Source organism: Nocardia coffeae (assembly GCF_019890715.1).
Classification (GTDB): Bacteria; Actinomycetota; Actinomycetes; order Mycobacteriales; family Mycobacteriaceae; genus Nocardia; species Nocardia jiangxiensis.
The window spans coordinates 57672-115342 of sequence record NZ_JAINZY010000018.1 but is presented as its reverse complement, the minus strand read 5'-3'; the positions used below and the strand labels follow the sequence as shown (position 1 = coordinate 115342).

Below are 57671 nucleotides of genomic sequence, written 5' to 3'. Positions count from 1 at the left end.
GACGTCATGGTGCTTGCCGGTCTGCCCGAATGCGGTGATGGCGGCGTACACCAGGTGAGGCACGGCGGCATGCACAGCCTCATATCCGAGGCCATAGGATTCGGGGATACCGGGGGCCCAGCTGTGGACGAATACGTCCGCCGAGCCGAGGAGCCGAAGCAGCTCCTCACGGCCGGAGTCGGTCTGCGGGTCGAGTTCAACGCTGCGCGTGCCGCGGTGCAGCGCCGCGTACGGTACGGCGAACAGTTCGCGATACCGGTCCCCGCCGGGCGCTTCGACACGGATGACGTCGGCGCCGTGGTCGGCGAGGATGCCGGTGGCGTACGCGCCGGCGAGCCCCTCGGAACAGTCCACCACGCGCAGCCAGCTCAGTGCACCCGGCATCGTTGTTCTCCTCTCCTGTGGTTCGCGACCACAGACTTGAACGGATCGGCGCTTCGCTGGGGTCGGGTCCCGCAAGAGCCTGCCGAGATGTCGCGACCGAGACGTCGCGACTCGAAGGGCGGCCCCGAACGTCGGGCCACGGACCGCGCGCGGCGCTAAGATATTCAGCGCATACAGTATAACAAGTAAGACAATAGCCGCGATGGAGGCGTTCTGGCGATCCCTTGACACATGTTTGGGTAAGATTTAGGTTATTTATATAGTGACATGTTGTGTGACTTGGCGCAGATGCACAGCGAGTCGACGGACGAAGAGGTAGGGGCAGTCGCAATGACCGCGACAGAAGGAGTACTGGCGGGCAAGACCGCCCTGATTACCGGCGTCTCGGCCGGCCTTGGTCGCGCCGTCGCGACAGCTTTTGTCGAGGCGGGGGCTTCCGTCGTTGGGACGGCGCGCCGTGCCGACCAGGGCGCAAAGCTCGAGGCCGAGTTGGGTACAGAACGGTTTGCTTTCGAGACCGCTGACGTCTCGCGCACAGCCGACTGTGAGCGGCTGGTAGCAGCCACTGTCGAGCGATTCGGACGTCTCGACGTGCTCGTCTGCAATGCTGCGGTCCGGCCCGAGCCCCCTCTGATGACGATCGAGGATACAGACGAGGCCACCTGGGATCGGGTCATCGACACCAACGTGAAGGGTCCGTTCTTCCTGGCCAAGTACGCGCTGGGTCCGATGCGCGCACAGGGAAGCGGGGTCATTCTCACCATCGCTTCCACAACCGCTGCGGTTGCTGTGAGCGGGATGTCCGTGTATGCCACGTCCAAAGCCGCGCTGGCGCATCTCACACGTCACATCGCGGTCGAGTACCTCGACGAGGGCGTTCGTGCCAATACGATTCTGCTGGGCGGCACGGCAACAGGCCAGCAGAATCGGACGACGCAGGCCAAGGCTGCTACGGGCGCTCCGGTCGACGCTCAGGCTATGGCTGTTCCTGGAGCGCCACTTCATGATTCCTCAGAGGTTGCCAAAACCTTGGTGACGCTGGCATCCGATGGTGCCTCCGCGATCACCGGCGCAACGATCGCCGTTGATCACGCCGAGTCGGCCGGGCTGTGGGCCTCCCGCTACGTACACCTGACGATCGACGCGCAGCGGAGTGCGGGGTGATTACGCGGGTGACTGTCGGTATTGGCACGAAACATCCTGAAATTGGGCCACGGTGGCGCTGGTGGCCGGTTCGAGAAGGAGATAGTGAATGAAAGTCGGCCACGTATTCAACATCGCGCCCGAGCCGCTGGCTCCGGAGAACACCACTTTTTACAATATCGGGCCTGTCCAAGTCGGCATCGAATTGCGGCATATCACGACCGAGTCCCTCCGCGAGACGTATAAGGACGACCCTGATGCTTCGGCTGCGTTGGAAGCGAGTCTCGCGGCCGGCGACGAGGCGCAGGTCGACGACGGTGGTCTGTCCGTGCATGTGATCGAAGCCGCGTCGGGCCACGAGTATCTGCGGTTCGATTGCTTCGACGAGGATCCCCACTACCACTATGTCCATCGCACCGCGCCAGGAGAGGAGCCGCAGAATCGCTGGGTGCGCTACGACAGTGTGGCCAACGGCCGAATGCTTCCGTGGGTGCGAAGGTGCCTGACCACGCGCCTGTCCGAGATGTTGGCCGACGCCGACGCGACCGAACTCGCCGCCCAGCTCGATCATGCCGTGGTGGCGGCGGCCATAGATCGTATTCCCGAGATGCGCGGGCTCGACGAGAGCAACTGACGGTATGTCGGGTCGGACGGCCGTGCCGCCCGACCCGACAGCGGGTTTGCGCGCAAACCAAATAGGCAGGGATTACCAGCATTGAACAGTGACAGGAGGTGACGCGGTGAACGTCAGTGGAGAGTTCGCGTACACCAGCCCGAATCAGATCACCTATGGGCCCGGCAGCCGCCAGGCCCTACCAGCGGCTCTGGAAGCGGCCGGCGTCGAGCGAGTGCTACTTCTCGTCTCGAACTCTCTGTACGAGAAGACGCCGCACGGCAAGGAACTCGAGGACCTCATCGGGTCACGTCGCGCGCTGACGTTCTCGCAGCCTCGCCAGCATGTACCACGCGAGGTCGTGGTCGAGGTGGCCCGCCAGGCCAGGGCGGCCAGCGTGGACGCCATCGTCAGCCTGGGTGGTGGCAGCGTGTCCGACCTCGGCAAGGCCGTCGGCTTGGCCATTGCCGAGAACATCACCGACAGCGCCGCCATCGACGATTACAAGGTCACCTTCACCAGCGAGGGTGAGGTGCGGCCCACGACAGTCGCTGGATCGACCGTGCCGCACTGGACGCTGCCCACCACATTGTCCGCTGCGGAATTCACCAGTGGCTTCGGAATAACCGATGCGGAACGTGGCGTCAAGGATGGCTTCAGCCACTCCACCCTCATTCCGCAGCGCGTGATCCTGGACAGTGAGCTGACGCGCAGCACGCCGATGGACTTGTGGCTGTCCACCGGAATCAGGGCGCTCGACCATTGTGTTGAGGCGTGCTACTCACTAGCTGCGCAGCCCTTCGTCACGGCGGTCTGCAAGGACGGACTCGCGACCCTGGCCAAGTACCTCGGACGCACCCGGTCGCATCCGGAGGATCTGGATGCTCGAACGTACTGCCAGATCGCCAGCTGGCAGGGAGGATTCGCCATCACCAACGCCGGGGTGGGGGTCAGCCACGCCGTCGGTCATCAGATCGGTGCCAGGTACGGCATCCCGCACGGCATCACCTCATGTGTCACGCTGCCGGCCGCAATGGCATACAACAACGCAGTCGTCGGAGACGTGCTGGATGAGATCGCGTCGATTTTCGGAGCACCGGCCGGTGTGTCGGGTGCTGACGCCGTGCGTTCGTTCATCGCCGATCTCGGCCTTCCGACACGCTTGGACCAGGTCGGTCTGGGCCCGGAAAACTACGATCAGATCGTTGCAGACGTTTCGGAGGACCGTTCGATACTTTGGAATCCGCGACCGATCGATGGGGAGGCGGTGGTCGAGATTCTCGAGATCGCGCGTACCCAGTGAACGGGAACAAGAGAGTCGGTCCTATCCCGTGATCTCTCGAAGGCCGCGGTAATTTTCGGTGGTATTGAGCGCGCGATGAGTCTGTTGTATGCCAGTGGGTGTTTGCGGGTTCATCCGTGTGTACCGCGTAAGTCGCAAGAAAAAACTATCTGGAGAAACGCCGGAGGGCGGAATTATGTATACGTTGTTCAGCGTCGATGATCACATTGTCGAGCCGGCTGACGTGTGGACGTCGCGGGTGGACAAGAAGTTCGGTGATGCGATTCCTCATGTTGTGGAGGAGGATGGTCGCGAGTATTGGGTGTATGACGGCACTCGTGAGACCACGATGGGCCTGAATGCTGTGGCCGGGAAGCCGCCGCAGGAATGGGGGACCGAGCCGTCTCGTTTCACCGATATGATCCCGGGTTGTTACAAGCCGCAGGAGCGCCGTCGGGACATGCTCTCGAACGGGATCTTCGCCTCGGTCGCGTTTCCGACCTTGCCGGGGTTCGGTGGGCGTAAGTTCGGTGCTTTCAAGGACAAGGACCTCGCGCTGGCGTGTGTTCGGGCGTGGAACGACTTCATCCTGGACGAGTGGTGCGCGGCGGCGCCGGACATGTTCGTCCCGATGACGATCGTGCCGGTGTGGGATCCCAAGCTCGCCGCGGCCGAGGTCGAGCGGACGGCCGCGCTCGGTTCCAAGGCGTTGTGCTGGGTCGAGGACCCGGCCGCGCTCGGCCAGCCGGGTCTGCATGGCAACCACTGGGATCCGCTGTTCGCTGCCGTTCAGGACGCCGGGATCCCGGTGTGCATGCATATTGGTTCTTCGGGCGCGAAGGTCGACTTCGACCCCGAGATCAACCCGATGGTCTCGATCGCGACCGCGTTCACCTCCGCGGCGTACAACGCGGTCAACATGATGTGCAGCCCGGTTCCGCGGAAGTTCCCCGACATCAAGTACGTGTGGTCCGAGGGCGGTATCGGCTGGCTGCCCGCCGCGCTGGAACGGGCCGACCGCCAATGGCTGCGGCACCGCTACTGGATGAACATGGACGACACACTGCCCAGTGAAATCTGCAAGCGCAGCATGTACTTCTGCATGATCGAGGAACCCTGGGGCCTGAGCACCCGCGACTACAACGGTGTCGACAACATCCTGTGGGAATGCGACTACCCCCACTGCGACTCCCCCTGGCCCAACACCCAGGCCGCGTGCAAGGAACTCTTCGACGACCTCGACCCCGAGATCACCCGCAAGATCACTCACGCCAACGCCGAACAACTGTTCAACTTCCCACTCTCACAAGACCTCATCACGCAGTACACCACTCAGCAGAACTGAGTTCGGTCGTACACCGACGCCCCCTTCCAGAGATCCTCGGAAGGGGGCGTCGGCGCGATATCGCGTGCCCGAATAGTTGATCGGATCGCTCGTGTCAACGCTTGACAACTTGTCCGGGCATGGCCTTGGGCGCGCTTCCGGGTGCGCACGCGCAGAGGCGAGATACTAACGGGGACAATGGAGTTCAGGTTCACCGCCGGACGCATGCGATCAGATCCCGATCCGCGTCACGGGGCTAGCACATTAGTATCATGTGTCATATAGTTAAATAATGTCACAAAATGAGCCATGGGCAGAGACTCTGACGACCGGACCGTCGCGACACGAGGGCCACCTCGACAACATCGAGATTGCGCAACTCCTCTACGATGCTTGGCAGTCGTACTTCACTCGCGGCCTTGGCTACAACTCTGACCAGCTGTTCGCCGACGACTCTTCCGCTCGCCCGATCGTCCGATCGATTTCGGTGCGCTATGACGGCGAGGTCTTTCCTGGGCTCGAGGTCGCCATCGAAATTCGCGCGATCGGCCGACGGAGCAAGGGGTTCACGCTCGAACAGACCTTGCGCCGTATCGATGACGGACGCGTGCTCGCGGTCGGCACCGTCGTGCTGGTGACGATCAATACACAGACGTTCACGCCGGTCGCGGTCCCCGAGTCGCTGTGGTCGGCGATCGAGGAACTCGAGGGCCGGGCCATCCCGATCGACGCCTGACGGCCCAGTTCTCGAAACGCACCCAGTGTGGCTCGATCCGCAAGGTCGGTCATTGCTCTGCGACCGGATCTGGGTTTTGCCGGAAGTGAGGGCACATCGCTCCTGCACTCCGCCGCGTCGAGGCGCCGGCGGCCCGAGTCACTCTCGGGCTGCCGGAACGAGCCTCCTGATTGCGGTTGAAGTGTTCGCATGCGTTGTGTTGTGCAAGGGGCCTTGACTGCGAGGGGCATCAAAATGCGGCCCACCGGATTCTGATGCATGTCGGAACAGTTTCATGTGAGCATTGTTTGCAATGAGCTAACTATCCAGCGTTCTAACTAACGTGCTGTGGCCTGCCTCGGGGCAGCCTTCACCCTTCCGATATCGGTAGATTATTGACTTGTTCGGCCGATCGGGCTTTACTACCTGTAATCAGGTCGAGCCTGATCCTCATCGGTGAGCTAAAGGGGCCACACATGCGAAGTAAAAGAATTTTGGCCCTGATGGCGGCCATGCTGGCGTCGGTGGGGATCGCGGCCTGTGGTTCGGGTGGGGGTGGAGCCGACGGTGCAGGCTCTGTTTGGACAATCGGCGGGATCGGCAACTGCAGCGGAACGTTCGCTTCGGGGCTGGGCGGTACGTGCAAGGCGATGGAGGCGTGGGCTCAGTCGGTCAACGATGCGGGTGGGATCAACGGCCACAAGATCAAAATGATCATGAAGGACGATGGCTCGAACGCGACGACGTCCAACACGATGGTTCGCGAGCTCGTGGAGAAGGATCACGTGATCGCTATCGTGGGCGACTCGAGCAACTTCAGCGGCACTTGGGCATCATATGTAGACAGCAGAGGCATTCCTGTGATCGGAGGCCTGCCGATCGTGTCGCCGTTCGTCACCGACTCCAACTTCTTCAACATCGGTACCAATCTGGTGGCTGGGAACTACGCGACAATGCAGCAAGTTCGCGATCACGGCTTCGATAAATTCGGATTCCTCTACTGTGCCGAAGCGCCGGCATGTGCCCAAGCGGTGCCCCTGGCGCAAGCCGCTGGCAAATTGACTGGGGTGAGCGTGCAGTCGGACAAGGTTGCCGCCAATGCGCCGGATTTCACCGCCCAGTGTCTCGAGATGAAGAACAGCGGTGTACAGGCCTTCGAGGTGGGAGCTCCGCCCGAGACTACGATCCGCGTGCTGGACGCCTGCAGGGCGCAAGGTGTTCAAGCGAGATTGTTCGCGGACGATGGCACGATCACACCCAATTGGGTGGATGACAAGAATACCGAGGGCATGTTCGGATTTGAGCTGGTGGCGCCGTGGTTCTATACCCAGTTGCCAGCGATCCAGCAGTACCACGACGCAATGAAGAAGTACGCCCCCGAGGTCTACAACAGCCCGCGGTTCGGTGCGAATACCACCTACATGTGGGATGCGGGCAAGCTGTTCGAGGCTGCGGCGAAGGCGGGCAACCTGGGCGCCAACGCAAAGCCGGTCGACGTCAAGCGTGGCTTGTACGCCCTCAAGGGCGAGACGCTCAATGGGCTGACCGCGCCGCTGACCTTTACCGCAGGAAAGCCGTCTGTCAACTCTTGTTACTTTCCGATCGAAATTCGGAACAGCGAGTTCGTTGCGCCCAACGGTGCGACCCCGACCTGTATTCCTGAGGACAAGGTAGGTCCGCTTCTCAATAGCCTCGGCGGCTGAAATTGCACCCTCTCATGGGCTTGCAGTCGGACAGGACTGGAGCCAGTAGCGGAATACTGGCTCCAGTCCGTCGAAACGGGTCATATAGAACATCCGCCGGCCGTTTCGGACGGTAAGAAGGAGTCACCAGAGTATGCTGCCATTCATCATCGCGGGACTGGTCTCGGGCGCGGTCTACGGTCTTGCCGGAGTGGGGTTGGTTCTCACCTACAAAACGTCCGGTGTATTCAACTTCGCACATGGTGCATTAGCGACAATCGCCGCCTATGCATTCTATTTTCTGCATGTGCAACACAAAGTGCCGTGGCCAGTCGCGGTTGCCATCATCCTGGCTGTCGTGGGCCCAGTCGTCGGGGGTATGTTCGCTGCTTTGGCGAAGGCCCTGGCCAATGCGAGCCTGGCAGTGAAAGTGGCGGCCACCGTTGGTGTTCTGCTTGTCGTGCAGTATGCTTTCACTATTATTTACGGTACGACGCAGGTTCGTACCGTTCCGCCGTACCTGCCGACCAACAGCATGACACTCTTCGGCACGCAGATAACCGCTGAGAAGATCATCGTCTTCGCTGTTGCGCTGATCTTGACCGCATTGCTCTACTTGTTCTTTCGGTGGTCTCGAATGGGCATGGCGATGCGTGCGGTGGTGGACGACGCGCCGCTGCTCGACCTGGCCGGCACCAACCCGTCGCGGGCTCGAAGGTGGTCGTGGATCATCGGCGTCGAGTTCGCTACCATCTCCGGTCTGTTGCTTGCCTCGTTCGTGCCGCTGACGGGTACGACTCTGACATTCCTCGTTATTCAGGCCTTCGGTGCGGCCGCGCTCGGCTCGTTCACGAGTTTGCCGGTCACGTTCATCGGCGGTATCGGTATCGGTGTTGTGGGTGCGCTGGCTACGAAGTACTTCACCGGTAGCGTCTTCGAGCAGGTGCCTGCGAGTCTGCCATTCATCGTTCTGTTTCTCGTCCTGCTGCTGTTTCCCAAGCGCTGGCTGCAGGTGCGATCCGCGGCGCGGCCGGCCAGCCGCCCAACATGGGTCGCGCCTGCGCCGTTCCAGCTCTTGTGCGGGGTCGTCGTCGTGGTATTGCTGGCATTTGTACCGAGCTGGGTCGGGTTTCACCTCAACGACTGGACTCTCGCTCTGACGAGCGTCATGGTTTTTCTCTCGTTGGGCTTGCTGGTTCGAACATCCGGGCAGGTGTCCCTGTGTCAGGTGACGTTCACCGCGATTGGCGCGGCCGCATTCTCGCATTTCGCGGTCGATATGGGAATTCCTTGGGTGGTTGCCCTGCTGCTGGCAGGACTGGTCGCCGTGCCCATCGGCGCATTGCTTGCAATTCCGGCGATTCGGTTGGGTGGTTTGTACCTCGCGCTCGCGACACTGGGTTTCGGGATCGCGGTATCGCAGATGTTCTATACCTCGGGATCGATGTTCGGTGCGCTCGGGTTCGGGTTGAAGATGCCGCGGCCGAGCTGGCTGGGACTTGATTCCGACGAAGGCTTCTACTACCTGTGCCTGGTGCTTGCCGTACTGACCGCTCTGTTCGTGATCGCGCTCAGTCATAGCCGTCTGGGTCGGCTCCTCCGGGGAATGGCGGATTCCCCGCTTGCTCTCACCACAAATGGTGCCACGGTTAATGTGACCAGGGTACTCGTGTTCTGTATTTCCGCGTTCATTGCCGCAATTGCCGGATCGCTGGCCGGGATGGTTCAATTCACGGTTACCGGTGACAATTACCAGCCTTTGACGTCGCTCGCGTATATCGCGCTCATCATCATCGTCCCGGGCGGCGTGCCTTGGTACGCGATGCTGGCAGCCTTCGGGCTGTCGGTCCTGCCCTCCTATATTCCCTCGCCGGATGCCGGCAATTACTTGCAGATCTTCTTCGGCATCGGCGCAATCGCGTACGCACTCAGGTCCGCGTCGGCAACGGACGCTGTTCCGGCATGGCTGCGTGAGTTGCTCGACGGGATCTTCCATCGGCCGCCGTTCACTTGGCGCCCACGAACAGCAACCATGCAGGTCGCAGCGGATTCGGACGCTCCGCGCGTGCAGCCGGCCAATCTCGCGGTGGATGGGCTGTGTGTGCAGTTCGGCGGGCTCGTCGCGGTGAACGACGTAACCATCGAGGCGGAATCCGGTCGGATCACGGGCCTCATTGGTCCGAACGGTGCCGGCAAGACAACAACATTCAACTCGTGTTCGGGCCTGAATCAGCCGACACGTGGTCATGTGCTGTTCGACTCGAAGGATGTTACTCGGCGGGGTGCTGCCGCTCGGGCACGCCGAGGCCTCGGTCGAACTTTCCAGCAAATGGAACTGTTCGACTCGCTCTCGGTCTGGGAGAACGTAGCTGTCGGTGCCGAGGCGGCACGGGCAGGCGCGAATCCGGTGCGGCACGTCCTTCCGCGGATGACCGACCGGCGCCGGGTTGATGACGCCACTGTGCGTGCGCTCGAGCTGTGCGGGTTGGCCGAGGTGGCCGATGCCTCGGTCGGTGGCTTGTCCACTGGGCAGCGGCGGTTGGTCGAGTTGGCACGGTGCTTGGCCGGTGACTATCGGGTTCTGCTGCTCGATGAGCCGTCATCAGGACTCGATCGCGCGGAGACGCTGCGGTTCGGCGAGATCCTCACCGATGTCGTGCGACAGCGAGGTGTCGGCATTCTGTTGGTCGAACATGACATGGCGCTGGTCAACGACGTGTGTGACTACATCTACGTGCTCGACTTCGGACGGTTGATCTACTCCGGCACCCCATCACAGGTCATGTCGTCCGAAATTGTTCAGGCCGCTTACCTGGGCGGCGAGGTTGTGATCGACGACCGAGCGCAAGAGGGCGCGGAGTTGCAAGAGGAGACCCCACGATGAGTGACGTACAGCTTCGACTCGAAAACGTCAGCGCCGGTTACGGGCGCACCACCGTGCTCCGCGACGTGGACCTGGAGGTACACACCGGGTCGGTTGTGGCCTTGCTCGGCTCCAACGGTGCCGGTAAAACGACTCTCTTGCGCGTCGCATCCGGTCTCCTCCGGCCTGATGCGGGTCGCGTCCTGGTCGGCGAGGCGGAAGTGACCCGTGTCGCGCCGAATGCGCGCGCCCGAGCCGGTGTGTGCCTCATCCCGGAAGGGCGGGGGGTCTTTCGCGGCATGAGTGTGCGGGAGAACCTTCTGCTCCAGATCCCGCCGTGGGAGAAGGACAAGTCCTTCGACCTTGCGCTGGAGACTTTCCCGGCGCTCAAAGACCGCCTCGGTGAACTTGCCGGAAGGCTCTCCGGCGGCCAGCAGCAGATGCTCGCGTTGTCCCGCGCCTTCCTGGCCAAGCCGAGTCTTGTGATGCTGGACGAAGTCTCGATGGGACTCGCGCCGGTCGTCGTGGACCAGATCTTCGAGTCTCTGCATACTCTGGCCAGCAGCGGTACCGCGCTGCTGGTCGTCGAACAGTATGTCGAGCGTGCCCTCCAAATGTCCGACCACGTCTATCTTCTCAACCATGGCCAGGTCGCGTTCTCCGGGCGGCCGAGCGAACTAGACGAAGACGAGGTCATACGAGGCTACCTCGGCCATGAACTGAACACCCCCGACGTTTCGTCTGCTTCCTGAGGTCACGGCGCGGGCAAGTCGCCGGATTGCCCGGTGTCACCGGCGAATCGAAACCTAGTCGCGAAGGAGCGAGCATGTCGGATGAGGTCCGTGCCGTCGTAGCGCACGGCAAGGGCGAACCGGTGGCCGTCGAGACGATTATTGTCCCCGCCCCCGGGCCGGGTGAGGCGGTGGTCCGGGTGCAGGCGTGCGGGGTCTGCCACACCGACCTGGACTACCGGGAAGGCAGGATCAGCGACGAGTTCCCCTTCCTGCTCGGGCATGAGGCGGCCGGCCTCGTCGAGTCGGTCGGCGCTGGTGTCACCGAGATCGAGCCGGGCGACTTCGTGATCCTCAACTGGCGGGCAGTCTGCGGGCAGTGCCGTGCCTGTCGTAAGGGCAACCTCCACTACTGCGTCGACGCCCGCACCGCGACACAGAAGATGACTCTGCTGTCCGGTCAGGAGCTGACGCCGGCGGCCAATATCGGTGCGTTCGCGGAGAAGACCCTGGTGGCCGCAGGGCAGTGCACCAAGGTAGATCCGGGGATCGAGCCGCAGGTGGCCGGGTTGCTCGGTTGCGGGGTCATGTCCGGGATCGGCGCTGCGATCAATACCGGCGGGGTGCGTCGCGGCGACTCGGTTGCCGTCATCGGATGCGGAGGGGTTGGCAACGCCGCGGTCGCCGGTGCTTATCTGGCGGGTGCGTCGACGATCATCGCCGTGGATCGTGATCCCCGGAAACTGGAGAAGGCCAGGGAGTTCGGCGCCACACATGTCGTTGACGCCCGGGAAGCGGACCCTGTGGATGCCATCCAGCGGTTCACCGGTGGGTTCGGTGCGGACGTGGTCATTGATGCGGTCGGTCGGCCGGAAACCTGGAGACAAGCATTCTTCGCCCGTGATCGCGCTGGCACAGTGGTGCTGGTTGGCGCGCCTGCCCCGGATATGGTTGTTCCGGAGATCCCGCTGGCGGAGTACTTCGGCCGCAGCGGCGCTCTCAAGTCGTCGATGTATGGGGACTGCGTGCCGTCACGGGATTTCGTGATGTTGGTCGACTTGCACCTGCAGGGAAGGTTGCCGCTCGAGAAGTTCGTCAGCGAGACCATCGGAGTCCACGGCGTGGAGGCGGCCTTCGAGAAGATGCAGCACGGCGACGTGCTTCGCTCCGTGGTGCTCTTCTGAGGCACGGCCAGACCTTGGCCATCAATCGGATAACGCACTGCGTATCGCAGTAAACCGCACCATGTTCCGGTCGTGAACAACCTGACGGATCGCTGGAACGTAGCGAGAGATCCGGCCGGGCAAATCGAGGAATTCGAAACCCACCGGCGGTGGCATTTGGCGGATCTGCGCGGTGATCGACTACGCGACGAAATACTGCCGGGCTGTCACCGTGACACTGACAGCCCGGGGCGCCGACGCGCTCGTCTGTCTGCAGCTCGCGGTCACCCGCATGCGCTCACTTGTGCCAGATATCGCTAACCCCGTGAGTGCGGAGTATTCACTCGTCCGAGGTGCTCAGTACGGTAGCGACGAGTGCTGTGCCATCAGCAGTCCGCCCACCCGGACCCGGTTGATAAGCAACGGATTCGGCGGTCAGGACAGCGCCGCAACGGTCACATGTCACCGCAGCATTGGTTTGCCGGCCGCACGTGTGGTGCCGCAGGAGCAGCGGTGGCCCCTGCTCTCCGGATTCCCATCGATCACCCCATGCCATCAGCGCGAGCAGCACAGGGATGAGGTCATGCCCTTTGTCCGTCAGGTGATACTCGTAGCGGTCGGGCCGCTGGTCGTACAAACGACGCTGCAGCACGCCTCCATCTACCAGCCGCTGCAACCGCTGGCTCAACACGTTGGTGGCCACACCGAGGTCGCGCTGCAGTTCCTCGAAGCGGTGCAGACCCAGCGCGGCATCGCGAAGCACCAGCAGCGCCCACGGGTCGCCGACGATCGATGCCGATCGCGCGATGGAGCAGGCAATCTCATGGAAGTTTGTTCTCGCCATCACCAGTTCCTTGCTTTTAGCAAGCTAGCTGCTTACAGTGGTTTTCGTGTACCATGCCATCGTACGATTCCTGGTCCGGAGAACCTGGCGCCGCATCGGCTCGGGCAATTACGACGCCGTGGTGTCGATGGCCGCACCCGATCTTCGGTTCCGATTTCTCGGCGATACAGCACTGGGCGCGGACCTGCACGGTCCGGAAGCGTTCCGAGACTGGTTCACCCGGTTCGACCAGCTTCTCCCCGGCGTTCGCGTGGAGCTGGTGGATGTGGTAGCCAACGGGTGGCCGTGGAATACCAAGGCGGCAGCGCAGTTACGCGTCACCGGAACCCTCGCCGACGGCACTGAATACCACAACACCGCAATGCAGTGGGTCACCCTGCGCTGGGGCCGACTGGTGGATGATCTCGTCCTGGAGGACACGCTGACATTGCAGCGCGCCCTGGACAAGCTCCAGCGACCCCGACCGGCAGCTACGGCCGATCCGCGGTAGGTAGCCGCTTGCTCATTGCCCGCTGAACGACGTATGCATTGCAACTGGCCAGGGGCGGATCGGTACTCTGCTCGCGGTGCTCAGGTGTGGGGTGCTGTGACGAACAGAAAGGTGGTCCCTTCCTCGGCGCACGCGGTTGCGGCGGATGGGAATGAGATCTCTTGGGCGGGAGAGTGATCGAGGAGGCTGAGGTCGAACTGTCGGCCTGGCTCGGTTATTTGAGTGCCACTGCTGTTACTTCCACTGCGCTCAGGAGCAGCGAAACGTAGCCGCACGCCCGGTGATGTCGGAACCGTTGTCATGGGGCAGGATCGAACCGGATACTTGGCTGAGGTAATAGCATCGCGTCGACTCTCACCCCCGCTGCGAGTACATTTCGTAGAAGTATTCGATGGTGATCGGTATTCTCGACGCGCTCGATGTCGGACATCAATCGGTGGTGATCGAGGTGTGTCGATGGCGAACAGCCAGCAGACTCGAGGCTGCCGTGACGACCGCCACCCGGCGAATTTGCTCGTCGGTCGGCGCCCTGTCAGAAAACGGGTACGGGTGGTGCGGGGTCGAAGGTGACTGGGATTTCGGCTACCGCGCGTTGCAGCAGTCCGGGCCGCCAGGGGAGTTTCTCGGCGGGAATGGCCAGAACGAGTTCGGGCAGGATGTCGAGCAGTTGATCGATGGCGCATTGGGCGATCAGGTAGGCGAGCGATTTGGCCGGGCATGCGTGTGGTCCGGCGCTCCAGGCGAGATGGGAGCGGTTGCCGGTGCGTTCGTCGGCGGCGATCTCGGGGTCGTTGTTGCAGGCGGCGAGGCTGACCAAGACGGGTTGGTTTGCCGGTAGCCAGATTCCGTTGATCAGGGTGGGCTGGCGGGGGTAGCTGATGCTGTTGTTGGGCAGCGGTGGGTCGAGGAACAGCACCTGGTCGAGTGCGTCGCGGGTGGACAGCGCGCCGCTCACGATTCCGCCGCCGAACTGGTCGTTGGTGAGCAGCAGGCGTAGTGCGTTGGTGATCAGGGCGTGCACGGGTTCGATTCCGATGCCGTAGAACACCAGAAGCTGGTTCAGGATCTCGTCGTCGTCCAGTTCGACGTCGTGCTGCAGCAGGGTGGTGGTGATATCGGCGCCCGGTGTGGCGCGTTTGAATTGCATGAGGTCCCGCAGTGATTGTTCGAATCTGCGGTTGGCTTCTTGCGGGTCCACGGCGTCCATGATTGCGGCGAGGTGCGCGGCGGCTTTCTCGCTGATGGCGGGCGGGCAGCCGAGCAGGTTGTTGATTACCGCGAAGACGAGCGGAAATGCATACTGGGAGACCAGATCTGCGGTGCCGGCGGTGCAGAAGGAGTTGATCAGCGGGATGGCGGTCCGTTCGACGATCCCATGCACAGCGTGCAGATCGACCTTGTCCAGGGCCGCGGTCAGGACCGTGCGAAGCCGGGTGTGCTCGTACCCTGCGTTGCGCACCGCGATCGGGCGCCAGCCCAGTATGGGCAGTACTGGGCAGTCTGCGGGAACGGTTTCCTGCCAGGCTCGTGGATCGGCTGGGAAGCGTTCGGGGTCGTTGAGGATGGCCAGGCCGGCGCGGTACCCGATGACGAGTGTGGCGGGGACGCCGGGGGCAAGCTCGACGGGTACGAAGGTGCCGAACTGTTCTCGCATCTCCCGGTAGACGCGATGGGGGTCGGCATTGAACTCGGTTGTGTACAGGCGGACTCGTTGTGCGTCATTCTGAGTGAAAGCCGACGGCGGTTGGGACAACCCGTTTCTCCGGACATTTACGTAGCGGTGCGTGGAACGCGGCCGGAAGACATGCTCTCCCGGTTGCTGCGAATCCTAGCGAAGAGATTGCAATCGAGGTATGTAATCCGTTTGGTCACTCCGGTTTTCGTTACTGCCTGTTGCGGGCGGTATCGGTCGTAAGCACACTTGTCGGTTCACCGAGTGGCGAACGTGGTTCCACTCCGATCTCGACAAAGAGGGCGCAGAGAAGCACGGCCGAGGAACTGACGTACGGTCGATGGCAGGTAAATGCGAACTTCGGCGGAACGATATCGTCCGGCCGCTACGTGGCGGGGCCGCGGTCCTGGTCGAGTTGCTCGTCTCCTGATTGGATGAGCTTACGGCGCAGCAGCTTGCCGACCGGGTTGCGCGGAAGTGATCGCACGAATCGCCAGTCCGCCGGAACCTTGAATCCGGCCAGCCGCTCGCGACTGTGAACGCGCAACTGCTCGGTGTCGGGTGGGTTCGCCGGATCGACGGGCACAACGAAGGCCCGGATCTTCTCGCCCAGCCGCTGGTCGGGTACACCGACCACGGCCGCTTCCGCGACCTGCGGGTGACTCTCCAGGATCTGTTCCACCTCGAGCGGGAAGACGTTTTCGCCGCCGCGAATTATCTTGTCGCCCTTGCGGCCCGCCAGATATAAATAGCCATCGCGGAGATATCCCAGATCGCCGGTGTGCTGCCATCCTTCGGCGTCGACCGAGAACGAGTGGCTGGACTTGGCCCATACCTCGCCAACGCCATCGGGTCCGGCCTCGGCGATGCGTAGTTCCACGCCCGGCGCCGCGCGACCGACCGACTGGAGCAGTTCCTCTTTGCCAGAGATCGCGACGCGATGGTCGTGTGGCCCGAGTACTGTGAGCGGGCTGCCCTCCGTCTGGCCGAAGAGGTTGACGAAATCGACATCCGGTCGCAGCTGCGCGATTCGCCGCATCGTATCAGGGTGAATCGGCGACCCGCCGTAACCGATCATGCTCAGACTGGGCATAGTCAAAGCATCAGCGCTGAGCAACATTTCGATGATCGACGGCACGGTGATCACGTGTGTCGGTCGCACTGGTTCCAGACTGTGCCACGATGTCACGCTGACGGACGGTACGAGCACCATCGTGGCATTGTTTCCGAGTGCCACCGCGATATTGCCCAGCCCGCCGACATGGTGGAAAAGCCCAGCGATTACCAGTCGAGCACCGCGATGCAGCTGCAGCAGTGAACCGTTGACCTGCGCGCGCCGGGCGAGCTCGCGCTGGCGAACGACGACCTGTGAGGGCAGCCCGGTGGTGCCTGAGGTGTGCAACATGAATGCGATGTCGGCGGCTGCGGTATTCGCCGATGCGGGATCGAGCGGTTCGCCAGGGGCGAACTCCTCGATGATCGCGAGGTGACGGCCGGTCTCGGCAGCGAGGCGCGCAGCCTTGTCTGCCCATTCTGGCTCGGCGAGAAGGATGTTGCCGTCGAGGCGACGCAGGCAGTCCAGAAGTTCTCTATCGGTCAGCTTCGGGCCCAGCGGCGCGATCGGCCGGTTCGACACGGCACCGGCGAGAAGTAGCGCCACGGAGGCGGGGCGGGTCGTTACTAGTGCGGGGACGTACCGTTCGCGTGCGGCCCCGTGCGCGTCGAGGAATTTCCTCGCCCCCGATGATCTTTCCAGTAAGTCCTGGTTCGTCCAGCTCTGCACACCGTCTGGTGTCACAGAAATGATGGCGAGCTCGTCGGTGGCAGCAGCCAGTCCTGTGAGTACGCGCTGCGACCACGTCGATGACGGTGAATCCACCGGCTCAACTCCTCTTGTCGTTCTTGTGCCCGCGAACAATTCGCACCGACGCCGATGCTGGATTTCGGCGGCGGTGTGCTCACGGTCCACCTCGGCCCTCAGCGATGCTGGGCTGGCGTCGGCATGTGCCGCGATTTCGCTGTGCAGCGACTGCGGTTCGGTTCGACGGACAGCTTCACCGCGCTGTGCCCCGAGCGCTTGTCGTGGAGATTCTGCCCCATAGATAGGTATATCATTTATCTTTCGGAGTGGCAGGCGTTGGGCGACCGGCGGCCTTCGGTGCGGGCCGCGACGCTATTACCACGACCTCAGCGACTACGAAGTAGGACTTCTGAGCGCTCGCCGACCGATGGCTGCTCGTCGGCGCACCGGATCCGGTGGTGGCCCTGCTCGCCGAGTATTGCGACGTCAGCGTGGGTAGCGTGATCTTCGCTGGTCCCTGCGACGCTGCGGCAGGGCAGTGTGGCGTGGAGCCCCGTGGCGGAGGTCCTCCAAACACTGTACGAACCCAATAGTTAGATGATACAAGTAATTAAATGGGTTGTCGTCAGGTGCATCGTGGACACCGACCGGCAGGCCGATGCTGACAGCCACGTAGCGCAGGAGATCGCATGTCCATCGATTCACGCCCCGCGAAGTGGGAGTCTCGGGTCGCCGAGTTGTTCGCGACAGACGCACAGTTCGCGGCCGCGCAGCGTGACGATTCGGTCTTCGATCGGATCGGGTCTTCTCTGTCGCTGTCCGAGGTTCTGCAGGTGATGCTCGACGGATACGCTGAGCGTCCCGCGCTCGGTCGGCGAGCCGTGGAATACGAGCGGGATCCGCGCACCGATCGAGTACGCGTCCGTTACCTGCCGAGGTTCGACACGATCACCTACTGGCAGCTACGCAAGCACATCAGCTCCGTCGTGACGGCGTTGACCGGTCCGAAGGTTTCAGTGCGTCCCGGGGACACGGTGTGTGTGCTCGGCTTCACCAGCGTCGACTACACCATCATCGATCTTGCCCTGATGCGGATGCGGACCATCGCGGTGCCGTTGCACACCAGCGCGCCCGCTGCGGCGCTGCGCCCGATCGTAGAAGAGACCGAACCGGTCGTTATCGCCTGCAGCGTGGATCATCTGACCGACGCCGTAGCGCTGATCGAGACGCATCGGCCCGCAATGCTGCTGGTGTTCGACTATCACCCCGAGGTGGACGATCATCGCGACGCGGTGGTGGACGCTCGCGATCGCCTCGCCAGGCTGGGTGCGCCGACCATGATCGAAACGCTGACCGAGATGATCGCGTATCCCGCCGAGTTGCTGCCGCCGCCGGTCGTGGACGAGCCGGACCCACTGTCGCTGATCCTGTATACCTCCGGGAGTACGGGAACGCCCAAGGGCGCCATGTATAGCGAGAGCCTGATCGCGAACATCTGGCGCCGGGGTCCGAACAAGGCGATGCCCGTCATCAGCATGAACTTCATGCCGTTGAGTCACATGTTCGGGCGGGGCACGCTGTACTCGACCTTGGCACAGGGAGGGATCGCCTACTTCACCGCCCAGAGCGACTTGTCGACCTTCCTCGAGGACCTCGAGCTGGCCCGGCCGACACGGCTGAACTTCGTACCAAGAATCTGGGACATGCTGTTCCAACAGTTCCAGGCCCGGCTGGCGCGCCGAGAGGCCGGGGGCGGTGATCCGGCGGTGGCCGAGGCGGAAGTGCTGGCCGAGCTCCGGCAGGGGCTGCTGGGCGGACGGTTCATCGAGGCGTCTACCGCATCGGCTCCTATCTCGGCAGAGTTGCGGTCCTGGGTCGAGTCCCTGGTGGAGCTGCCGCTGCGAGAAGCCTACGGGGCGACCGAGGTTCGCGCAGTCACGATCAACGGCTACGTCCAGCGCCCACCGGTGATCGACTACAAGCTCATAGATGTGCCCGAGCTCGGCTATTTCGGCACCGACCGCCCTTATCCACGCGGTGAGCTCTACGTCAAGTCCTCCGATGCCGTCCGGGGATACTACAAACGGCCCGAGCTGACCGCGCAGCTATTCGATGCCGAGGGTTGGTACCACACCGGCGACATCATGGTCGAGCTGGGGCCCGACCGGCTGCAGTACGTCGACCGGCGCAACAACGTGCTGAAGCTCGCGCAGGGCGAATTCGTTGCGGTGTCGAAACTGGAAACGGTATTCGGCAACAGTCCGCTGGTGCGCCAGATCTTTCTGTACGCCAACAGTGCGCGTCCGTACCTGCTGGCCGTCGTCGTGCCGAGCGAACAGGTGCTGGCCGACAATTCGGTCGAGTCACTGAAACCGGCTGTGGCGGAATCGCTTCGCTGCGCCGCACGCGAGGCTGCTTTGCAGTCCTACGAGATCCCCCGGGACATCGTCATCGAGACGGAGCCATTTTCGCTGCAGAACGGGCTGCTTACCGGCATCGGCAAATTGGCATGGCCGAAACTGAAGGAGCACTACGGCCCCACACTGGAGCAGCTTTATTCCGATCTCGCCGCGAGTGAAGCCGACGATCTGGCCGAGCTACGCCGCGAGGGGGCCGCGCGGCCGGTAATCGAGACCGTCGGGCGCGCGGCCGGTGCACTGCTCGGCGTGTCCGATGCCGTCCGGCCCGAGGCGCATTTCGCCGATCTGGGCGGAGATTCGCTGTCGGCGTTGACGTTTTCCAATCTGTTGCACGACATCTATGGCGTCGAGGTTCCGGTCGGTGTGATCGTGAGCCCGGCCGGTGATCTGGCGACGATCGCGGCTCATATCGAGAGTTTGCGTCGGCAGGGCCCCGGCCGCCCCACCTTCGCCTCGGTGCACGGCAGGGATGCGGCCGAGGTTTCCGCTGCCGACCTGAGGCTGGAGACCTTCATCGATGCGCAGACGCTGAGGTCTGCCTCGTCTCTATCGGGACCGGCACACGAGGTCCGGACGGTCCTGCTGACCGGTGCGACCGGATTCCTGGGGCGCTACCTCGCCCTCGAATGGCTCGAGCGGATGAATGCCGTTGGCGGCAAGGTGATCTGCCTCGTCCGCGGCAAAACCGACGCAGATGCGCGCACCAGGCTCGACGCGACGTTCGACAGCGGTGACACTGGCCTCGTGGCCCACTTCGGCAAACTGGCCGAAGACACGCTCGAGGTGCTCGCCGGTGACAAGGCCGAGCCCGATCTCGGGCTCGGCCGCGAGAGTTGGCAGCGGCTCGCGGAGACGGTCGACCTGATCGTCGATCCGGCCGCGCTGGTCAATCACATGCTGCCCTACAGTCAACTGTTCGGCCCCAATGTCGGTGGTACCGCCGAGTTGATCCGCTTGGCGATCACCACCAGGATCAAGCCGTTCGTGTACATCTCCACGGTCGGCGTGGGGACGCAGATCGACCCGGCGGAGTTCACCGAGGACGCGGACATCCGGATCGCGAGCCCGGTAAGGAAAATCGACGACACGTACGCCAACGGCTATGCCAACAGCAAGTGGGGCGGCGAGGTACTACTGCGGGCGGCGCACGATCTGTGTGACCTTCCGGTCACGGTGTTCCGCAGCAATATGATTCTCGCCGAGCCTGCTTATGCCGGCCAGCTCAATGTGCCCGATATGTTCACTCGAATGATGTTGAGCTTGGCGCAAACCGGTATCGCTCCTGGATCGTTCTACCAGCTGGATGCGAACGGACAGCGACAGCGCGCACATTACGATGGCCTGGCGGTCGACTTCATTGCCGAAGCGATCGCCGTACTCGGTGGTGGGCACGACGGCTACCGGACCTACCACGTCATGAACCCGCACGACGATGGTATCGGGCTGGACGAGTACGTCGACTGGCTCGTCGATGCCGGATGTCCCATCCAGCGGATCGGCGATTATGAGGACTGGCGGCAGCGGTTCGAGGCGGCACTGCGGGGGCTTCCTGAGGAGCAGCGGCAGAATTCGCTGCTTCCGTTGATGCCGGCTTTCCGCAGGCCACTTGTGCCGACCCGGGGCGAGCTGGCGTCGGTCGAGCGGTTCCAGGCAGCGGTGCGGGAGGCGAAGATCGGACCGGACAAGGACATTCCGCAGATCACCGCGCCGATCATCGCGAAATACGTCGCCGATCTGAAGTTGCTCGGACTCCTTTGACCTGTGCGGCGGTGACCGCGGGAATTCCCGTTGGGGCGTCCTGCGGTCACCGCATGCCGAACTGGTTACCAGGCATACGCCTCGGGCGCAGGCTTGCTTCCGTTCGGAGCCGGCGCGGGGAAGAGCCGATCCAGCGCTGTGAGCGTGTCGTCGTCGAGGGTGATCTCCAGCGCGCGCTGCGCACCATCGAGCTGGTTGACGGTGCGAGGACCGATGATGGGCCCGGTCACCCCGTCCTGTGCCAGCAGCCATGCCAGGCCGACGTGGGCAGGGTCCTCACCGAGATCCGCGCACAACTTTTCGTATCCCTCGAGGGTTTCGCGGTGCTGGTCGAGTGCCGCGGCCATGCGTTTCGAGGTACTGCGCGCGGTGGCGCCGTCACGCTGCTTCCTCAGGACCCCGCCCAGCAATCCGGACTGCAATGGCGACCAAGGGATCACGCCCAGTCCGTAGTGCCGGGCTGCGGGTAGTACCTCCAGTTCGATCCAGCGAGTCAGGAGGTTGTAGATCGACTGCTCGCTGACCAGGCCGAGAAAGTGCCGTGAGCGGGCGGCTTCCTGCGCCTGCGCGATGTGCCACCCGGCGAAGTTCGACGAGCCGAAGTAGAGCACCTTCCCTTGCTGCCGCAAGAGTTCGAAGGCTTCCCAGATCTCCTCCCACGGCGATTGTCGGTCGACGTGGTGCATTTGATACAGGTCGATGTAGTCGGTCCCGAGACGCCGGAGCGATTCGTCGCACGCCCGACGGATATTCAGTGCCGACAGGCGAGATTCGTTGGGCCACTTGCCCATCGGGATGTAGACCTTGGTGGCCAGCACGGTCTTCTCGCGTCGGCGGTCACCTGTGGCGAACCAGCGGCCGATGATCTCCTCGGTAAGACCGAGATGGCCTGTCGGCGGATCGGCCATCAGCGTGCCGTACACGTTGGCGGTGTCGAAGAAATTTATGCCGTGCTCGTGTGCGCGGTCCATGATCGCATGACTGTCCGGTTCGGATGTCTCGGGGCCGAAGTTCATCGTGCCGAGTACGAGTCTGGACACAGACAATCCGCTGCGACCCAAGGGCGTGTATTCCATAGTGCTCGATAGCCTTTCGCCGGTACTTGTCGGTGGTCTGCGCAGCCCAAATAGAACAATAGTTTAATCTAAAGAGACTGCACGGGGTGGCTACTCGTCACCGAACAAGCAAGGAGATGCTATGGCGACCGATCCGATCGGATACCGCGATCAGTGGTCCCACATCCCCGATGACCTGAGGATTCGGTACGACCGGGACCTGGTCAGTATCCCGAACGCCGTGCGGGCCGCGGCCGAGCGGTTCGGATCGCTCGAGGCGCTCGTGGACGGTGACGTGCGGATGACGTTCGCTCAGCTGGAGACCGCCATGATCGACAGCGTACGGGCCGTGATCGCGCTTGGCGTCGAACCGGGAGACCGGGTCGCCATCTGGGCTCCGAATTCGTTTCACTGGATCGTGGCCGCGCTCGGAATCCAAGGCGCGGGTGGGGTTCTGGTGCCGATCAACACTCGTTTCAAGGGTGGGGAAGCGGCCTTCGTTCTGCGTAAGAGCGACGCGCGGGCGCTGGTCACCATGACCGACTTCCTGGGTAACGACTATCCGGAGATGCTGCGTGCAGTCGATCCGTCTGTCTCGGCGCTGGACCGGGTGGTCGTGGCGTCAGGAGAAGTGGGCCCCGGTCAGTTGTCGTGGGACCGGTTTCTGGCGCGCGGTCGTGAGGCTGTGACGGTCGCGCAGGCGAATGCCGCGATCGATGCGGTCCGCTCCGACGACCTGTCCGACATCATGTTCACCTCCGGCACCACCGGACAGCCCAAGGGGGTGATGCTCTCGCACGGTCAGTCGTTGCGCGCCCATGGATGGCTGGCGAAAGTCATGGATTTCCGTGCGGGGGACCGATATCTGATCATTCCGCCGTTCTTCCACACCTTCGGCTACAAGGCGGGATGGATGGCGTGCATTGTGCACGGCGTCTGCAGTATTCCGCAGCGCGTCTTCGACATCGACGCGGTGCTGCGGACGGTCGCAGATGAACGGGTGTCGATCCTGCTGGGTCCGCCGACGATGTACCAGGACATCCTCGATAGGGGGTCGCGCGGTGAAGATGTGTCCTCCCTACGTGTCACGATGCCCTCGGCTGCGATGGTGCCACCCGATCTGTTCCGCCGGATCGCGACCGAATTGGGGGCTGAAATTGTCCACAGCGGTTACGGATTGACGGAGGCGACCTCGCTGGTGACCGCGACCGTTCCGCGAGTCGATGACGTCGAGGACATCGCGTCTACCGTGGGGCGTGCGGCATGGGACGTCGAGTTGCGGGTGGTCGACGACGAAGGACACGACGTGCCAACAGGGGAGGCCGGTGAGTTGCTGGTGCGTGGGTACAACGTCATGCGCGGATACTGGGAAGACCCCGAACAGACCGCCGAGGTCATCGACGCTGACGGGTGGCTGCGTACCGGCGACGTTGTGGCGATGGACGAGCGCGGGTACATCCGGATCATGGATCGGAAGAAGGACGTCGTCGTTGTCGGCGGGTTCAATGTATACCCCGCCGAGGTCGAACGAATGCTCGGCGAACACCCCTCGGTGGCCGAGATCGCGGTGGTCGGCGTGTCCGACGCGCGGATGGGCGAAGTACCGGTGGCATTCGTGGTGCCGCGTCCTCTCGCCGCGCTGACCGAGGCGGAGTTCCGGGCGTGGGCGGCCGAGAAGATCGCGAACTTCAAGGTGCCGCGCCGGGTGATGCTGGTTGACGCCCTGCCTCGCAATGCGAGTATGAAAGTTCTCAAGAATGCGCTACGCGACCTCACCGACACGGAGTGAGCGTGTTCCTGTGGTATTCCACGAGACGGGTACACGGATAAAGGTCTCAATCAGAACTCATCTGTGTCGGGACGGTCGAAGAAGTATTGTCCATCGGCCCGGACAAGTTTCGGAGCGACGGTGGTCACCTCCCTGGTCGCTGCCGTACCGATGAGGTCTTTTCCGTCGAATGTGAGCAACTGGCGTATTGTGTGGATTGTGGGAGGCATCATGGGAAGTTCGCCGGCCTTGCCGGCGCGGTATGCCTCGTGCAGATCCAGCCAGATCGCATGGTCGGCTTCCGAAGCCAGATCTCCGATCCGCTGACCGCCCGGCAGCATTGCCACGAAGAATCGAGTGTCGAAGCGGCGAGGCTCGAATTCGGGCGTCACCCAGTGCGCCCATGGGCCCAATAGGTCGACGCGCATGGACAGGCCGCTATCGGATAGGAAGTCTGTGAAGCTGATGCTGCCATTCTCCAATTCCGCGCGGGCATGCGAATAACGGGCCATGTCGGTCTCGATCGCTGGATCCGCCGAGGAACCGGCCAGTAGTATGCCGGTCTCCTCGAAGGTTTCGCGGACCGCCGCTACTACCAACGCTCCTGCTAGGTCGGCTGTGCAGCCGAACTTGTCGGCCCACCAGGCCGGTGCGGGGCCGATCCACCCGATCGCTGGATCCGCATCTGCATCCTCGACACTGCCGCCAGGAAATACGTGCATTCCCGCGGCGAAATTCATGGTTGGCTGTCGTCGCATCAGGAAGACCTGGAAACCGCCTTCGCAGGGCCGTAGCAACACGACCGTGGCTGCATCCCGCGGCGTGACCGCAATGCCGTTCCAAGACTCCACCATGGCCTTTGCTCGTGCAGACAGCGCTCGCATCGTCTTGCCCTCCTCGTTTCATCCGCTGCAATAATACTTTCCCCGCCTCAGCATCTCTCAGTCACGGAACGCGGTTCGCTGCCTCCGAACTCTCTGAACGTGATCACGCGGCGACGTGCGGGTTCCGGTCGGTGGACGTCCCTGTGAGCGACCCGTACGATCCGCTGGAACACTGTTCCCTGGTGAGTTGTGTCCGCTGCGAAGTACGATTTCGTTCATATGGAAGAGGCGCTATTTCGGTCGGCCCGCAGATATGGGCAATGACTCGCAGCAGATGTAGGTGGAGATGGATCTCGAGAACAAGATGGCTGTAGTGACCGGCGGGGGAAGAGGTATTGGGTGCGCGTTCGGATTGCTGTTCGCCCACGAAGACGTCGGAGCTATGCGTCTCGTCCGAGTGGAGGCGCTGAGCTCATGAGTTTCGCATTCGATTCCGAACTCGCTGTCGCGGTGCCAATGTTGCCGGATCTCGACTTTTCGAAGGACCTGGCCGGTGCCCGGGCGCAAACCCGGGAGTTGGTCGCCCAGGCGTTCGGCTCGGCGGATACCACCGGAGTCACGGTTCGTGACAGCTCGATCTCCGGGTACGACGGCGGGCCGGACGTACTCGTGCGTATGTATATGCCCGACGCCATCGAATCGGAAGCGGTTCTGCTCGACATCCACGCGGGCGGCTTCGTCATGGGTGATATCGAAACGAACCATGCGGCGAACATCGAATTGGCGCGCACTTTCGGAGTGGTCATCGTTTCGGTCGACTATCGACTAGCGCCCGAGAACCCTTACCCAGCAGCGCTGGAGGACTGCTATGCGGCCTTGGTGTGGACTGCTGAGCAGGCCGCACAGTGGGGTTGTGATCCGTCACGTGTCGTGATCCAGGGGCACAGCGCTGGCGGGGGACTGTGTGCAGCGCTTGCATTGCTCGCTCGCGATCGCAGTGGACCGCACATCGCCTTCCAGTTCTTGGGCGTGCCGGTAGTTGACGATCGGCTCGAGACGGCAAGCATGGCGGCTTTCACGGAGACACCGCTCTGGAACCGCCCTAGCGCGGAGGCAAGCTGGGACTGCTACCTCGGCGCTGGGGTCCGGGGCACAGCCTCGGTCTCACCCTACGCGGCGCCGGCGCGAGCGGAGGACTTCGGACGTCTGCCGCCCGCCTATATCTCGGTGATGGAGTTCGACCCCCTGCGCGACGAAGGTATCGCTTACGCGCAGTCCCTGCTCGCTGCCGGTGTTGCAGTTGAACTGCACTTGTTCCCCGGTACTTTCCACGGTTCCAACCTGATAGGTCATGCCGAGATCAGTCGACGTCAGGATGACGAAGCTCGGACGGTGCTCGCCAAAGTGCTCAAATAGCACATTCAGTTATAGTTCTTTGTCCGGCCGCGGACAACGGCCCTCGTCGAGCAGGGAGCGGTTTCCGTGGTCCGGGCCTTCTGGAGTCGAGCGGTGGTCGCTTCGGTGTGATAACCGGCCCCCACCCCCCAGGCCCGGCAGACTGATCGAGAATTCCATGGCTGGCCATCGGCCGCCAATCCGCGGGTGAAACACCACCAGTGTCTGCTCTTGCAGGTGCGTTCGTGGAGGTGAAAAGTGCGGTATCAGGCCCTTTGATGCTGTGCGGGTAACTTCCGTCACCTTGTCGCTAGTGATCGCCGAACTCGCCTGCAGCTGTTCGGTCGCCCTCCGGGGCCGGGGAGCACAGTCGGGAACGGGTCGCCGGTCGACTCGGCCGTCCGGAGTCCGCCGGGCTTGCCTCGTTTGGCCTCCGTAGCACGCTGCGGGCGAGAGGTGGATGCGGTTTCGGCGCATCGCCTCGGGGGACAGTCCGACGTCTACGTGCGTACGAACGCGTCTCCGACCCTGCCGATAGAAAGAGCTTAACTGTCCAACTATAAAACTTGCAATAGTCTAACAATCTGATAGCATCTATCACGTTGCCGGGGGTGAGTTCCTCAGCCCGGTAGGCCCGTGGTCGCCGCAGGGGCCGTCCAGTACTCGGAGAGAGGATGTTCGCGATGTCGCTGATCAAGGACACGGTGGGGCGGCTGCCGTACAAGCTGCTCGACTTCGACCAACATTCCTACGAGGCCGACGATTGCTTCACTCGGCATATGCCGAAATCGAAGCTGGATTCGGCTATCTATCCGATTACTTCCGCGACCGGCAAGAAGATTCTGCTGGCCAACGACCGGGTCGTCACCGCGCTCGAGGCGAATCTCGACCAGGCGTACGTTCCCGGCTCGCTGGTGGAGATGTTGAAGGCGCGTTCGTCCGGCGAGGCGAGCGACGCCGAGCGGTTCTACGAGCCGATTCAGTCGGAGTACCGGGACCGGGACGCGCGCGTCAAGCAGTTGGGCGAGCAGCAGATCGAGCATTCGATCATGTATCCGGGGGGTTGGGCGCTGATGGCCGAGGCGTACCTCGAGGGCGTCGATCCGCTGTACGACAACCTGGAGTCTTTCAACCGGTGGATGGCGGAGGACTGGGGCTTCGCCTACAAGAACACCATCTTCGCCCCCGCCATGCTGTCCCTGCGGAACCTGGACCGCGCCTGCGCGGAACTCGATCGAGTACTCGCCGAAGGGGCCCGGTTCGTAATGCTGGCCCCCGGGCCGGCCTACGGGCGCTCACCCGGCGACCCCTACTTCGATCCGTTCTGGTCTCGTATCAACGAGGCGGGTGTGACGATCGCCTACCACATCTCCGAATTCCACTACCAGGCCAATGTCGCGAGCCAATGGGGCTGGAGTCTGGTCCCGCCCTTCCAGTTCTCGGCGTGGCAGTGGCAGAACACCTATGGTGAGCGGCCTATAACCGATACGCTCTCGGCGCTCATTTTCGACAATTTGTTCGGCCGTTTTCCGAATATTCGGGTTCTGGTCAGCGAATTCGGCGCGGAATGGGTACCACACTTCATTCGGCACATGGACAAGAGCCGCGGTATGGCCCGCAACGGGCGTTGGCTCGGCGGGCAACTGTCCGAGCGGCCGAGCGCAATTTTCAAAAAGCACGTTCGTGTGGTTCCGTATCCGGAGGATGACACCGTGGACCTGGCCGACCGGCTCGGTGGCGTGGACTGCCTCGTGATGGGTTCGGACTGGCCGCATGCGGAAGGGTTGCGCGAGCCGGCGGACTTCTATGCGAAGGTCGAAGGACTAGGCGAGGAGCGACGGCGGATCTTCCTGCGGGACAACGGCCTCGAGCTGATCAAGCGCTGAGCCGGCACGCTGAGATGTCCCCGGCGCACCGCGTGGGCGCTGTGTCTTTGTATTGCCCGACCCATGCACGCGGACCGGGGCTCCGGATCTCTCAGAGACGGGAACTATGACCAACGACCTTTCTGACGCCCTGCGTATCAGACATCTGGAAATCCACCCGGATAATCGGATCATCTTCGGCGCCTCCGTGGAAGCGCAATTGGAAATGTCAGCTCTGCTGATCGCTCCGGGACGCGTGGCTGTGACGATGCCGTTGCGCGGCGCTGCGACGGATCAATTGCAGCCGGTCGAGCCGATACGGTTGTCGGTGCTCGCCGACGCGGCGACCGGACTAAGTGTTCTGACCGCCGAGGAACACGAATTCTGTGCGACGGTGGAACTCCGGGTCGATACGCTCGGCGCACCGGCGGCCGGGGCGACGTCCCTGCAGGCGAAGGGTACGACGCTGACCCACGCGTCCGGATTCGGTACGTCGCGGGCCGATATTCACGATGATCTAGGCACACCGATCGCTCACGCTGTCGCCATCGTGTCCATCGGAGGGGGCCGCCAGGGAGCGCCGGACACTTGGTCGAGACCGGTTGGCGCGCAGTTCGATCCGATGGACATCCAGGTATCGGTGCTCAACGCGGGTCAGTGTGTAACCACCGTCGCGCCAGCCATGAGCAACAGTGCGGGCATGGTGCACGGCGGGGTGCTGATGAGTTTGGCGCATGCTGCGCAGGACGCGTTCGAGCAAACTCTGCACGGTCGTTCTCGCCGAATCCGGTTCGCGGTCGATTATTTGCGTCCAGTGCCACCCCTGGGCGAGTTGCGGATGTCCTCGACATTGGAACGCGGCGGGCACAGGCTGCGCTCGATCCGAACCGAACTTGTGCGCGAGGATGGCAAGGTCGCCGCGATCGCGACGGGGATGGGCGCAATGGTGAGCGAGACCGTGGAGAGATGACGACGGGACCTCGGAGTGCGGGTCTATCGGCAACCTGTCGCGTTCGACGACTGTGCAGAATGAGAGGATGAAAGCGCCATGCGCCGTACGATTTTCGAGCCTGAACACGAGCAGTTCAGGCAGACAGCGCGCACATTTTTCGAAAAGGAGTGTGTGCCGCATGTCGATGAGTGGGAGAAGGCCGGCCGTACGTCGCGAGAAGTCTGGTTGAAGGCGGGACAGGCGGGCCTGCTGGGGTGGGATGTTCCGGAAGAGTTCGGCGGATCGGGCATTGTCGATTTCCGTTTCAATGCCATTCTGAACGAAGAGTATTGGGCGACCGGATCGGTCGGCGTCGGATTCGGTATTCAAAACGATATCGTCGCGCCGTATCTGATCGACCTCACGACCGACGAGCAGAAGCGCCGCTGGCTGCCGAAATTTGTCACTGGGGAGATCATCACCGCGATCGCGATGTCGGAGCCCGGAGCCGGATCGGACCTGGCCGGCCTTCGTACCACCGCGCGACGTGAGGGCGACGAGTACGTCATCAATGGATCGAAGATCTTCATCTCCAACGGCCTGCTCTCGAATCTCGTCATCGTCGCCTGCAAGACCGATCCTGCTGCGGGACGCAAAGGTGTCAGCCTCATCGCGGTAGAGGCCGACACGCCCGGATTCACACGTGGTCGTAAGCTGGACAAGATCGGTCAGCATTCTGCGGATACCGCCGAACTTCATTTCCAGGACGTGCGCGTTCCCATATCAAATCTGATCGGTGAGGAAAATCGAGGCTTCTACCATCTGATGCGTAACCTGCCGAAGGAGCGCCTTGGTATCGCTGTGCACGCGGTGGCGGGCGCTCGCCGCGCTTACGAGTTGACCTTGGCCTACGCGCAGGATCGTAAGGCGTTCGGACAGGCCATCGGTACGTTCCAGGTGAATCGGCACGCGCTTGCCGAGATGCGCACGAAGATCGAGGTGATGCAGACGTACCTCGACCAGTGCATCGTCGCTGCCAACGCCGGTGAGCTGACTGCGGAGGAAGCTGCTGGCGCGAAGTGGTGGACCACCGAAACGCAGTGGGAGATCACCGATCGCTGCATGCAGTTGCACGGTGGGTACGGCTACATGAACGAGTACGAGATCGCCCGATTGTGGCGAGATGTGCGAGTGCAGCGTGTCTATGGCGGCACGAACGAGATCATGAAGGATCTCATTGGCCGGTCGATGGGTCTGTAGCGAGCGCATCGGGTCCGGTGGCGAATCGTCACCGGACCCGATCCAATCGCGGGACGATCACTCTCGGTGTCGGCCATCGCGCTGCCCCGAAGTTTAGGTATAACTATGCACCTGTTTGCGCGGGAGCCATCAACCGATAAACACAGGCTTGTGGACGTCGCCACGGGGAAAGAGATCCGACTCGGGTGGCGTAAGGACGTCCTCGGTGCTGAGCCCGATGCGACGTGCGATTGGCAGAAGGCTCCGCAAGTCGATGTCGAACACTTTCGCGGCGTTTCCGCCGAGCAGTTCACGGGCTTCGTCGACCGGCACATGCTCGGCGCCGAGCGTCGCGCGAAGGTACTCCTGCGTCGTCTCGAGCAGAGTCCCCTCGTGGTGCGGGAAATCCATCCCCAGCATCATCTTGTCCACGCCGATATCATTCCGTGCCCTGATCTCGGAACGTGAGAAGATCGACGAGCCAAGGTAGCACTGTCGCTCGTAATATTCACTCGGCTTGCACTTGATGACGTCGCGGTAGTCGGTGCGGAAATAGCTTCCGTCATAGCTGTAATCCATGTCCCGCAGCATCGGTACAACCCAGCCCGACCCCTGCTCGGTAAACACAACCTTCAGATTCGGGTGACGCTCGAGCACGCCGCCCCAGATGAGGTGATTCAGGACGTTATGCGTGTAGAACATCATTTCCGGCACGTACAGCCGGGATCCGCAGGCCGGATGCGGGACGGCCGGGGTGTGGATCGGGCGCGTCGAGGTGCTCGAGAGCGCGGCGTGGCTGTTGACGATCATGTCGAGCTCATCCAGGACATTCCAGATCGGCTCGAATTCGGGATGATACAAAGGCTTGAGCGGGTCGAAATGTGGCAGCACGATGCCGCGGAAGCCGTGCTCGCGCGCCCATCGGATCTCAGCGACCGCGTCGTCGACGTCGTAGGACCAGCTCACCGCGGCCATCGGGATGAAGCGCCCTGGTGCCCCGCTAACGAAGTCGACGAGCCAGCGGTTGAAGGCGCGGAAGCCGGCGCGGCGGTGTACCTCGTCCATCGCAGGCATTCCCTTGGCAGCTGCCAACGTCGGCGAGTACAGCTCGAAAGGCAATCCGAAATCGGGGAACAGTACTTCGACGCAGACTCCTTCGCGCTCCATCTCGGCGATCCGGCGGTGTACGTCCGGAAAGCCGTCGATCCGCCCGGTGTCGACCATCTTCTCGGTCCATTCATCGACGTACTCCGGATCGAGACGCGCACCGAGCGACGCGGCATCGAAGTTTCGCGACCCCTTCTCGTTCCAGTCCACGAGAAATGCGTCGAACTCCGCATGAAACTCCGGATCAACATATGGTCGATAGTCCGCCATCAGGGCGCCGGCGTGCCCGTCGCTCGAGATCACCGTGAACACCGAGTCGGCCATGGAATATCCCACCTATCTGGGGTTGAACCGGTCAACCTTTACGGTGATCGGCCGGTCAAGGCTTTTACAGGCTGTGGCTGGTGCGGAACGCGGCGTGCTCGGAGGTCGTGCGGGGGACGGCGTAGCCTCGTTCGTCGCACACGCGGTCCCAGTTGTCGCGGATCGCTTCGAGGGTCATGTCCGCCTGGGTGTAGCCGGGTGTGCTCGCAAGGAACCAGCGGGCGACGTTGGTCCCGGTCGTGGTCAGCACTTCACCCGTCACCGGGCACTCCTCATGAACCAGGAAAACCGGTGCCGGCGCCACCTCCTCCGGTTGCCCGCGCCCTTCTTTACCCAGGCTGTTCAGCTGGGAAATACCGGCCCGGTCGCGGATGTCTTTGTCTCCGGCGAGTCTGGTGAACGCCGACGGAACGATCGCGTTCACCTTGATTCCGTGTGCTGCCCCGTTTTCGGCCAGGTTGCGAGTCAGACCGAACAGCCCGCCCTTCGCGGTCGAGTACGCCACGACCGGGGCCGATCCCATCAGAGCTCCGGTAAGAGTCATGACGACCCGCCCATATCCCTGCTCGACAAAATGCGGCCACGCCGCCTGCGTCACGTTGAACGATCCGATCAAGTGGACCTGTAGGTGTCGTTCCAGGGTCTCCAGGGGCAGCGTCGAGACATCCTCTGTAGTGAGGATGCCAGCGTTGTTGATCACGGCGTCGATGCGACCGAAACGATCGACCGTTTCGGCGACAAGCGCCCGCATCGCGACTTGATCGGCAACGCTGGCAGCGTTTCCGAATGCCTCGCCGCCAAGATCCACGATCTCTCGAGCGACCTCGTACGCCGGCCCCGTGTCCTCCCCGCTGCCATCCATAGCGCCACCGAGGTCATTGACCACAACCTTCGCACCCCGCTCGGCCAGCAGCAGCGCCTCAGCGCGTCCGATCGCCCTACCCGCACCTGTGACGATGACGACACGGTCGTCAAATCGCAGCTCACTACCCACGCGCTCAACCTCACTGTCATTCACGGGACGTCTCTTCAGGCTCACTCGATTGTTCGCAAGTAAACCCTAGACGCTCGAATAAGTCAATAATATAACGATATCCGCTGGAACCGGCAGTTGACCACTGCCGGCACGACCGTGGACGTGCATGGTCAGTGTCTTCTGGATGGCTGGTGGCCTCAATGTCATCGAATGGATCCCGAAATCGGCTGCGATTTGTACCAGAGTGGCCCCTGTTCCGGTCGCGGGCGAGGGAACGCGTCGTGACCGAACTCCTTCGGATGCGGCTGGGCGCAGCGGCATCAGATCCGCCTCTCTACGAGTCATCTCGGTTGTCACTTCCGTGCGCGCATGCGCGGAAGTCGTTGCGCCGCAGTGCTGCACGTGCACTTTGACGGTCAGCGTGGCATGCGGGATTCGTTGACGAACGACTTACCGAGTGATACAGTGCACAATGCAGTATATAGCTGTATTAATTGTATAAGTTAGGCGATTGCGGCCTACTCTCTAGGACGGGAGTGAAAGCGTGGGGCAAGCAGTAAAGTTCGGGGTGTCAGGGATTCCTTTTCCGCCGATCGTGAATGTTCTCGCGGCGGCGAAATCGTATGAACAGAGCGGATATGACTTCATCCTGGAGGGGGATCAGCTGAACTTCACCATTCCGCGGTCTATGTGGACGCCTGACATCGTGAAGGCTGCCGACAAGATGGATGTGGATTGGTGGATGGATCCTTGGGTGCTAGCCAGCGCTCAAGCGCTCGTAACCGAGAAGATCCAATTCTGCGTATTGTCGGATGCCCTCAGGCGCACACCGGTCAACCTCGCCCAGTTGCTGCTGTCGATGGATCACGTCTCCAACGGACGGACGGTGTTGACGACCGGAGCTGGTGAGGTCAAGCAGTTCACGCCCTACGGTATTCCACGGAAAAAGCCGTTCGGACATCTCGAGGAATGTGTCAAGATCATCAAGATGTTCTGCGACAGTTCGGATCCCATCGATTATGAAGGCCCGATCTGGAACCTGAAAGACGCCATACTGGCGCTGCCGCCGGTCGACAAGACCCGCACACCCGACATCTGGGTAGCAGGAGGGCCGGGGCGCTCGATCGAGATCACTGGAAAGCATGCCGACGGGTGGATGTCGTACTTCCCAGGGTGTGGGAGCGCCGAGCAGTTCGCCGAACTACGCGCCGGGGCGCGGCGGCACGCCGAGGAAGCCGGCCGCGACCCCGACAGCCTGTCGTTTTGCGGTCTGTTCCTCTGCCTGCTGGAAGAGAATGAGGCGGCAGTCGAGGAGCTGACCCACAATCTGGCGTTGCGGTGGGATGCAGCCGTGATGGCACCCAGTGGGGCTTCCTGGCGTCAATGGAATCCCAACAATCCTCCCCACCCGCTGGGCGACGACTTCTCCTACGCGCGAGATCTGATTCCCATGGAGTGGGAACGCGACGAGGCTATCCGGATCGCCGAGAGCGTTCCCCCGGAAGTAGTGCGCCAGTCGAAGTTCACGGGAATGCCCGAACAGGTCGCCGCGCAGATTGCGCCCTACCTCAAAGAGGGCATCACGCACTGCGTGGTAGTCAACTACGGCCAGGCAGTCACCACGGGGGATTGGGGCGAAAGCATCACAAAAGCGACACTGTTGCTCGACACGAACCGTCATCTCGGCATGCAGGTGAATCCAGCCACCGCGAACGCATAACGGCTCCCACACGGAAGGAGAGGATCGGCAAAGTAGCCGAGCGAGTGCATGAAGATGCCGAACGCCAACGCAAATTGAGGTTGCGGATATGTGTTGCCATGCCAACGGGCACAAGAACGGCTTCCTCTCCTTTGACACTTGTAGCGGGCCGAACCAGCGGTGCAACATTTCAGGACGCGGTCCACAATCGGTCATCGGTTCCGTTGTACGGGGCCGATGACCGCCGGGCGCGGCCGAACGAGGAGTCCGGCCGGTCGACGGACTGGACGGCGTGAACACGCAGCGGCAGCTGGCCGCGCGACCGAACCGAGCGTGTGACCCGCTCCCGCTCCTACCGGAGAGCCAAAGGCGGTAGCTGGAGTTCGCCAGTGGGTCGATGAAGCGGCGCCGGCACGGGTGCCGGGTCGCCGTGTGGCACCGGCAACCGCGGTCGTCGCTCCGATGCTCGACTGGGATCGACCCCCGCTTGCCTAAAGAGCTATATGATTGTAATATTTCAAACGCCTTGCCGTCAGGGTTAGGTCGGAACAAGGTTCCATGGGCAGCGGTTTCCGCCAGGGTTACGGTGTGATTCGTATCTCTCCGGCGGCGTGTTGCTGTGTGAACACACGGAGGTCGACTCGACTTGGATGCATCTCTGTCCATCGCTTCCAGCTCGGAAGCGAGCGAAGCAGGCCGGCGGTTCTTTCAGCCGGAAATCGAAACAATGCCGCGTGATCAATTGCGGGCGTTGCAGGAACGCCGGGTGCTCGAACTCGTGCATGTCGCTTACGAGAAATCGCCGTTCTATCGCGAGCTGTGGTCGGCTGCGGGTATCGAACCGGGTATGGTGCGCTCGCTCGATGACTTCGAACGACTGATACCCACATTCACCAAGGACGATCTGCGGGCATATCGGAATCACACAGGTGACCCGTTCGGCGGTCTGCTGCAGGTGCCGAGAACACGGCTGACATCGGTCATGTCGACCTCGGGCACTACCGGTGCGCCCGAACTGATTCCAGAAATCTGGGAATCGGTGCCGCCGTTGCCGGCCTGCTCGACTCGCGATCTCTGGGAGCTCGGTCTGCGTCCGGGCGATCGCGTGCTCGTTCCGGCGGGTGCGTTCCGCGGGTTCTACGACACCTTCTTCCGCAAGATGGGACTGGTCCCGATCTATATCGACACGTGGATCGGCCACGGGGCCGAGGTCCTCGAGGCCGCCCGGCGGTTCCGGCCGGCGTACATGCAGCTAATGATGCCCACGTTGCTGGAATTCGAGCGGCTGGCCGGGACATACGACATCAGGGAGGCGTTGTCCTCGTTCAAAGGCGCGGCGTTCGCGGGTCAGCCGCTCGGAAAAGCGCTGGCGGACAAGGTGCGTGACGAATGGGGCATCGAGTTGTTCGTCTACGGCAGTGCCGGTGATACCGGCACCGCGTGGGAGTGCCGCGAGCACAACGGATATCACCTGTGGGAGGACCTGGTCCTGCCCGAACTCCTCGATACCGACAATGACCGTGCCGTCGACTCCGGGGACATCGGTGAGCTGACCGCGACCGACCTGGACAACAAGGCAGCTCCCCTGATCCGCTTCCGCAGCGGGGATCTTGTCCGGCTCGACCGCTCGACCTGCGGGTGCGGGCGCACGCACGCACGGCAGTGGGTGATCGGCCGCCGCGGCGACGAGACTGTCGTCGCAGGCAAACCCGTTGTGGTCAGCGAGGTCTGGGCGGCGATCGAGAGTCAGGACGAGACACACGACGGCCTGTTCCAGATCATTCGCTCCACCCGGGTGGCCGACCGGTTGCGCCTGCGTGTCGGGTATCAGTCGGTGAGCGAGGTGGATCTCGATGACCTGAGTGCCAGGTTGCAGACGGTGGTCTCCGAACGCGTTGGCGTGCGACCGGAGATCGAGCTGGTTTCGGTCGATGACCTCGTCGCCCGTAGTTCCAGTGTCGCCAAGTTTCCGAGGGTGGTGAAGGAATGAGCCGGGATTCGATGGCTGCGGCCATGGCGGGCCGGCATCCTCAGCTGGCCGGTATCGCCCAGTTCGTGCAGCGCGACGGGGCCAAGGTCACCTTTGATATCGGCTGGCCGGAGCTCGAGCGCGACACGCTCTGGGCTCAGCGGTTGATCGAGGTCTGCGGGCTTGCCGGTGGTGATCATGTTCTGGTTACAGGCCGCAATGCTGAAGGGCCATGGCTGAATCCGCTGGTCGATGCATTGAGAGCGGGCAGAATCACGTTCAGCACTGCTGAGCCCTATGGCTGGGATGCCAAGCGCAGCGCGACATTCTTGTCTCTGCTGCCCATCAACGCAGTCATCGGGCTGAGCGGGGAATCCGCTCAGGGGCTCACCGCCGACGAGCAGATCGTCGAGCGCTTGGCGAAGGTGCCGTTGATCTGGGCTCGGCCCGATGGCGTCGGGCCCCTGCGCGAGGTCGGCGTGGAACCGGCGACGATCGCGATGCTTGGACCGGCACTGGCCGCCGAATGCTCCCCACGCAGTGGGCTTCACCTCGATCCGGACGAGTGGCGGGTGGAGCGAGCTATCGATGGCCTGACCTTGACAGTTGTCGGAGATCGAGCGTTCGCCAGGCGCGATATCGCGCTGGGGGTGGACGGCGAGGTCGATCCCACTCCGTGCCGGTGTGGTCTGCCCGGACCGCGCGTGCGACTCGTGTACTGACCAAGGACCCGGGGCGGCGGGCCTCGCAATGAAGATCACTCCCTCGAAGTCGAGATGTGGTTGTTCCGCTACCAGCATTGGTCGTGGCAGAAAGTCGGCCGTAGTCGGTGCTCGGATACGGTCGTCGAATTCGGGCCGGGTCAGCCGCTAGCGATGATCAACGACAGCTGTGCCGCCAGGGTGGCTGCGTCGGTGTTCTCTAGAGATGTCACCCAACGTGGTGGGGGCACGGCTTCTCCCCACCTGAGGTCGTCGGGATGGCTCGAGAAAGCTTTTCTGCAGTGGGCTTCGATGAACCGGTCTATCGATGGCCGAGTGCGCGCATAACCAAAGCGTGGACGTCAGCGAGCAGGTTGTGTACGGGATATCGATCTTGTAGGACAGCCATGTGCGGAGTTGTTCGGATACCGATGCTATCGGGTCTGTCCGGTCCTGGAGTTGACGGTCGATATGTCGTACATCGTGCTCGGGCAAAGCGAATATCAGGTGGGCTTTGCTCGGGAACCGGCGATAGAGAGGCGTCGTCGAGGTGCCGGATGCTGCCAGAACCTGTCGAACCTTCAGCGATCGGAACCGTGACCGCTCGAGCACACGCGATGCCGCAGTGAGAATTCCGCCGCGTCTCGGAATGCCGCGCTGAAGGCATGTATTCGGCGTACCGAGTTCGTGCACTTCGCAAGCGGTGACGAACGGCTGCACGCCCAGCCTCGTTCGAATGAGTCATTTAATTGTGTTATAACATCAGGCGCGGCACAGTCGATCAGAGCGGTATTTCCCGATTGCGGCCGACTTGGCGACCTACCGCTCGCCGTGTGGTTTCATCGACCGGCCGTGCTCCCTGCCGCCGCAGTGGCGTAACCGGACCCGGACAAGATGTATCGTGCCAGTTCCACAGGGATTTCGGCATCCTCGGTATCCAGAGGGAACAGCGCGTCACCCGCGAGCGCGGCACCCAGGATGAGCGCCACTGTGAGCCGGACCGATGCACGGATGTCGTTCGTCGCCTGTCTTCCGTTTGCGGCCAAGTTGTAGCGATTGACGCCATCGATCAGGGCGTGCAGGCAGGGAGCGAGCGGCGAGTCCTCCGCTGTGACCGCATGTTCGCTGGCGCCCGCGGCCAGTGAAACCAGGATTTGACGATTGGTGTAGCACAGTTCGTACAGGCCTCGGGCGAACCGGACGGTGACATCCCATGGAGTTCGCGGATCGTCGCCCAAGGTGTCGGCGAAGTTGTTCATGAACTCGACCAGCGGTGCCGCTGCGGTGGAGCGAAACAACTCCGGTTTGGATACGAAGTGGCGGAACACCATCGACTCGGTCACTCTCGCACGGCGTGCTACCGACCGGATGGTCGTCCGCTCGAAGCCGTTCTCGGCGAACTCTGCGGAAGCGGCGTCGGCGATGAGCTGCTTGACCTCTGCGGATGATCGCCGCTTGCGGCCGACGCTGGTTGTCTCCATTGCTCGATGGTTGCACAACGGAGATAGGGAGTCGAACTCCCTTGACAACTAGCCAGGTTTACAGTTAGATTATTAAGGAGATTCGCGTCACACTTGCTGGTGTCTGACGATCCCTCGCTCAGTGCCCGGGCGCTCTTTCGCGCCTCGTGGACGCAGCGAACTCCGCTGACGCGACTACTCGATTCATCTAGAACAATATGAGGAGATCGTAAGATGCCCACGATCGAAGGTCGGCTTTTCATCGATGGTGAATTCCGTGAGGCGCGATCCGGACGTCGGTATGACGTGATCAACCCGGCGGACGAATCGGTGATCGCCCAGGCGGCGGATGCCGGCGTCGAGGACGTCGATGATGCGATCACCGCGGCCCGGCGCTTCGCGGACAGCTCCGATTGGGGGCGCGATCACGAATTCCGGCGCAAATGCCTGGTCCAGCTGCAAGAGGGTTTGCGAGCACGCTCGGACGACATCAAGGCGCTGCTCACCGCAGAGGGCGGCATCGTCGTTTCGAACATGTCGACCCAGGTTGATGTGATGATCGAAGGGATGGATTTCTTCAACGATCTGATCACCTCGTTCCAGTGGGAGGAAGACCTTCCGGCATTCGACATCCTGGGCAACCGCAGCCTGCGAAGGATCTGCTACGAGCCCTACGGCGTCGTCGGCGCGATCACGCCCTGGAATGCGCCGTTCATGACCGCGATCTGGAAGGTGCACCACGCGCTGGCCACCGGCAACTCGGTCATCCTCAAGAGCGCTCCGGATACCCCGCTGACCGCGGCACTGTTGGCTCGGGTCGTGAGTGAGTCCACGGATATCCCGAAGGGCGCCTATCATGCGATCAGTTCGGCGGACAAGGCGATTGTCGGCGATGCCATGACCGCTGACCAGCGCATCGGTCTGTACCACTTCACCGGGTCGCCCGGTGTCGGGCAACGGATCGCCGAGCGCGCTGCGAACGGAATCCGGCACAGCGTGCTCGAACTGGGCGGCAAGTCGGCGAATGTCGTTCTGCCGGACGCGAACCTGGATATGGCTTGCGGGTTGGGCATGGCGATGTGCATGTCCAACAGCGGCCAGGGCTGCGCGCTGGCCACCCGCATGGTGGTGCACGCGGACGTCTATGACGAAGTCCTCGCCCGGTTGCAGCCGATGATTGCCAACCTGGCGTGGGGTGATCCTACCGATCCGGCGAACATGGTCGGGCCGATCATCCGCGCGGAGCAGCTCGAGCGGATCGAAGGTCTGGTCGATCGCGCGGTCGCCGATGGTGCGCGGCTGCTGGCCGGCGGTAAGCGGAGTAACCGCTTCGAGCGCGGTTTCTGGTATGAGCCCACCCTGCTGGTCGACGTGGATGAGAACTCCGAGATCGCGCAGACCGAGGTGTTCGGTCCGGTGCTGTCGGTGATTCGCTACGAGGGTGACGACGACGAGGCGGTGCGCGTGGCGAACAACTCTCGTTACGGTCTGTCTGCTTATGTCCAGTCCTCCGATGAGGAGCGGGCCTGGAAGGTCGCGCACAAGCTCGAGGCCGGAACGGTCAACATCAACAACTCCTTCTACCTTTCGCCCGACGCGCCGTTCGGCGGCTACGGCATCAGCGGTGACGGCGTGGAGCATGGTGTCGCGGGATTCCGGGAGTACCTGCGGATCAAGTCCATTGCCAGCCCCGAACACTGATATCGCGCCGTTTCAGGAGGCAACCGAATGCGTATGCGGGACAAAGTAGTTGCGATCACCGGATCGGGGTCCGGACTCGGCCGAGAGGGTGCCCTGATGTTCGCGGCCGAAGGCGCACGAGTGGTCGTCAGCGATGTAGTGCCGGGCCGTGCGGAGAAAGTTGTCGGTGAGATTCAGGCGCAAGGCGGGACCGCCACTGCGGTGGACGCGGACGTGCGAGTCGAAGCCCAGATGAATCAACTGGTCGAAGCCACTGTGGCAGCGTACGGCCGGATCGATGTGATGTGGGCCAACGCCGGCATCCCCGAGCCCGGTTTCGGTATGCAGCCGCTGGCGGATTCGTCGCTGGAAGACTGGAACAACATCTTCGCGGTGAACACCACCGGTATCTATCTGGCGTGGAAAGCCGCCGCCAAGTGGATGATCGCCAACGAGTCCGGCGGTGCGCTCCTGGCGACCTCCTCGGCCGCCTCGTTCACCGCCTACCCGGGCTTTCCGATGTACACCGCCTCGAAGGCGGCGGTGAATGGTCTGGTGCGTGCGGCCGCGCTGGAGTTCGGCAAGTTCGGGATTCGCGCGAACGCGCTGTGTCCGACGCACGGTATGTCGGTGAATTTCGCTCTCGCGCCGAATGCGGAAGTACTGGGTAAGTCTTACGAGGAGATGTCCCCGTGGGATCCTGACAACCGGGCCATGCCGCTGCGCCTGGATCGTCCGCCGGTGTTGCGGGACAACGCGAATCTTGCGTTGTTCCTGGCTTCGGACGAGTCGGGTTACATGTCCGGACAGACCATTTCGTCGGCTGACGGCGGACAGTTTGCCCGGACCTCAATCATCTTCCCGACCGATCTCGGAAAGAGTGACGACATCACCTCGGGCTCGATTCCTGACGACGTTCGCGACCAGATCGACCGTTGATTCCCAGGCTCCCACCCGGATCGCCCGGGTGGGGAGCCCGTGTAGTCGGTGCCGGCCTCGCTCAATGAGACGGCCTGATACAAACTGCCAGCACCGGATGGTGTTCGATTCATCGCCCTATCCGCACCGCCTCGGCCTGAAGCCTGGACGGTTCAACACGCCATCGCCACTGGTCACACCCGGAATCCCGGCACTTCGGCCGCCAACTACGAAACTCGGAAGTGCGCGACACAGGAGCGGAGGTTGCGCCTGCAGAACGGTGTTCTCCGTGTGAAGCGGCAAGTCACCTGTACACGATGCCCTCTTTTCGTTACAGTGTAAAGAAACTGTCGGTCCGAGGCCGTTCGGTCCGGGAGTGACTCGATTGAGGAGGGACACATGACAGCGGTGATGCGTGCTGATCAGGGGCGGGTCGGCGAGGGTAAGATTTGGGCGCACTCGGGTGATTCGCATTTGATGGAGCCGGAGGATTTGTGGACTTCGCGGTTGTCGAAGCGGTTCGCGGATCGGGCGCCGCGTTCGGAGCGTGGTGAGAAGTACGAGATTCTCTATATCGATGGTATGCAGATCGATCGTCAGTTGAATGATTTCATGGACTCGATTCGTCCGCCGGGGTTCAGGGATCTTCGGATCCGGTTGCGTGATCTGGATCAGGAAGGTGTGCGTAACCAGTTGGCGTTCCCGTCGATGGGTTTCTGGGTCTGCAACATCCGTGATGCCGAGTTGGAGAATGCGGTGGCTCGGGCGTGGAACGACTGGGCCATGGAGGAGGTGATGGGTGAGCAGGATCGGGTTTTCGCCCCCGCGATTGTGCCGTTGAGGGATGTCGACAACGCGGTGGCTGAGGTGGAGCGTGCTGCGGAGATGGGTTTTCGGGCGCTGTATTTCCCGTGTGGTATTGATGATGATCGGGCTTGGGGGTTGGATCTGTGGGAGCCGTTGTGGGCGGTGGCTGAGGAGTTGAAGCTGCCGCTGTGCTGGCATATCGGCACCGGTGGGGTGAATGTGGTGTATCGCGGTCCGGGTGGTGCGGTGGTGAATTATATGGAGACTACTTATCCGGGTATGCGGGTGGTGTCGCATCTGGTGGCTGGTGGTGCGCTCGATCGGCATCCGGATTTGAAGGTGCTCATCGCGGAGGGTGGTGCGGGTTGGGTGCCTGCGATCGGTGATCGGATGGATGAGGGTTATCGGCAGCACGGGATGTTCGTGCGTCCGAGGTTGTCGCGTCTTCCCAGTGAGATCATCCGTCAGCAGGTGTATGCGTCGTTCCAGCATGATGTCAGTGCGGTGCAGATCATTGAGGACACCGGTTATGACAATGTGTTGTGGGGTGATGATTACCCGCATTTGGAGGGTACGTACGGGCACACTCAGGACACGTTGCGGTCGATCTTCGATGGTGTCGAGGTCGAGATCCGTGATCGGGTGCTGCATGGAACGTTCGAGGAACTCTTCCCCACAACCACAACCGCCTGAGCGGTGGGCCGCGAGCGCTACGCGCCTCGTGCCCGGTCGCATCTCGTTACTGCTCGATGGCTGCGGGGAGCAGCCATCGAGCGTCTCGCAGTCGAAGGGAGGACCTCGTGAACGACGTCGAAAAATCCAGGGGCACAGCAGGTGTCGATTTCAACGAGACCACCGTAACGATGGACCGGAACGATCTCTCATCGCCGTTTTACGCCCCGAAATCGCCGAGCGGTATGCATCTTTGCCACGGCTGCCGTCGCTTGAATCGCTGCCGTTTCGGGATCGAGAACGAGAGTCTCGACGAATCCGGCGTTGTGATCAGCCGGGTGGTGTGCTCTTCGGAGCATGAGGGGGGACCGCAGGTGGCGCACGGCGGGTGGACTGCCGGCGTCATGGACGAATTGGTGGGACACACACTGGTTCTGAATCGCGAGTTCGGAGTTACTGGGACGCTCAGTGTCAAGTTCGTACGGCCGGTGCCTGTTGGGTGGCCACTGATCGGCCGAGCACGGATCGAAGATGCCGAGAACCGCAAGGTGTTCGTCTGGGCAACCTTGGAACTGGAAAGCTCCGGAGCGATCCTGGCCGAGGCTGACGCAATCATGATTAAACGGCCCGAGACTCACTTCGAACAGCATTATCAGTGGCTCGAGACGCAAGCGGACCCGCAGGATCAGCGTTCCCGTAGCTGACGTCGATTCGAGGTCAGGATGCGTTCTGCCCGAACAACACTCGGTTCGAGCAATCAATGACCGAGTAGGGCGGGCGGTGCCTTGCCGACCTCGGTGCAATCATCGATGGGTACACATCACCGCCACCGCCCGCCTCGGCTCCGGTTCGCGAAGCTGTCGGGTGGTGCTCTACGTCGCAGGTGCGGTTCGACCGCCCCTGATGAGTACGCCAGGTCGAGCAGTGGTCGGCCTGCCGTTGTGGGCGATCAGTTGGCCCGTGACGATTGTCGCTACGTAGCCGTCGGCTTTCTGGTCCAGGCGGCGTCGCCCGCCGGGCAGGTCGTAGGTGACTACTGGTTTGTGCAGGTGCAGGGCCTGTGCGTCGATGATGTTCAGGTCTGCCTTGTAGCCCACTGCGATCCGGCCGCGGTCGTGCAGACCCGCCACTCGGGCCGGCACCGAGGTCAACTCGCGTACGGCTTGTGGAAGTGGCAGTGTGCCGGGGACTCGATCGCGTACCCAGTGTGTGAGCATGTAGGTGGGAAAGCTTGCATCACAAATCATTCCGTAGTGTGCGCCGCCGTCGCCGAGCCCGAGTACGACATCGTCGCGGGGGATCAGCTCGGCGACGGTGTCCAGTGAGGAATTGCGGAAGTTGCCGAGCGCGACGAGCAGCATGGCGTGGCCATTGTCGTCGAGTAGGCGATCGTATGCCTCTTCGAGCGGGCTCACGTTGCGCGTGCGTGCTCGGGCGGCGATGCTCTGTGATGCGTCGGGCTCGTAGTTCGGCGGGTCGCCGAGAGGGAAGATCCAGTCCCAGTTCTGCGCCGCGGACATCAGGGGATGTCCCTCCGTGTTGGGAGCGTCGTTCAGGATGCGTTCGCGCACTTCGGGTTTGCGCATCTCGGTGACTCGCTCGTCCAACGGCAGATCGGCGAGCTGCCGGTAGCTCGGGTAGAGCACGAAGGGGTTACCCGAGAGCTCGAGTCCGAGCATCAGGCCGATCGGCCGGGGAAACACCTGGGCGGTGACAGTGCCACCGGTGGAGTTGGCGCGTTCGACCAGCGCCATCGCGTCGCGGAAGTGAGCGGGCCCCTCATTGCCGATGCCGAGGGTGAACGTCACCGGCAGCTCGACGTCGGCGGCTATGTCGAACACCGCCTCGAGGGTGGCTTCGTAACCGCTTTCCGTGACGTCGGGCACGAATTGGATCAGTCCGCCTCCGGCGTCCTTGACGCCACGGGCGATCGCTTCGATCTCTTCGCGGCCGACGTCGTAACTCGGGATGGCCCGGCCGCTTTCGGTTTTGTGGATCGCGGTGCGGGAGGAAGCGAACCCCAGCGCGCCGGCCTCGATCGCCTCGGCCGCCAGTTTACGCATCAAGGCCAGGTCCTCGGCGGTGGCCGGTTCGCGGTCCGCGCCGCGCTGCCCCATCGCGTATACCCGCAGCGGGGAATGCGGCAGCAATGCGGCGACGTCGATATCGCGCGGGCGGGCCGCCACCGTGTCGAGGAATTCAGGGAAGGTCTCCCAGGTCCACGGCAATCCCTCGACCATCACGACGCCCGGAATGTCCTCCACTCCGGCCATCACATCGACCAGAGTGTCGTGGTCCTCGGCCCGGCACGGGGCGAAACCCACGCCGCAATTGCCCATCACAGCAGTGGTGACACCGTGCGCCGAGGACGGTGTCATCCGCTCCGACCAGATCGCCTGCCCGTCGTAATGCGTGTGCAGGTCCACGAATCCCGGCGTGACCAGTAAGCCCGAAGCATCGATCTCACGCGTGGCATGCCCGTCGACCACCCCCACCACAACGATCACACCATCAGTGACCGCTACATCACCGGTAAACGGCTCACCACCCGAGCCATCCACAATGCTCCCGTTACGAATGATCAAGTCGTACTTCATATTTCGCACCCACTTTCAGTCGAACTCGCTGGCATCGTCGTCGTCAACCGTCGCCCTCGGAGGTCTTGCGAAACCGGCGCGCGTCGCGCAGTCGAACTACCTCCCCCGAGGCTTTAGGTGACACTCATGAGTGTATTTGCTGTCACTCATGAGTGTCAAAGTAACGTTGTCGGTGTGTCCGACCTTCAGGAGAGCAAACGGCAGGCCACCGTGGAACACCTGGTTCGTGCGGCAACCCGTGCCCTGGTCGACCGCGGCCTCGACGCCACGGTGGACGATGTCGCGCAACATGCCGGCGTCAGCCGCCGAACTGTGTTCCGTTACTTCGCCACCCGAGATGATCTGCTGGCGGCAGCGATTCTGGCAGGACTTCCTGCGTTCGACGCGAACCTTCCACAGCACGACCGCGAGACGGACTGGCGGGCCTGGGTATCGGCGCTGTGTGACGTCATCCATGGCATGAACAGCGAAGTCAGCCGCATGCTCTGGGACTTGATGACCCGGCACGACAAGTCCGAAGTGCTGGCCGCCGCCGCCGAGGAGATCGACAGCTACCGGCGCAAACGCAACGACAACGTCGCGGTCACTCTCTGGCGCGCGCTCGGCTGCACCGGCTCGCCCGCGGCAGGATTGCTACACACCGTGAACGCGCACCTGAGTCCGTTCTTCACCATGGCGGTCATTCGCGACGCGAACGGGGACCGGGCGCTGGCAGCCGAGCTCGCCGAGTCGGCGATCGTCGATGCCGCTGAGCGTTATCGCACACAGCACGCCGCAATGGGCTGATCGGCAGACGTTCGCAACAGCGCCCGCCGTCGCATACCCGCTGTGCCGATTTCTTCCTTTTGATGGAGGAGAAACCCCCTGCTCCTCACAGACGCTGCTGTGATGCAGGGGTTTCTGCACAACGCCGGGCTGGGGCCAAAGATCATGGCCGATCTTGCGTTGCGGGCGTCTTCGCGTCAATCCGGTGGGGAACGGCGGCCCAGGACGCGAGCAGGCGCAGGGCATCCTCGGAGGGTGACCCAGGTTCCGCCGTCCACATGATGATCCCTTGGTCGGGGTCGGCTGCCCAGGACATGACGTTCCAGTCGAGCAGCAGGTCACCAACCACCGGATGCCGCAGGTGTTTTCGACCCGCGTCTCGGGTGGCGACGTCGTGGTCGGCCCACCATCGCCGGAACTGCGGGTAGCAGGCGGACAGTTCCGTCACGAGCGCCTTCAGTTGCGGATCATCGGGGTTCTGCGAGTTGTGCCGCCGCATCTGGGCGATACCCAGACGCGTGACCTCCTCCCAGTCCGCATACAGGCTGCGCAACGCGGGGTCGGCGAACAACATCCGAATGTAATAGCGCTGGTCCTCCGGGATCTTGGCGAAGTCGGTGACCAGCGCCGCGCCCATGGCATTCCAAGCGAGGACCTCGGTACGGGGTCCGAAGGCCCATGCGGGTGTGTGCGCCATGTCATCCAGCACCCGCTGAAGCTGGCACTGGACCCGCAGGCGGGCGGAGGGCGGACGCGGCGGACAATAGGTACCAGCGAGTTCGTATAGGTAGGTCCGCTGGTCGTCATCCAGGCGGAGCACTCGGGCCAGGGAGGCGAGTACCGAGGGCGACGCCTCTATGCGGCCCTGCTCCAGCCGACGGTAGTAGTCCGTGCTGATCGCGGCGAGTACCGCGACCTCCTCGCGACGTAGACCGGGTACTCGTCGTCCGAGGCTGTGGGGCAAGCCGGCAGTGGCAGGGGGCAGCTCAGCGCGGCGGGTCTTGAGGAACTCTCCCAGGTCGTTGCGGCGGGATTCGCGAGCCATGGCACCAGCTTGGCATCAGCCGACGAAATTGTCAGGTCACGCGTGTTCAGTCGCGTGGCGATGCTGGATCGCTCCGACCGGCGGTCTGAAGGCCCGAGGCTTGGCGTCTGCCTTGTCGGCATTGATTCCACTCTTTTAAACAATTGTTGGGCTGGAACGTCGTTCCCATCCCAACTACTTCTGTTGCTGTTTAGGCTGGTCCGGCGTCATCCGAACGCTGATCCAGCCGGAAAGTCCGGCGACTCCTGCGACATGACAATCTGTCATTTCCTATGTCTAAGAGGTGGTCTCGATGTCCGAGCCCAAAGTCGTGCCCGTTTCACCCCCACCCGATGAGGCGCCTGGGCGTCTGCGTAACTACCTGATGCTGATCGGCTCGGTGCTGGTGCTGGTCGAGCTCAACGCTATGTGCGTCCAGATGGTCGTTCCTGCCCTACGACCGATGGCCCACGACTTCCCGGTCGCCGGTCTCGGCTGGGTCCTCACGATCGTCAGCCTGATCGGTGCAGCAGTGATGCCGCTCGGGGGCAAGCTCGCGGACAAACTCCAGCTGCGTCCGCTCATCAGCGGTGTAGGTGCGCTGTTCTTCGTCGGCAACGTACTGTGCGCGATATCGACGAGCTTCGCATTGCTGATGGTTGGCAGGGCGTTACAGGCCGTCATGCTGGTCATGCCGGCCATCGCATACTGCATCTTCCGCGATTTGCTTCCCGCACGGCTACTTCCGGTCGCACTCGGTTCGCTTGGTACCGGACTCGGCCTCGCAGGACTGGTGGGGCCGATTTTGGCCGGCGCTCTGATCGATGGGCTCGGTTACCGTTCGGTTTTCTGGTTCTTCGCGATCTATGTCGTGGTTGTGACCCCCATCGTGTGTTGGCAGATCCCGCGCAAGACCGACCGTAAGGTCGTGACAGGCAAGATCGATCTGCCCGGTGTCGCAAGCCTTTCCGTTGGCATCGGACTTGTCCTGCTGGGCCTGACACAGGGCAGCGAGTGGGGATGGACCGCACCGGGTACCCTGGGCTCGCTGGTCGTCGGCCTACTACTGTTGGCTCTGTTCGTACGGATCGAGAGCAGGGCCAGCGACCCGATCGTGGACCTGCGTGCGTTCCGCACGCCCGCTATCACATTGACTCTGATCGTCGGGTTCCTGGGGATAGTGCCGATCATCGCCTTCTCCTTCGCGGTTCCGCAGCTGCTGCAGACGCCTAAGGATGCCGGATTGCCCTTCGCATTCGGGTTCGGAGCCCTCGCCGTCGGCGTGGCCATGATTCCTTACGGTGCGGTCGGGATGATCCTCGGACCGGTGGGCGGCGCGCTTGCCCGCAGGATCCCGATCCGGCTCGTGATGGTTGCGAGCCTGGCCCTTCTCGGGGCTGGGATGGTGTTGATCGCACTGTTTCACGCCAGTCTGATCGCCATCATCGTGTGGACCCTGATCATCGGGGCCGGCTTCGGACTGTTCTGGGCAGCCCAGCCCAACCTCATGGTCGAGGCCGTACCACACGATCAGACCGGTGTCAGCGCTGGAGTGCAGACCTCTGTCTTCGCATTGGCGACGGCTGTGACCTCGGCACTCGTCGGGACAACTCTGGCCAACCATGTGGTCGCCGAGGGCCGGGAGGGCCCGGTCTACGGGGACACCGCGTTCGTGATCATCTTCGTCGGCGGCGCAGTCGCCGTCGCGCTCGGCATCGTTGTCACACTCGCGATGAAACACGGCCGAGCACCGGCTTCCGGAGGTTCCGCGGTGCCGACCACGCATTGAATCAGAAGTTGCCGGGGGTTGCCGACCCGCAGGATCGGCAACCCCCGGAGCGTCGATGGCTTCGATCGGTCCAATCGAACGTCGCATTGCTCGGCCACCCGCATCCGAGGTGGCGCGCGGCGAGGTTGCAGCATCCGATGGCAGACTCGTCACGACTACTTCGATAGATGCCGCGCATGCCAGTAGACATCTCCGAAATTGACAGCGATAGACCAGGTGCTGTGACACGACGATGTCACAGTTCTCAACCGCCGCACAGGTGCCAGCGGCCGGTGTTATCCCGCCCTCAGCTGTTCCCGAATGGTGATGAGCACCTCGCGGTCGATTTCGTTCTTGAGGTACAGGTGCATTCGGGTGAAGACTCCCTGGTAGCGGTTCAGGACCGCGTCCGCGACCTCGTCCGGTTCGGCAACCACGGCAAAGGTATCGAGCACCTCATCGTCGATGAGCCCGCCCATCTCCTTCCAGCGGCCTGCCTTGGTCATCGCATTCAGCTCGGTCTGGAGGTCGCCCCAACCGTGGAGTTCCAGCACGGGACGATAGGCAGGGGTAGCGGCGTAAAATGCGATCTGCTCGCGCATGCCTGCAGCGGACGCGGCCATCTGCTCCTCGGTGACCCCGGTGACTACGAACGGCAGGCCGCTGATCTCGAAATCGTCGAGGTTGCGGCCCACCTTCCCGCGACCCTGACGCAGATTCGGGACGACCACCTCGCGCAGATAGCGCTCGGTGGCGAATCCGTGGCACATGAAGCCGTCGGCAACCTCACCAGCGAGGCCGGTCATCTTGGCACCGACGCCTGCCAACAGCACCGGAGGTGGACCGTAAGGGTTCGGGCCAGGGTTGAAGAACGGCGTCATCAATGTGTGAGAGTAATAGTCGCCCTGGAAGTCGAGCTTCTCGCCGTCATGCCATGAGCGCCAGATGGCCTGGACGGCCAGCACGAACTCGCGCATCTGCCCGATCGGCTGCACCCACGGCATCGAGAAGCGGCGAGTGATGTGTGCCTTGACCTGTGCCCCGAGACCGAGCAGCAGGCGGCCCTCGCTGACGAGTTGGAGGTCGTTGGCCGTCATCGCGAGCGTCATCGGCGAGCGCGCCAGCGCGATGGCGACGCCGGTGCCGAGCTGTAGCCGTGACGTGGACTGCGCCGCCAACGCGATGGAGACGAACGGGTCATGGCCGGTCTCACCGAACCAGATTGCGTCGTACCCGTCCTTCTCGGCCGACACAGCGGATTCTGGACTGAGCGACTGCTCGGCAGTGACGTCGACCCTCATGCGGTCACCGTGCCCGCGACCGCAGCCGCCTGGGAACCCTGCAACAGACGACCGACAACGCGCCCAGCCTCAGCAGGAAAGCGATCGAATCTCATGAGAGCACCTCTTCCAGATGATCATGGCAACCGCTCGCCGCCATGCGCCAAATATAGATTAAATATATATACAAATACAATCTGACTTCGGCTGCCACTGACATATGTCCTTCGTATCGCCCCTCGCAGGCGGCGGTCACCCGCATCGGGCCGGGGGAGACGCCGGGTGCGAATCACTGCTGATCGAGCCTGCCTCGCCTATGTAGGAGCTAGGCGAGCCAGGTGGCCTATGCGGTGCCGATCATTGGGAGCCGCTGCGCGGACCGTTGTGGCGGAATGATTCGGTGGCCTGGTCGATGTCCCCTGCATACACCGCCAGGACCTGCGTCCGGTTCTCCAGCATGACAGCCTCCCGCAGGCTGCTGGCTGTAGCCGTCGTGCGCAGCATTTCCTTGGTCAGCCGGATGCCGAACGCCGGGTTGTTCGCCACCGTACGAGCAAGCGCGCATGCCTCGGCCAGGACGTCCTCAGGGTCGACAACGCGATTGACGAAACCCCACTCCAGAGCCTCGATGGCGTCGAAGCGGCGCCCGGTGAACAGCAACTCCGTTGCGCGAGCCCGGCCGAGTGACTGTGGCAGCAGCCAACTCAGCCCCATCTCACCACCGGAGACGCCGATACGGACGTTGGCCACCGCGAAGTGCGCGACGGTGGACGCCACGCGCAAGTCGCATGCGGCGGCGAGCGCGAGCCCACCGCCGGCGGCTGGCCCGTTGACAGCGGCGACCACCGGAACCGGGAGCTCGTGCAGGCGGACCGCCATGTCGGCCAGGCGCTGTTGGCCTCGATAGAGGTCGGCTGAGGTCCGCCGACCGAGGTTCGCGGTGAGCTTCAGGTCGGCCCCTGCGCAGAAGCCGCGGCCGGCGCCGGTGAGCACCACCGCCCGCACCCCGGGTTCTGCCTCGACGCGGTCCAGCGCGGTGTGCATCGCAGCGACGAAGGAGTCCTCGATCGCATTGAGCCGGTCGGGACGGTTCAGGGTAATCCCGAACAGAGCGTCGTCGATGCGCTCGACGAGCACGGAATCATTCACAACGCCTCCTGGTGCGAAAGGTTCTCGGCCGCTGTTCGACAGTCGCGCTCGAGGCTGCGCATATCGAAAAACGCACCGATGTGCATGAGCGGTAACTCCCTTCTGGGGCTGACGCCCCTCCGACGGTCAGGCCTCGGATGCACTGCGCTGTGCAGGTCGCTGGGGGACTTGTCACCCCCTGGGCTTGGAGGCGTGATGCCATGGCGACACCGTTGAGGGCCGGGCCGCTTGGCGTCGGAGCGGTGGGTGCAGACCATCGACAAGTGGATCGGACACCACGTAGATCCGCGTAGGCCAACTGGGTGCTGGAGCGACGGCGCGGCGATGTTGAGCTTGTCCGGCGGGTTCAGGCGCAGTATTGAGCACGGGTGTTCGATCTCGACAACGGCCATGCAGACAATCCTCTCTGCGTGATAGGGGGGAGCCCTTTTGCACAGGATCGCGCTAGTGACCAGCTCGCAGCGAGATAACCTGTTCTTTATTTGGCAAATTATATAACGCATTAGGGGTGGTTGAGCACGCCGAGAGGGCACGATGGCCGCCGTCTCGATCGGCGCGGCCGTGCCGGAGGAGTACGGTGCTGACCGCGTCGGTAGGTCCGTAACGTGGTCGCCTGGCTCGCAGCGGGGCAGCGCCGCCCCGGGCGACCTCGACATCCTGATCGTGTTCGATCCGGATCATCCGGCTGGCGTGACTGTTGAAGGTCACGGCCGTATACCCAGCTCACCCGCTCCGGCGACTGGGCGCCCATCGCGGCGAGTTACCAATCGTCGAGAGTGGCCCGATCCGGTTGACGGTCGACCAGTTGCCCGGCGACCGGAACCCGAAACCGCGGGAGAGACCGGTCGCCGACCCTGCCCGGCTCACCCCGGGGCCGTCCGAAAGGCTCCAGGAATCGGCACATTGCGCCGCATCCGGCAGTCGGAAAACCCTGTGCCCCGGCGGAGCTGGACCGAGGGTTAAATCACAAGCTGAGAACTGCGTACCTTACATCGCGGCGGTTACGCCGAAGAAACGTATGCGGTTGCTGTGTGGGGGGAGAGTTCTTCCCTGGAAGCTCGCCTCCCCAGATGCCACTCTCCTTATCGCGGCATGTCACACGCGGCAAGGTCGCGAATGCCCCATCGACACACACCCTACGAGAGTCCAGAGGTAGCTTGCCCATGAAAGCTGTAGGAGTGACCGAGTTCGGCGGCCCTGAAGTGCTGCGCGTCCTGGAGCTTCCGATTCCGGCCGCAGGGCCGAGCGAGATTCGCATTCGGGTGCATGCGGCTGCGGTCAACCCGATCGACACCTTGGTGCGACAGGGGATCGCGTTCGTGTCCGACGCCGAGCCACCCTATGTTCCGGGGATGGAGGCGGCCGGCGTCGTCGACCAGGTCGGCGAAGGAGTCGACACCGATCTCGAGGTGGGCGATCGTGCCATGGCCATCGCGGTGATTTCCGGAACGCACGGAGCCTACGCGGAGTACCTCGTCGTCCCGGCAGAGTCGGTGGTGCGCGCTCCGGTCGGCCTGACCGATGTCGAGGCAGCCGCCCTGCCGATGACCGGTCTGACCGCCCGGATGGCACTGGATCTGCTGGACCTCCCGGCCGGTGCCACGATCGCGGTCACAGGGGCGGCTGGCGCGGTCGGCGGCTTCGTCGTCCAACTGGCCAAGGCGAACGGGTTCCGTGTGATCGCCGACGCCGCGGCCAAAGATGAGCAGACTGTGAAGGACCTGGGCGGGGACGTTGTCTTGCCTCGCGGTGAAGAGTTCGTGGAACTCGTGCTCAGGGAGGTACCCGGCGGTGTGGACGGACTGGTCGACACCGCCGGCATCGCCGAATTCGTCTCCCGCGCGGTACGCGATGGCGGTCGGGTGGCGTCGTCGGTCAAAGGCGTCCAGGTGCCCAGCGATCGCGGCATCGTGAGCCGAAACACCTTCGTCCCGCAGTACGCACGTGAACACGGCAAGCTCGACGGCCTCCGGCAACTGGCCGAGGAAGGCCGGATCACTCCGCGCGTCGCGCGAACGCTACCGGCTGACCAGGCTGCCGAAGCCCATCGGCTGCGGGAAGCAGGCGGCATTCCGGGACGCGTGGTGCTCACCTTCTGAGTAGCTCGTTCCTGAGGCTGCGCGTAAGGGAACAGACTCGGCGCTTCGCCTGAGATGTAGGGGCAAGCCCCGTGTCTGTCCCCCGGTCCGGGGGGCAGAACTTGCGATCGGTGCTGCCCACAATGGTCCGGACAGCGGCACCATCTTCGGCGGCGGTTTCAACGCCGCTGCACCCTGAACTCCACCGCTTGCGGGTTCGCCGCAAGACCACAGTGCCCTGCAGGGATCTTGTGCGCGGGTCACCGAGTTTCCGTTCGGCTGGAACGGTGGATGATCACCAGGTTGAGGGCAAGGATCAGCGCGACCACTACACCCATGGCCAACACCGCCAAGGGCACGCTCGCCGGCGCCAGTAGCGCGGCCGCCAGCACCAGCAGCACCCCGACCAGGACGGAGGCGAAGATCTGCCCAGGCACCCGAGAGATCTGCCGACGCAACCAGCCACTGAGCAACAAGTAGCAGGCCACCGGGACAGCCACCGCGAAACCGGTGTCCGGCGACGACAAGGTACTCGTGTGTGTCACCGAATCGGTGGCCGCGGACAGTCCCGCACCCACGGCAGCCACAGCGGCGAAGATCCCGTAGTGCACGTAGCCCCACAGGAGCGACAGGCCTGGCGACGCCCGCAGTGATTCGGTCGCCTCGTGCGCAAAATACGACCACCACAACGCGAAAATCAGCAACAGTCCACCGAAAGCCAACACCAGCAGCGCGGGAGACAGACCATGATCCGTGATCGCAGATTGCACTGCGATCGTCTCCGACGCCACCGCCTCGCCCAGCACAATGAGCGTAAAACACCCGTAGCGATCGCGGATATGCCCGGGATGCCAGGACGTCGCATTGCCTCTGAACTGCGCCCAGACCGGGACGGCCAGCTCACCGATCACCAGCACCACAAGAAAAACCCAGCTCCACGGTGCGGGCAGGAACAGCCGCAGAAGCCAGCAGATCTGCAACACGCTGATACCGACGGCATAGCGGAGCGCGGCCGGCCGGCCGGCCGGATCGGCCTGGGCGGCGCGCAGCCACTGCCCGATCATGGCGACTCGTATCACCAGGTAGCCAACCGCGACGGCGCGAAAGTCATAGCGCTGGAAGGCGGCCGGCACCCCGGCGGACAGCACCAACACACCCGCGATCTGCACGAGGGTGAGTAGCCGGTAAGGCACGTCGTCGGTGTCATATGCCGAGGCGAACCAGACGAAATTCACCCACGCCCACCAGATGACGAAGAACACCATGGCATAGCCCAACAGCCCCGCCCCGATGTGACCACCTTCCAGGCTGTGATGCAGTTGGGCACCCGTCTGCGCGACCGCGACCACGAAACATAGATCGAACAACAACTCCAGCGGCGTGGACGCGCGATAGGGCTCTCCGGGATCCCGGCCGGACATCCGGCGTATCACGGCGAGAGAGATCATGAGCGACTCCGTAGTGGGTCGCTGCTGGTTAGGGGGTCGGTGCGTTGGGCTTCCGGTGCCTGGCCGAACTGGGTGGATCCGAGCGAACCGCAGCCGGACTGTCCCGGCTTCCGATCACCGAGGCAAGCCGTATTCGAGCGTCCAGTACGGACGCGTGTGGACGGGGCCGTCATTCTTCCGGGATGGCCAACTCGATGCTGGTCGGGTCGATGGTGTCGGGGTCCGGGCCACCGCGCACCCCGGTGTCGAGGCCATCGATGCGGGCGAGCTCGCTCGCGGTGAGTTCGAAGTTGAAGACGTCGAAGTTCTCGGCGATGCGTGCGGGGTTAGTGGACTTCGGGATGGCCGAGCGGCCTTCCTGAAGGTGCCAGCGCAACATGATCTGAGCCGGGGTCTTTCCATGATCCCGTGTGATCTCCCGCAAAGTCGGGTCGTCCATGACGCTCTTGCGGTCCTCGCCCCAACCGGGATAGAACGTGATCCCGCCGATCGGTGACCATGCCTGAGTGAGAATATTGTGCTGGGCGTCGGCGTGCTGGACGGCGGGCTGGGTGAAGTACGGGTGCAGCTCGATCTGGTTCACCGCCGGCACCACCTCGGCATGTTCGAGCAGCGCAGCCAGTTGGGCGGGCATGAAGTTGCTGACGCCGATCGACCGCACTTTGCCCTCTGCCAGCAGAGTTTCCAGCGCCTGGTAGGCCGCCACGGTCGCCCCGAAGTGCATCGGCACAGGCTGATGCAGGATCAGCAGGTCGATCTGCTCGACGCCGAGTTTTCCTGCAGCTTTGTCGAAGGCGTGCAGCGTCTCGTCACGTCCGTAGTCGCTGACCCAGACCTTCGTCTCGATGAACACCTCCGTCCGGTCCACACCCGATCGACGGATACCCTCGCCAACCCCCCGCTCGTTCTGGTAGGCGGCAGCGGTATCGATGTGCCGGTAGCCGATCTTCAACGCCTCCTCGACGGCGGCGGCGGTTTCTTCGGGCGGTGATTGAAATACGCCGAAGCCCAAGGCGGGCATGACGACACCGTTGTTCAGCTCGAGCGAGACAGTCATGCTGTCAAGTTAGGAAGCACGGAGACGATCAGGGAGGGCGAGTTTGTCCCCCCTTGATACGACGGTTGTATTTCGTTGTCTCATAGTCGGTTCCGTTGATGGTGTAGCTGGTGTGCGGGTGCTCGATGGCTTCGGCACCAGTTGCAGGCGGCGAGGGAGTGCGGGGGAGTGTGCGAGCTGGTGCACCTCGTCGCGCACGCCGCCCGCACCCCACATCGCCTTGTGCAGCAACCGCGGGATCCCGCTCGGTATGTCGGATTTACCCGCGCCTTCGGCGAGTTCAGCCGTTCTCCTCCGCCAGCGGCGCCGCGCCCCCCGCACACAGATCCGGGCTCGCAACCGCGGCTCAGCACGATGAAACGGGCTCGCCACCCACGCGAACAACTCCTCCGGCTCAGCCGACCACGCAGCCAGAGCCTCAACCACCACGAAACCACATGCTGCTCAACAACATCACGAAGTGATGCTGAAGGCGGAAATATATTCAAATAGTTGAACTCTATGAGGTGCGAGTGGGTATGGTACTGCTGCATCCGCGAAGAAGCGGACACGCGGTTCTACGTGAGGCGGATGATGACGCGGTTCGGAATTCCACGGCGGTCGAGTAGGCCACCGGAAAGCACGATGATCGCCGAACTTTACGACCGGCAGCACATCCACGACGCCGTGATGAGGTACTGCCGCGGTGTAGATCGATGTGATGCCGAGGTCCTGGAATACGGCTTCCACGCGGGGGCGACGGACAATCATACCGGCGATGCGATTCCGGTGGCGGAGGCGAACCCGTCGTTCCTGGCGACGCTCGAGCAGGCTTTCATCGCCACCCAGCACAATATTTGCAATGAATACGTCGAGATCGACGGGGATACGGCGCGGAGCGAGTCGTACTTCGTGGCGTGCCAGCGGGTTGGCCACGGCGGCCAGGAGTACGACTGGTTCCTCGGCGGGAGATATCTCGATACGTTGCGACGCGATGGGGCGCTGGGCTGGCGGGTCGATGCACGGCGGGTCGCCTACGACTGGGAACGCGTGGAGCCCAGGCGCCCGGCGCCTGAGGGGTTCCCCTTCCAGATTCCTGATACCGGCCTCCGCGGAACCCGTGGAACCGCCGACCCCTCCTACTCCTGGGACGTATGACGCCCCGGATCTCGTCGGCTCAGAGCGCAAACGCGCGATCTTACTGGCCGACATGCGTCACACGGCGCTGGATGAAAAGGAGACATGCGATGTCGGAACCCTCGGTCACGACAGTCCCACAGCTGCGGGACGACGCCACCGTGACGGCCGTTCTATCCGACTGGCTGACTGCGCGCGATCCTCGAGGTTCCCGGGTGGAGGTTGTCGCGCTGCGCCGTCCGAAGGGCTCGGGAGCGTCGAACGAAACCTTGCTCGTGCGGGCCCTGACCTCGGCGCAGGGAGCCGAGCCGGTGGACTTGGTCCTCCGCATCGCGCCGACCACCATGCAGCTCGTCCTCGAACCCCGCTTCGCCGAGCAGTACCAGGTACTCGACACCTTGGGCCGGAACACGGACATCCCGGTACCCAAGATGCTGGGTTACGAGGCCGACACCTCCTTGTTCGGTGCGCCGTTCTGGGTGATGAGTCACGTCCCGGGCCGGGCGCCTGCGGATTTCCCGCCATACAGCCAGGAAGGCTGGTTGCACGACGCCACCCCCGAGCAGCGGCACCGTGTCTGGCGCAGCGGCGTCGAAGCTCTCGGCGCGCTCGCCGCCGTTCCGGCCGGACTTTTCGACTTCCTCGACGACCCCGCTCGCGGGGATGGCGGCCTGCGCCAAAGCCTGCAGTACTGGCGGGACGCGCTGGACTGGGCGAGCACTCCGGTGAACAACCCTGTGCTCGAGCAGGTCTACGAGTGGCTGGTAGCCCATTTCCCGCAGGCGCCGATCACAGGCCTGTCGTGGGGCGATGCGCGAATCGGGAACCTGCTGTTCGATGGCGGCCGCTGTACCGCAGTGCTGGACTGGGAACTGCTCTCGCTGGGCGGCCCACTCGTGGACCTCGCCTACTGGCTCATGTTCGACGAGATGCTCACTGCGGGCCTTGGTCTGACCCGCCTCGACGGCTTCGGCACGAGGGAGGAAACTCTCGATCTGTGGCAGGAAACTACGGGAATCGAACTGTCCGAGCTTACCTGGTATGAGATTTTCGGCTGGTTCCGGCTTGCATCGGTCATGATGCGCGGCGACCAGATGCGCCGTGCCGACGGTCG

The 57671-nt window shown here is 63.0% G+C and carries 44 protein-coding genes (2 of these 44 cut by a window edge); 28 read left to right on the top strand and 16 right to left on the bottom strand.

Going from position 1 to position 57671, the window contains the following annotated elements:
• On the bottom strand, window positions 1–615 hold the start of the coding sequence (locus K7711_RS41240) for a CaiB/BaiF CoA transferase family protein (RefSeq protein WP_308015185.1). The gene continues 1977 nt to the left of window position 1, outside the view; 615 of the gene's 2592 nt are visible here — the first part of the coding sequence; the start codon lies at window positions 613–615; the stop codon falls past the left edge of the window.
• A 99-nt stretch (window positions 616–714) separates the two neighbouring features.
• Here K7711_RS41240 and K7711_RS41235 point away from each other — a divergent pair, with 99 nt between their 5' ends.
• From K7711_RS41235 to K7711_RS41195, 9 genes are all read left to right on the top strand, one after another.
• Window positions 715–1548, top strand: a complete 834-nt coding sequence (locus K7711_RS41235) for an SDR family NAD(P)-dependent oxidoreductase (protein WP_222977516.1) — start codon at window positions 715–717, stop codon at window positions 1546–1548.
• 88 nt (window positions 1549–1636) lie between these two features.
• Complete coding sequence (locus K7711_RS41230) at window positions 1637–2161, top strand: DUF7700 domain-containing protein (protein WP_222977515.1); 525 nt, start codon at window positions 1637–1639, stop codon at window positions 2159–2161.
• An 88-nt stretch (window positions 2162–2249) separates the two neighbouring features.
• On the top strand, window positions 2250–3443 hold the full coding sequence (locus K7711_RS41225; RefSeq protein ID WP_308015184.1) for an iron-containing alcohol dehydrogenase: 1194 nt from the start codon (window positions 2250–2252) through the stop codon (window positions 3441–3443).
• Between the two features lie 238 nt (window positions 3444–3681).
• Window positions 3682–4767 carry an amidohydrolase family protein gene (locus tag K7711_RS41220; RefSeq protein ID WP_308015183.1) on the top strand — a complete coding sequence of 362 codons (1086 nt, stop codon included), beginning with the start codon at window positions 3682–3684 and terminating at the stop codon, window positions 4765–4767.
• Between the two features lie 271 nt (window positions 4768–5038).
• Window positions 5039–5482: an acyl-CoA thioesterase gene (locus tag K7711_RS41215; protein WP_222977512.1), complete on the top strand. Its 444-nt coding sequence runs from the start codon at window positions 5039–5041 to the stop codon at window positions 5480–5482.
• Between the two features lie 482 nt (window positions 5483–5964).
• The gene (locus K7711_RS41210) at window positions 5965–7164 is read left to right on the top strand and encodes an ABC transporter substrate-binding protein (RefSeq protein ID WP_222977511.1); all 1200 of its coding nucleotides are present in this window, start codon (window positions 5965–5967) and stop codon (window positions 7162–7164) included.
• Window positions 7165–7297: 133 nt separating this feature from the next.
• Window positions 7298–10027, top strand: coding sequence for a branched-chain amino acid ABC transporter permease/ATP-binding protein (locus K7711_RS41205; RefSeq protein WP_222977505.1), 2730 nt, complete (start codon window positions 7298–7300; stop codon window positions 10025–10027).
• Window positions 10024–10758: an ABC transporter ATP-binding protein gene (locus tag K7711_RS41200; RefSeq protein WP_222977503.1), complete on the top strand. Its 735-nt coding sequence runs from the start codon at window positions 10024–10026 to the stop codon at window positions 10756–10758. Before K7711_RS41205 ends, K7711_RS41200 begins: the two co-directional genes overlap by 4 nt.
• 74 nt (window positions 10759–10832) lie before the next feature.
• Window positions 10833–11921, top strand: a complete 1089-nt coding sequence (locus K7711_RS41195) for an S-(hydroxymethyl)mycothiol dehydrogenase (RefSeq protein ID WP_222977500.1) — start codon at window positions 10833–10835, stop codon at window positions 11919–11921.
• A gap of 319 nt (window positions 11922–12240) precedes the next feature.
• On the opposite strand, the gene K7711_RS41190 is transcribed toward K7711_RS41195, so the two are convergent.
• Window positions 12241–12744, bottom strand: a complete 504-nt coding sequence (locus tag K7711_RS41190; protein ID WP_222977499.1) for a winged helix-turn-helix transcriptional regulator — start codon at window positions 12742–12744, stop codon at window positions 12241–12243.
• Window positions 12745–12790: 46 nt separating this feature from the next.
• Between K7711_RS41190 and K7711_RS41185 the strand changes: the two genes are divergently transcribed.
• Window positions 12791–13234, top strand: coding sequence for a nuclear transport factor 2 family protein (locus K7711_RS41185; protein ID WP_222977497.1), 444 nt, complete (start codon window positions 12791–12793; stop codon window positions 13232–13234).
• A 532-nt stretch (window positions 13235–13766) separates the two neighbouring features.
• Here K7711_RS41185 and K7711_RS41180 read toward each other — a convergent pair.
• Both K7711_RS41180 and K7711_RS41175 read right to left on the bottom strand, forming a co-directional pair.
• Window positions 13767–14888: a cytochrome P450 family protein gene (locus tag K7711_RS41180; RefSeq protein WP_235748583.1), complete on the bottom strand. Its 1122-nt coding sequence runs from the start codon at window positions 14886–14888 to the stop codon at window positions 13767–13769.
• 403 nt (window positions 14889–15291) lie between these two features.
• Entirely contained in the window at window positions 15292–16785 is a 1494-nt protein-coding gene (locus K7711_RS41175) for a class I adenylate-forming enzyme family protein (protein ID WP_222977493.1), read from the bottom strand.
• Between the two features lie 611 nt (window positions 16786–17396).
• On the opposite strand from K7711_RS41175, the gene car reads away from it, so the two are divergent.
• Window positions 17397–20885, top strand: coding sequence for a carboxylic acid reductase (gene car, locus K7711_RS41170; protein WP_222977491.1), 3489 nt, complete (start codon window positions 17397–17399; stop codon window positions 20883–20885).
• A 65-nt stretch (window positions 20886–20950) separates the two neighbouring features.
• Here car and K7711_RS41165 read toward each other — a convergent pair whose 3' ends face one another.
• Window positions 20951–21925 (bottom strand): aldo/keto reductase, encoded by a 975-nt coding sequence (locus tag K7711_RS41165; protein ID WP_308015182.1) that lies wholly within the window; start codon window positions 21923–21925, stop codon window positions 20951–20953.
• A 157-nt stretch (window positions 21926–22082) separates the two neighbouring features.
• On the opposite strand from K7711_RS41165, the gene K7711_RS41160 reads away from it, so the two are divergent.
• Window positions 22083–23729, top strand: a complete 1647-nt coding sequence (locus tag K7711_RS41160) for an AMP-binding protein (protein WP_222977486.1) — start codon at window positions 22083–22085, stop codon at window positions 23727–23729.
• Between the two features lie 50 nt (window positions 23730–23779).
• On the opposite strand, the gene K7711_RS41155 is transcribed toward K7711_RS41160, so the two are convergent.
• Window positions 23780–24592: an NUDIX hydrolase gene (locus K7711_RS41155; RefSeq protein ID WP_222977484.1), complete on the bottom strand. Its 813-nt coding sequence runs from the start codon at window positions 24590–24592 to the stop codon at window positions 23780–23782.
• A gap of 414 nt (window positions 24593–25006) precedes the next feature.
• Between K7711_RS41155 and K7711_RS41150 the strand changes: the two genes are divergently transcribed.
• The 4 genes from K7711_RS41150 (at window position 25007) to K7711_RS41135 (ending at window position 29983) form a co-directional block, all read left to right on the top strand.
• A complete protein-coding gene (locus K7711_RS41150) occupies window positions 25007–25948 on the top strand; it encodes an alpha/beta hydrolase (RefSeq protein ID WP_222977482.1) in 942 nt (313 codons plus the stop codon).
• A 662-nt stretch (window positions 25949–26610) separates the two neighbouring features.
• Window positions 26611–27813 (top strand): amidohydrolase family protein, encoded by a 1203-nt coding sequence (locus K7711_RS41145; RefSeq protein ID WP_222977480.1) that lies wholly within the window; start codon window positions 26611–26613, stop codon window positions 27811–27813.
• Window positions 27814–27919: 106 nt separating this feature from the next.
• Window positions 27920–28762, top strand: a complete 843-nt coding sequence (locus K7711_RS41140; RefSeq protein WP_222977478.1) for an acyl-CoA thioesterase domain-containing protein — start codon at window positions 27920–27922, stop codon at window positions 28760–28762.
• Window positions 28763–28840: 78 nt separating this feature from the next.
• The gene (locus K7711_RS41135) at window positions 28841–29983 is read left to right on the top strand and encodes an acyl-CoA dehydrogenase family protein (RefSeq protein WP_222977476.1); all 1143 of its coding nucleotides are present in this window, start codon (window positions 28841–28843) and stop codon (window positions 29981–29983) included.
• A gap of 129 nt (window positions 29984–30112) precedes the next feature.
• Here the strand turns inward: K7711_RS41135 and K7711_RS41130 are convergent, their stop codons facing one another.
• Together K7711_RS41130 and K7711_RS41125 are read right to left on the bottom strand one after the other, a co-directional pair.
• Window positions 30113–31393 (bottom strand): amidohydrolase family protein, encoded by a 1281-nt coding sequence (locus K7711_RS41130; RefSeq protein ID WP_222977475.1) that lies wholly within the window; start codon window positions 31391–31393, stop codon window positions 30113–30115.
• 64 nt (window positions 31394–31457) lie between these two features.
• Window positions 31458–32411, bottom strand: a complete 954-nt coding sequence (locus tag K7711_RS41125; protein WP_222977474.1) for an SDR family NAD(P)-dependent oxidoreductase — start codon at window positions 32409–32411, stop codon at window positions 31458–31460.
• A gap of 502 nt (window positions 32412–32913) precedes the next feature.
• On the opposite strand from K7711_RS41125, the gene K7711_RS41120 reads away from it, so the two are divergent.
• The 3 genes from K7711_RS41120 to K7711_RS41110 all read left to right on the top strand — a co-directional run bounded on the left by K7711_RS41120 (window position 32914) and on the right by K7711_RS41110 (window position 36759).
• Window positions 32914–34089, top strand: a complete 1176-nt coding sequence (locus K7711_RS41120; RefSeq protein ID WP_222977473.1) for an LLM class flavin-dependent oxidoreductase — start codon at window positions 32914–32916, stop codon at window positions 34087–34089.
• Between the two features lie 706 nt (window positions 34090–34795).
• Window positions 34796–36058: a phenylacetate--CoA ligase family protein gene (locus tag K7711_RS41115; RefSeq protein ID WP_235748582.1), complete on the top strand. Its 1263-nt coding sequence runs from the start codon at window positions 34796–34798 to the stop codon at window positions 36056–36058.
• Entirely contained in the window at window positions 36055–36759 is a 705-nt protein-coding gene (locus tag K7711_RS41110) for a hypothetical protein (RefSeq protein ID WP_222977472.1), read from the top strand. Before K7711_RS41115 ends, K7711_RS41110 begins: the two co-directional genes overlap by 4 nt.
• A 147-nt stretch (window positions 36760–36906) precedes the next feature.
• On the opposite strand, the gene K7711_RS49460 is transcribed toward K7711_RS41110, so the two are convergent.
• Both K7711_RS49460 and K7711_RS41100 read right to left on the bottom strand, forming a co-directional pair.
• The gene (locus K7711_RS49460) at window positions 36907–37431 is read right to left on the bottom strand and encodes a TetR/AcrR family transcriptional regulator (RefSeq protein ID WP_372460243.1); all 525 of its coding nucleotides are present in this window, start codon (window positions 37429–37431) and stop codon (window positions 36907–36909) included.
• 146 nt (window positions 37432–37577) lie between these two features.
• The gene (locus tag K7711_RS41100; protein ID WP_222977470.1) at window positions 37578–38219 is read right to left on the bottom strand and encodes a TetR/AcrR family transcriptional regulator; all 642 of its coding nucleotides are present in this window, start codon (window positions 38217–38219) and stop codon (window positions 37578–37580) included.
• Between the two features lie 213 nt (window positions 38220–38432).
• Here K7711_RS41100 and K7711_RS41095 point away from each other — a divergent pair, with 213 nt between their 5' ends.
• The 4 genes from K7711_RS41095 to K7711_RS41080 all read left to right on the top strand — a co-directional run bounded on the left by K7711_RS41095 (window position 38433) and on the right by K7711_RS41080 (window position 42979).
• Window positions 38433–39899 carry an aldehyde dehydrogenase family protein gene (locus tag K7711_RS41095; protein ID WP_222977469.1) on the top strand — a complete coding sequence of 489 codons (1467 nt, stop codon included), beginning with the start codon at window positions 38433–38435 and terminating at the stop codon, window positions 39897–39899.
• A 27-nt stretch (window positions 39900–39926) separates the two neighbouring features.
• On the top strand, window positions 39927–40817 hold the full coding sequence (locus tag K7711_RS41090; RefSeq protein ID WP_222977468.1) for an SDR family NAD(P)-dependent oxidoreductase: 891 nt from the start codon (window positions 39927–39929) through the stop codon (window positions 40815–40817).
• Window positions 40818–41195: 378 nt separating this feature from the next.
• The gene (locus tag K7711_RS41085) at window positions 41196–42296 is read left to right on the top strand and encodes an amidohydrolase family protein (protein WP_222977371.1); all 1101 of its coding nucleotides are present in this window, start codon (window positions 41196–41198) and stop codon (window positions 42294–42296) included.
• 107 nt (window positions 42297–42403) lie between these two features.
• Window positions 42404–42979, top strand: coding sequence for a PaaI family thioesterase (locus K7711_RS41080; protein ID WP_308015181.1), 576 nt, complete (start codon window positions 42404–42406; stop codon window positions 42977–42979).
• Between the two features lie 168 nt (window positions 42980–43147).
• Here K7711_RS41080 and K7711_RS41075 read toward each other — a convergent pair whose 3' ends face one another.
• A complete protein-coding gene (locus K7711_RS41075; RefSeq protein WP_222977466.1) occupies window positions 43148–44872 on the bottom strand; it encodes an N-acyl-D-amino-acid deacylase family protein in 1725 nt (574 codons plus the stop codon).
• Window positions 44873–45046: 174 nt separating this feature from the next.
• Here K7711_RS41075 and K7711_RS41070 point away from each other — a divergent pair, with 174 nt between their 5' ends.
• Window positions 45047–45658 carry a TetR/AcrR family transcriptional regulator gene (locus K7711_RS41070; protein WP_222977464.1) on the top strand — a complete coding sequence of 204 codons (612 nt, stop codon included), beginning with the start codon at window positions 45047–45049 and terminating at the stop codon, window positions 45656–45658.
• Window positions 45659–45800: 142 nt separating this feature from the next.
• Here K7711_RS41070 and K7711_RS41065 read toward each other — a convergent pair whose 3' ends face one another.
• Complete coding sequence (locus K7711_RS41065) at window positions 45801–46682, bottom strand: helix-turn-helix domain-containing protein (RefSeq protein WP_222977462.1); 882 nt, start codon at window positions 46680–46682, stop codon at window positions 45801–45803.
• Between the two features lie 292 nt (window positions 46683–46974).
• Here K7711_RS41065 and K7711_RS41060 point away from each other — a divergent pair, with 292 nt between their 5' ends.
• Window positions 46975–48450, top strand: a complete 1476-nt coding sequence (locus K7711_RS41060; RefSeq protein ID WP_235748596.1) for an MFS transporter — start codon at window positions 46975–46977, stop codon at window positions 48448–48450.
• 275 nt (window positions 48451–48725) lie between these two features.
• On the opposite strand, the gene K7711_RS41055 is transcribed toward K7711_RS41060, so the two are convergent.
• Entirely contained in the window at window positions 48726–49730 is a 1005-nt protein-coding gene (locus K7711_RS41055; protein ID WP_222977459.1) for a TIGR03617 family F420-dependent LLM class oxidoreductase, read from the bottom strand.
• A 336-nt stretch (window positions 49731–50066) separates the two neighbouring features.
• The gene (locus K7711_RS41050) at window positions 50067–50846 is read right to left on the bottom strand and encodes an enoyl-CoA hydratase/isomerase family protein (protein WP_222977457.1); all 780 of its coding nucleotides are present in this window, start codon (window positions 50844–50846) and stop codon (window positions 50067–50069) included.
• 1175 nt (window positions 50847–52021) lie between these two features.
• On the opposite strand from K7711_RS41050, the gene K7711_RS41045 reads away from it, so the two are divergent.
• Window positions 52022–52957 (top strand): NADP-dependent oxidoreductase, encoded by a 936-nt coding sequence (locus K7711_RS41045; protein WP_222977455.1) that lies wholly within the window; start codon window positions 52022–52024, stop codon window positions 52955–52957.
• Window positions 52958–53196: 239 nt separating this feature from the next.
• Here the strand turns inward: K7711_RS41045 and K7711_RS41040 are convergent, their stop codons facing one another.
• Window positions 53197–54357, bottom strand: coding sequence for a low temperature requirement protein A (locus tag K7711_RS41040; RefSeq protein ID WP_222977453.1), 1161 nt, complete (start codon window positions 54355–54357; stop codon window positions 53197–53199).
• Window positions 54358–54553: 196 nt separating this feature from the next.
• Window positions 54554–55441, bottom strand: a complete 888-nt coding sequence (locus tag K7711_RS41035; protein ID WP_222977451.1) for an aldo/keto reductase — start codon at window positions 55439–55441, stop codon at window positions 54554–54556.
• Between the two features lie 501 nt (window positions 55442–55942).
• On the opposite strand from K7711_RS41035, the gene K7711_RS41030 reads away from it, so the two are divergent.
• Window positions 55943–56578 carry a nuclear transport factor 2 family protein gene (locus K7711_RS41030; RefSeq protein ID WP_235748594.1) on the top strand — a complete coding sequence of 212 codons (636 nt, stop codon included), beginning with the start codon at window positions 55943–55945 and terminating at the stop codon, window positions 56576–56578.
• A protein-coding gene (locus K7711_RS41025; RefSeq protein ID WP_222977447.1) for a phosphotransferase family protein crosses the window boundary here: on the top strand, window positions 56575–57671 show its 5' portion. 88 nt of this gene lie beyond the right edge of the window; the window shows 1097 of its 1185 coding nt (coding positions 1–1097); it begins with the start codon at window positions 56575–56577; its stop codon lies off the right edge, out of view. Before K7711_RS41030 ends, K7711_RS41025 begins: the two co-directional genes overlap by 4 nt.

Bases quoted from the DNA above. Each gene is read 5' to 3' on its own strand.
- K7711_RS41235 (WP_222977516.1), top strand. From the start codon at position 715: ATGACCGCGACAGAAGGAGTACTGGCGGGCAAGACCGCCCTGATTACC.
- K7711_RS41230 (WP_222977515.1), top strand. From the start codon at position 1,637: ATGAAAGTCGGCCACGTATTCAACATCGCGCCCGAGCCGCTGGCTCCG.
- K7711_RS41215 (WP_222977512.1), top strand. From the start codon at position 5,039: ATGTCACAAAATGAGCCATGGGCAGAGACTCTGACGACCGGACCGTCG.
- K7711_RS41210 (WP_222977511.1), top strand. From the start codon at position 5,965: ATGGCGGCCATGCTGGCGTCGGTGGGGATCGCGGCCTGTGGTTCGGGT.
- K7711_RS41205 (WP_222977505.1), top strand. From the start codon at position 7,298: ATGCTGCCATTCATCATCGCGGGACTGGTCTCGGGCGCGGTCTACGGT.
- K7711_RS41200 (WP_222977503.1), top strand. From the start codon at position 10,024: ATGAGTGACGTACAGCTTCGACTCGAAAACGTCAGCGCCGGTTACGGG.
- K7711_RS41195 (WP_222977500.1), top strand. From the start codon at position 10,833: ATGTCGGATGAGGTCCGTGCCGTCGTAGCGCACGGCAAGGGCGAACCG.
- K7711_RS41190 (WP_222977499.1), bottom strand. From the start codon at position 12,744: ATGGCGAGAACAAACTTCCATGAGATTGCCTGCTCCATCGCGCGATCG.
- K7711_RS41180 (WP_235748583.1), bottom strand. From the start codon at position 14,888: ATGCGAGAACAGTTCGGCACCTTCGTACCCGTCGAGCTTGCCCCCGGC.
- car (WP_222977491.1), top strand. From the start codon at position 17,397: ATGTCCATCGATTCACGCCCCGCGAAGTGGGAGTCTCGGGTCGCCGAG.
- K7711_RS41160 (WP_222977486.1), top strand. From the start codon at position 22,083: ATGGCGACCGATCCGATCGGATACCGCGATCAGTGGTCCCACATCCCC.
- K7711_RS41155 (WP_222977484.1), bottom strand. From the start codon at position 24,592: ATGCGAGCGCTGTCTGCACGAGCAAAGGCCATGGTGGAGTCTTGGAAC.
- K7711_RS41150 (WP_222977482.1), top strand. From the start codon at position 25,007: ATGAGTTTCGCATTCGATTCCGAACTCGCTGTCGCGGTGCCAATGTTG.
- K7711_RS41145 (WP_222977480.1), top strand. From the start codon at position 26,611: ATGTCGCTGATCAAGGACACGGTGGGGCGGCTGCCGTACAAGCTGCTC.
- K7711_RS41140 (WP_222977478.1), top strand. From the start codon at position 27,920: ATGACCAACGACCTTTCTGACGCCCTGCGTATCAGACATCTGGAAATC.
- K7711_RS41135 (WP_222977476.1), top strand. From the start codon at position 28,841: ATGCGCCGTACGATTTTCGAGCCTGAACACGAGCAGTTCAGGCAGACA.
- K7711_RS41130 (WP_222977475.1), bottom strand. From the start codon at position 31,393: ATGGCCGACTCGGTGTTCACGGTGATCTCGAGCGACGGGCACGCCGGC.
- K7711_RS41115 (WP_235748582.1), top strand. From the start codon at position 34,796: ATGCCGCGTGATCAATTGCGGGCGTTGCAGGAACGCCGGGTGCTCGAA.
- K7711_RS41110 (WP_222977472.1), top strand. From the start codon at position 36,055: ATGAGCCGGGATTCGATGGCTGCGGCCATGGCGGGCCGGCATCCTCAG.
- K7711_RS41100 (WP_222977470.1), bottom strand. From the start codon at position 38,219: ATGGAGACAACCAGCGTCGGCCGCAAGCGGCGATCATCCGCAGAGGTC.
- K7711_RS41095 (WP_222977469.1), top strand. From the start codon at position 38,433: ATGCCCACGATCGAAGGTCGGCTTTTCATCGATGGTGAATTCCGTGAG.
- K7711_RS41090 (WP_222977468.1), top strand. From the start codon at position 39,927: ATGCGTATGCGGGACAAAGTAGTTGCGATCACCGGATCGGGGTCCGGA.
- K7711_RS41085 (WP_222977371.1), top strand. From the start codon at position 41,196: ATGACAGCGGTGATGCGTGCTGATCAGGGGCGGGTCGGCGAGGGTAAG.
- K7711_RS41075 (WP_222977466.1), bottom strand. From the start codon at position 44,872: ATGAAGTACGACTTGATCATTCGTAACGGGAGCATTGTGGATGGCTCG.
- K7711_RS41065 (WP_222977462.1), bottom strand. From the start codon at position 46,682: ATGGCTCGCGAATCCCGCCGCAACGACCTGGGAGAGTTCCTCAAGACC.
- K7711_RS41060 (WP_235748596.1), top strand. From the start codon at position 46,975: ATGTCCGAGCCCAAAGTCGTGCCCGTTTCACCCCCACCCGATGAGGCG.
- K7711_RS41055 (WP_222977459.1), bottom strand. From the start codon at position 49,730: ATGAGGGTCGACGTCACTGCCGAGCAGTCGCTCAGTCCAGAATCCGCT.
- K7711_RS41045 (WP_222977455.1), top strand. From the start codon at position 52,022: ATGAAAGCTGTAGGAGTGACCGAGTTCGGCGGCCCTGAAGTGCTGCGC.
- K7711_RS41040 (WP_222977453.1), bottom strand. From the start codon at position 54,357: ATGTCCGGCCGGGATCCCGGAGAGCCCTATCGCGCGTCCACGCCGCTG.
- K7711_RS41035 (WP_222977451.1), bottom strand. From the start codon at position 55,441: ATGACTGTCTCGCTCGAGCTGAACAACGGTGTCGTCATGCCCGCCTTG.
- K7711_RS41030 (WP_235748594.1), top strand. From the start codon at position 55,943: ATGAGGTGCGAGTGGGTATGGTACTGCTGCATCCGCGAAGAAGCGGAC.